Genomic DNA, 55,743 nt, shown 5'->3' on the forward strand with positions numbered 1-55,743 from the left:
CGACCACCAGCACGAAGCCGCCCGGCATCACACCACCCTCTCGCCGGCGCGCCACACCTGGCGCACCACCGGCACGTCGCCGCACAGCCGCACCCGCACGAGGTCGGCGCGCAGCCCGGGCGCGATCGCGCCGCGGTCGTGCAGGCCGGTGGCGCGGGCCGGGGCGCTGGTGACCATCGCCACCGCCCGCGGCAGGGCGATGGCGGGCACCAGGCCGGGCAGGCGGAAGGCCGCCAGCAGGAGGCTCGCCGGGACGTAGTCGGAGGACAGCATGTCCAGCAGCCCGGCCTCCGCCAGGGCCTTTGCCGACACATTGCCGGAATGCGAGCCGCCGCGGATGAGGTTCGGCGCGCCCATCATCACGCCGATGCCATGGCGGCGGCAGGCTTCCGCCGCCTCGACCGTCGTCGGGAATTCCGCCAGCGCCACCCCCTCCCGCACCGACTGCTCGACGTCCGCCGGGGTGGTGTCGTCATGGCTGGCGAGGGGGATGCCGCGCTCCCGCGCGAAGGCGATCAGCGCCGGGCGGTTCACCGCGATCCGCGCCGCCGCGACCCGCTTCTTCTCCTCCGCCCGCGCCTCCAGCTCGTGGCGCAGGCCGCCGTGGCGCGCAGCGTAGACGTAGTAGCGCTCCATGTCGCGGAACTGGCGCTGGCCGGGCGTGTGGTCCATCAGCGAGATCAGCCCGACCGGTACCTCCGCGGCGAGCTGCTCCACCGCCTCCACCACGCCCGGCGCCGGCACCTCGCAGCGGATATGGGTCAGGTGCTCGGCGCGGAAGAGCCGGTCGCGGCGCGCCCGGTCCAGCGCCGCGGCGATGTCGTGCACCTCGCCGCCGAGGCCGCCGCCCTCGTCGAGGCCGGCGCGCAGGCTGTCGAAGACCGTGGTGATGCCGGCGGCGGCGATCTGCGAGTCGTAGGCCAGCGCCGCGCCGAGCAGGTCCCAGCGCACCCGGGGGCGCGGCTGCACGTGGCTCTCCAGGTGGTCGGTGTGCAGCTCGACCAGCCCGGGCAGCAGGAAGTCGCCGTCGAGGTCGAGCCCGGCCTCCGGCGCCCGCCCCTCGCCCAGCGCGAGGATGCGGCCGTCGGCCACGGCCACCCAGCCGTGCACCACCGCCTCCGGCAGCACGAGGCGGGCATTGGCCAGCAGCAGGGGCGCGGCGGCGGTGGCCGGCGGCAGGGCCGCCAGGAGCGTATCGGGACTCATGCGCGGGGTTCCTCGCCTCTCCCCATGATGGCGGCGCGCAGCCGGCCGGAGAGCGCATCGATCGCCGCCACGACCAGCAGGATCAGCACCAGGATGAAGGCGACCGCCTGCCATTCCAGCGTGCGGATCATCTCCGCCAGCTGCAGGCCGATGCCGCCGGCGCCGACGATGCCGATGATGGTCGAGGAGCGGGTGTTGGATTCGAACAGGTAGAGGACGTGCCCGGCCATCACCGGCAGCACCTGCGGCAGCACGGCGAAGCGGATGCGATGCGGTCCGCCGCCGCCTGCGGCGGTGACGCCCTCGTCCGGCCGCCGGTCGGCGGCCTCGATGGTCTCGGAGAAGAGCTTGCCGAAGGTGCCGATGTCGGCCGTGGCGATGGCCAGCACGCCGGCGAAGGGGCCGAGGCCGACGATGCCGATCCAGATCAGCGCCCAGATCAGCGCGTCCACGCCGCGGATGCCGTCGAGCAGCCGGCGGGAGGCGAAGCGCACCACGCCGTGCAGCGTGGCGTTGCGTGCCGCGAGGAAGCCGAGCGGGAAGGCGAGCAGTGCCGCCAGCAGCGTGCCGAGGAAGGCGATCGCCAGCGTCTCCGCGAGCCCTTGCAGCATCATCCGCAGCTGCGCCCAGCCGCCGGGGTCGGGCGGCAGCATCAGCCGCAGGAAATGCAGCAACTGGCCGATGCCGGTCAGCAGCCGCGCCGGCTCGATCTCCATCCGCCACAGGCCGAGGGCGAGCAGCGCCGCGACGGCCAGCAGCGCCGCGACGGCGCGCAGCCGCCCGGGCGTGAGGAGGCGGAACTGCCGCGGATGGCGGGCGCGCAGGCCGGGCAGGTCGGCCAGGGCGATCTCGCGGAGCGCGCTGCTCATGCCGCCCGCTCCATCCCGGCGAGGCGGGCGCGCAGCCGGCCGGTCAGCAGGTCTATCACCACCACGGTGGCGATGATCAGCACCAGCAGCGCCGAGACGTCGCTGTAGTGGAACTTGCGGATCGCCTCGAGCAGATCCTGGCCGATGCCGCCGGCGCCGACGAAGCCGAGCACCGAGGCGCCGCGCACGTTGATCTCGAAGCGCAGCAGGGCGTAGCTGGCCAGGCTGGGCAGCACCTGCGGCAGCGCGCCGAAGCACACCATCGCCGGCCAGGCGGCGCCGGCGGCGATCGCGCCTTCCACCGGCTTCATGTCGATGTTCTCCACCGCCTCGGAGAACTGCTTGCCGAGCCCGCCGAGGCTGTGGACGGCGATCGCCAGCACGCCCGGGAACGGCCCCAGGCCGAAGGCGAGGACGAAGATCAGCGCGAAGACGATCTCCGGCACGGTGCGGCAGAATTCCAGCAGGCGCTTCGCCGCGTGGCGGAGCCAGGGGTTGCGCACCATGTTGCCGGCCGAGGCGAAGCCGAGCGCCGCGCCCGCCGCCGTGCCGAGCAGCGTGCCGACCGCCGCCATCAGCACCGTGTCGGCGAGCAGCGGCAGCCAGCGGTGGAGGCCCCAGAACCACTCGCCGGGATCCGTCCACACCCGCTGGCCGGCGGCGTCGCCGCCTTCGAGCGTCAGCAGCCGGTCGAAATAGCCGAAGAAGCGGCTGATATGGGTGAGCAGCCGCGGCAGATCCACCTGCGCCACCCAGGCGCTGAGGAACGTCAGCGCCGTCAGCACCCCCAGGGCGAGCAGCAGGCGCTGGCGGCGGTTCCGCTGCACGGCGGCATAGGCGCCGGCCAGCGGCGCCAGCCGCGCGGGCGGCAGGCGGGAAGGTTTCACCGGCATCGGGCGCGGAGGTCGGCAGCGCAAGCGTCAGCCGCGCCGGCGGCGCAGATTGTCCACGAAGCGGTTGAGCTCGATGATCGGCTGGTAGGCGGCGTTGTCCACCGGCGCGAACGGCCCCTGCCTGCCTTCGTAGAGGCGGTCGAAGGCGGCCCGATCGCGCTGCGGCAGCGCCAGGACGGCATCGCGGATCGCCGTCTTCAGCTCCGGCGGCAGCGAAGCGAGGTAGGTCATCGGCGAGTTCAGGATCTGGTCGGACTTGTAGATGATGCGGAAATCGGCCGCGCGGGCCATGCCCTTGCGCTCCATCCGCAGCAGGTTGGATTCCTGCTCGTCGTTCCACCAGTTGGCGGCGACGTCCACCGTGCCCTGCTGCAGCGCGATCACCGCATTCTCGTGGCTGCCGGTGTAGATGACGCGGCCGAAGAACCGCTCCGGGTCTATGCCCATGTTGTGCAGGGCGAAGCGCGGCACGTTGTTGCCGGAGGCGGAATTGGGATCCACCAGCCCGAGGTTCCTCCCGCGCAGGTCCTCGAGCGTGCGGTAGGGCGAATCCGCCCGCACGTAGAAGACCGAGTAGTAGCCCCTGCTGCCGTCGAGATTGGTCTCGATGGCGAAGGCCTCGATCGGCACCCCGCTCATCAGCGCGCGGGCGAAGGAGGCCGGGCCGTGCATGGCGACATGGATGTTGCCGGCGCGCTGGCCCTCGATCACCGCCGCGTAGTCGTTGGCGATGCGCAGGGTGACCCTGGTGCCGATCTCGCGCGAGAGGTAGGCGACGAAGGGCCCGTAGCGATCGAGCACGCCGGCGGCGTTCTCCGCCGGGATCACCGCGAAGGTGATCTCCGGGAACCGCTCCCGCCAGGGCTGGGCGTGCAGGGCGGGGGCGAAGCCGGCAGCCAGGGCGCTGCCGAGCAGGAGGCGGCGACGGATCATCGGGGGACCTCGACGGAAGGGTTCGGGATCAGGCGTATTGCGCGGTGAGGGCGGGCGTCAGCGCCGGCCGCGGCGGCGGCGCCCGGCCCGGCGTGGCCGCCGCCTCCTCCAGCCCGTAGAGGTCGCGGGCGACCTCCTCGGTCAGCATCTCGGGGGTGCCGTCGAACACCAGGCGGCCGGCGGCCAGGCCGATCAGGCGGTCGCAATAGCCGCGCGCCAGCTCAAGCGAATGGAGGTTGCACAGCACGGTGATGCCGAAGCGGCGGTTGATGTCGGCCAGCGCCTCCATCACCAGGCGGGCATTGCGCGGGTCCAGCGAGGCGACCGGCTCGTCGGCCAGGATCAGCTCCGGCTCCTGCACCAGGGCGCGGCAGATGGCGACGCGCTGCTGCTGGCCGCCGGAGAGGCGCTCGGCACGCTGCGCGGCGAGGCCGCCCATGTCGAACTGCTCCAGCGCCGCGAGCGCGATGGCGCGGTCCTCCTCGGGCCACAGGCGCAGCAGCGAGCGGTAGGCCGGCACGTGGTTCAGGCGGCCGACCAGCACGTTCGTCAGCACGTCGAGCCGGCCGGAGAGGTTGAACTGCTGGAAGACCATGGCGCAGCGCGACCGCCAGGCCCGCAGCGCCGCGCCGCGCAGGGCGGTGACCTCCTGCCCGCGCCAGAACACCCGCCCCGCGCTCGGCTCGACCAGCCGGTTGAGCATGCGCAGCAGCGTGGACTTGCCGGCACCGGAGCGGCCGATGACGCCGACGAAGCTGCCGGAGACGATCCGCAGCGACACCCTGTCCACCGCCACGCAGCCGGGATAGCGGCGCGTCAGCTCCTCGATGACCAGCATGGCCTCTCCGCATTTCGCCGATGCGCGGGAGATAGGCTTCCTGCTTTGCGGCACGATGACGGAATGCGGAAGGTTCGATGACGGACTTCAGCACGATGCGGCGCGATGGGCGGCGTGGAGACCGGCCACGGACCGCGCATCGCACGCACCCGACGGGAAGGCCGCCCGCGTTGACCGGGTCCACGCCACGCGCCTTCGCCCTGGCCGTCGGCGGCGGAAAGGGCCGTGCCGACCGGCACGGCGGCCGCTCGCCCGTGCCCCGTCTCCGCTCACCCGGCCGCGTAGCCGCCATCCGCGACGAGGGTCTGGCCGGTGACGTAGCTCGCCGCGTCGGAGCAGAGGAAGAGCGCGGCCTTCGCCACCTCCTCCGCCGTGCCCCAGCGGCCGAGCGGCACGCGCGCCAGGCCGCGGTCGCCCGCATGGGAGGGCGCGGCGGTGTCGCGCGTCATGCGCGTCAGGGACCGGCCCGGCGCGAGGCTCACCACGCGCACGCCGCGCGGCCCCCACTCCACCGCCAGGCTGCGGGTGAGCTGCGCGATCGCCGCCTTGGCCGCCGCGTAGACGGCGCGGTTCTCGCCGCCGCAGAAGGCGGTCTGCGAGCCGATGCTGAGCACGACGCCACGCCCGCGCGCGACCATGCCGGCGCCGACCAGGCGGGTGAGCAGGATCACGCCCACCAGGTCAACGTCGATCAGCCGGCGGATCTGTGCGGGCGTCGTCCCGAGCAGCGGCGCGGCGACGAGGATGCCGGCGTTGTTCACCAGCACGTCCACCGCGCCGGCACGGGCGGCGAGCGCCTCGACCGAGGCCGGGTCGGCCTGGTCGTAGGCGACCGCCTCGGCGCCGAGCCCGGCGGCGATGGCCGAGAGCGCGTCGGCCTCGATGTCGGCGAGGACCAGCCCCGCGCCGTGCGCGTGGAACAGCCGTGCGATGGCGGCGCCGAAGCCGTTGGCGGCGCCGGTGACGAGCACGCGCCGGCCGGTGAATTCGAGGTCGCGGTGCAGGCTCATGCCGGCAGCGCCCGCACCGCGCGCACCTCCACCGCGTCGCCGGGCCTCGCCTTCAGGATCGCCAGGCCGATCGGATCCAGCGGCAGCGTGCCCGGCGCGACCCGGGGATCGCACCGGACCCAGCCGCGCAGCGGCGCGGCGCGCCCGGTGTCCATCTCCACCAGCAGGTCCTCCGCGAGGCCGCGCGCGATCGCGTCCTCGGGGTGCAGGCGGCAGAGGCGGCGCCGGCTCACCGCGCCCCTAGCGAACACGCCCTCCGCGGGCGCCGGCCGGGCGGCGAGCGGCCGGCGCGCGGCCCGCAGCGCCGCCCGCCGCGTCGTAGTCGCCGCCGCGTCCGGCACCCCGTCCGGGGCGAGGACGACGCCGTAGAATTCCGCGGCCGCCGCCGCGGAGACGAGGCCGAGCCGGACGTCCTCCGCCACCCGCTCGGGCGGGCGCAGCAGCGGGTCGCCATAGCCGCCGCCGCCCGCCGAGCGCAGCACGACGGCATCGCCCTCCCGCATCAGGTGGCCGCCCACCTTGCCGGGCGTGGGGAATTCCTCGACCGCGCCGTCGCTCCGCTCGATCCAGGACGCGACCGGCAGGCCGCTGCGCCCGCCGAGCACGCCGAAGGCCGGCACCACCGCGCCGTCGGAGAGGACGGAGTACCGGCCCTCGGCGGTGCGCAGGCGGATGCGGCGCTGCATGGACAGCCCGCCGCGCGTCGCCCCGGCGCCGCCGGAATCCGTGCGCAGGCGGGATTCCTCGACCAGCAGCGGATAGCGCGTCTCCAGCACCTCCGAGGGCTGCACGGTGACGAGGTCGCCCCAGTCAATCGTGGCCATGGCGCTCGGCCCGTCGCCCTCGCGGAAGGCGCCGTTGCCGCCGGCGGACCACTCGTAGTGCACCCATTCGCGCCGGCTGCGCGGGTCCCAGCCGCCGATCAGGTTGTGGAAGGAGGTGCGGCAGAGGTCGCCGGCGACGCGCTCCGGCGCCACCTGGCTCAGCGCGCCGACCATGGCGGCGATGACGCGCTTGCGCACCTCGCCGTGCGAGCCGGCGGGCGCCGGCCGCTCCACGTTCAGCACCGTCCCCGGCGGCGCGACCACCTCGACCGTGCGGAAGCTGCCCTGGTTCAGCGGCAGGGCCGGATCGAGCACGGACTTCACCGCGATGAACACGGAGCCGGCGGTGACCGCGAGGGTGGAGTTCACCGGCACCGGCACCTGCGGCGCCGCGCCCGTGAAGTCCGCCACCATGCGCTCGCCGGCGATGCTGAGGCGGAGCGGCACGAGCAGCGGCTCGAAGCGGCCGCCGGGGAAGGTCTCGAGGTAGTCCTCGTAGTGGTAGTCGCCGTCCGGCAGCGCCGCGATCGCGGCGCGCATGCGCGCCTCGGAGCGGTCGAGGTCGAGCCGCACCGCCTCCTCCACGGTCGCGATGCCGTAGCGCGCGAGCATCTCCTGGATGCGCGCCTCGGCGACGCGGCAGGCGGCGAGCGCGGCCTCGAAGTCGCCCTTGCGCTCCTCCGGCACGCGCATGTTGGCGAGCAGCAGCTCGAGCACGGACGCGTTGAGCCGGCCCGCCTCGATCACCTTGAGCGGCGGGATGCGCACGCCCTCCTGGTAGATCTCCGTCGCCGTGCCGGACATGCTGCCGGGGACCATGCCGCCGACATCGGGCCAGTGCGCGCGCACGGCGGGGAAGAACACCAGGCGGCCGTCGCGGAAGACGGGGACGATCACCGTCACGTCGTTCAGGTGGGTGCCGCCGGCGTAGGGATCGTTCATCAGCAGCACGTCGCCCGGCGCCAGCCCCTCGCCCAGCCGCTCCATGGCGGCGCGCACGGACCACGGCATCGGCACGACGTGGGAGCCGATGTCGTTGGACTGCGCCACGACCTGGGCGTCGGGGGCGAACAGGCCGCAGGAGAAGTCCTTCGCCTCGTAGATCGCGACCGACTTGGCGGTGCGCATCACCGTCGCGCGCATCTCGCGCACGATCGAGATCAGGCCCTGGCTGATGACCTCGAGGGTGATGGGATCGAGGGCCATGTCAGCCTCCCCGCTCCAGCAGCAGCACGTCCTGCGGCAGCAGGCGCAGCGTCCAGCCGGGCGGCACCACCGTGCAGGCGCCGTCCTCCTCGACGATGGCGGGACCGGGGAGCGCCTCCCCGGGCGGCAGCCGGTCGCGCGCCAGCACGGGCGTCTCGATCCCGGCGCCGCCGAAGCCGACGACGCGGGCGCCCAGGCGCGCGGCGTCGCGGCCGCGGCCGGCGGCGTCCACCACCGGAAGCTCCGGCTTGGCGGTCGTGCCGAAGGCGGCGATGCGGTAGTTCACGATCTCCGCCGCGCCGTCCTCCGGCGCGGCGCCGTAGCGTGCGGCGTAGACGCCGCGGAAGGCGGCCTCGATCTGCGCCATGTCGGCGGCCCCGACCGGCACCGGCACGGCGAGCTCGAAGGCCTGGCCGGCGAAGCGCATGTCGAGCGTCGCCTCGTAGCGCCGCAGCGCCGGCGGCACGCCGGCGGCCTCCAGCTCCGCCGCGGCCTCCGCGGTCAGGGCGGCGAGCGTCTCCCGCACCGCGGAGAGCGGCGTGGCGGCGGTGGTGCCGACGCGGGTGCGCACGGTGTCGCGGCGGATGTCGGCGACCAGCAGCCCGAAGGCGGAGAAATTCCCCGGCCGGGGCGGGACGAGCACGGTGCGCATGCCGAGCTCCTCCGCCACCTCGGCGGCGTGGAGCGGCCCGGCCCCGCCATAGGCGAGCAGCGCGAAGTCGCGCGGATCGAGGCCGCGCATCACCGAGACCTCCTTGATCGCGCCGGTCATGCCGACCACCGCCATGCGCAGGATGCCCTCCGCCATCGCCTCGACGCCGAGGCCGAGCCTCGCGCCCAGCCGCCCGACGGCCGCCGCCGCCGCCTCGCGGTCCAGGCGGATCTCGCCGCCGAGCGGCCGGTCGGTGCCGAGCCGGCCGAGCACGAGGTTGGCATCCGTCACCGTCGGCTCCGTGCCGCCGCGGCCGTAGCCCGCCGGGCCCGGCACGGCGCCCGCCGAGCGCGGCCCGACGCTCAGCGCGCCCACCGCGTCCGCCGCGGCGATGCTGCCGCCGCCGGCGCCGATCGAGTTGATGTCGATCTGGCGGATCTTCACGCGATAGGGCCCCACGCGGCCGTCCTGCGTCATGCCGAAGGCGCCGTCGCGGATGACGGCGACGTCGGTCGAGGTGCCGCCCATGTCGCAGGTGATGACGTTGGGGTGGCCGAGCGCCGCCCCGACGAAGCGCGCCGCGATGACGCCCGCGGCGGGGCCGGAGAGCATGGAGAGCACCGGCAGCGCCTCGATCCGCGCCGAGGGCAGGGTGCCGCCGCCCGAGGTCATGATCGCCAGCTCCGCCGCGGCGCCGGCGGCCTCCAGGCGCCGGCGCAGCCGGCCGAGGTAGCTCCGCATGCGCGGCGCGACGGCGACGTTCAGCGCGGTGGTGCTGAAGCGCTCGTGCTCGCGGTATTCGGGCAGCACCTCGGCCGAGGTCGCGACCACCGACTCCGCGGGCAGCGCGGCGCGCAGGATCGCCGCCGCGCGCGCCTCGTGCGCCGGGTTGGCGTAGCTGTGCAGGAAGCAGACGGCGACCGCGGTCGCCCCCTCCGCCCGCAGCCGCTCCGCCAGCGCCGCGACCTGCGCCTCGTCGAGCGGCCTGAGCGCCTCGCCGGAGGCGAGCATGCGCTCGCGCACGCCGAAGATGCGGTCGCGCGGCACGACCGGCGGCGGGGCGGGCGCCTTGATGTCGTACATCACCGTGCGGTTGCCCCGCCCGACGACGAGGACGTCGCCGTGCCCCTCCGTGACCAGCGCGGCGACGCGCGCGCCGGTGCCCTCCAGCGCCGCGTTGGTCGCGACCGTCGTGCCGTGCGCGAGGCGCGAGAGCCGCGCGGGATCGAGCCCGAGGGCGCGGATGCCGTTGAGGATGCCCTCCGACAGGTCCGCCGGCGTGGAGGGCGTCTTGACCGTCGCCAGGCGGCGGGTCGCCGCGTCGTAGAGCACAAGGTCGGTGAAGGTGCCGCCGACGTCGATGCCGAGCCAGAGCATGCGGTCAGGCTCCCACGAAGACGGGCGGCCGCTTCTCGAGGAAGGCGCGGCTCGCCTCGCGGTAGTCGGCGCTGTCCACGGCGCGCCCGATCGCGGCCTGGATCTCGGCCGCGCGGGCCTCCGCCTCGCCGCGCGCCATCGCCTCCAGGACCAGCTTGGCGCCGGCGACGGAGAGCGGGGCGTTGGCGGCGATCTCCGCCGCCAGCGCCTGCGCGGCCCGCAGCGCCGATCCTTCCGGCGCGAGCACGTCGAGCAGGCCGAGGCGGTGGCACTCGGCCGCGTCCAGCAGGCGCCCGGAGAACAGGATCAGCTTCGCCGCGGAGAGGCCGACGGCGCGCAGCAGCAGCCCCGTGTCGGGCGGGCCGTACACGATCCCCCTCTTGGCCGCCGGGATGCCCATGCGGGTCGTCGCGTCGCCGACGCGCAGGTCGCAGGCCAGCGCGATGCCGCAGCCGCCGCCGACGCCGTAGCCCGAGACCGCGGCGATGGTCGGCCTCGGGCAGTCGCGGATCGCGGCGGTCGCGCCGTCGGCTACCTCCTCGTAGGCGCGCGCCGCCTCGGCGCCGCTCCGCAGCGCGGCGAACTCCGAGATGTCCGCCCCGGCGCTGAAATGCCCGCCCGCCCCGGCGAGGATCACCGCGCGCACCGCCGCGTCGCCGCCGAAGCCGCGGAACAGGCGGCCGAGCTCGCGCCACATGGCGAGCGAGACGGCGTTGCGCTTCTCCGGCCGCGCCAGCGTGACGACGACCACGCCGTCGCCGGCGCCGCGGACCTCGATCTCCTTCACCCCATGCCTCCCGTCCCTCCTGGCGGTCCCGCCCCGCCGGCGTCAGCCGAGGTAGCTGCGCAGCACCTCCTCGTCCCCGAGCAGCCTCGCCGCCGGGCCCGAGTGCACGATGCGGCCGCCCCGCAGCACATGCGCGGTGTCGGCCACCGCCGCCGCGACGCCGACGTTCTGCTCCACGAGCAGGATCGTCATCCCCTCCGCGCGCAGGGCGCGGATCGTGGCGACCATGTCGCCCAACACCGCCGGCGCCAGGCCGACCGAGGGCTCGTCCATCAGCAGGAGGCGCGGGCCGCTCATCATCGCGCGCGCGACCGCCAGCATCTGCTGCTCCCCGCCCGAGAGCGTGCCGGCGCGGCGGCGCGCCTTCTCGCGCAGCCGCGGGAAGAGCGCGAGCACGCGCTCGGTGTCGCGCCGCACGCCGTCGCGGTCGCGCCGGGCGTAGGCGCCCATCTCGAGGTTCTCGGCGACGGTCATGGTGGCGAACACCTCGCGCCCCTGCGGCACCTGGGCGACGCCGCGGCGCAGGATCTCGTCGGGGCGCCGCCCGGTGCAGTCCTCGCCCGCGATTCGCGCCGACCCGCCGTCGGGGCGCACCATGCCGCACAGCGCGTTCAGCACCGTGGTCTTGCCGGAGCCGTTGCCGCCGAGCAGCGACACCACCTGCCCCTCCGGGACGGCGAAGCTGACGTCCTCCAGGATGCGCGTCGGGCCGTAGCTGACCGCCAGGTGCTCGACCTCAAGCATGCACCGCGGTCCCGAGATAGGCGGCGACGACGGCGGGGTCCTCGCGCACCGCGGCGGGCGGCCCCTCGGCGATCACCGCGCCGGAGCCGAGCACGGTGATGCTGTCCGAGACCTCCATCACCAGGCGGATCACGTGCTCGATCAGCAGCAGCGTGACGCCGCGCTCGTCGCGGATGCGGCGCAGCAGCCGGTCTATGTCGGCGAGGCGGTTGAGGCTCAGCCCGACCGCGGGCTCGTCCATCAGCACCACGCGCGGCTCGGCGACCAGGGCGCGGGCGATCTCGACCAGGCGCTGCTGGCCGAAGGAGAGCGCGTGGGCGGGGCGGTCGGCGCAGGCGGCCATGCCGACGAAGTCCAGCGCCTGCCGGGCCCTCTCCGCCGCCTCGCGCTCCTCCTCCCGCAGCCGGCGGCTGCCGAGCACGCCGTCGAGCAGGCCGGCGCGCGTCTCGGTGTGAAGGCCGGTGGCCACGTTCTCCAGCACCGTCAGCCCGCGGAACAGCGCCGTGGTCTGGAAGGTGCGCCGGACGCCGCGCGCGGCGATGCGCGAGGGCGAGAGGCCGGTGATGTCCTGGCCGTCCAGCAGAACCCGTCCCTCGCCGGGCGGGATGATGCCGCAGATCACGTTCAGCAGCGTGGTCTTGCCGGCGCCGTTCGGGCCGATGATGCCGCGGATCTCGCCGGGCGCGACCGCCATGCCGACGCCGCGCAGCGCCGCGACCCCGCCGAAGGCGAGGCCGATGCCCTCCACGGCGAGGCGCGGCGTCACGGCGGCGCCTCGCGCGGCACGGCGGCGGCGGGCGCGCGCTCCGCGGGCGCGGCGCGCAGGTAGCGCTCCTGCCAGCCCGGCAGCCGATCGAGCAGGCCGGCGAGGCCGCGCGGCGCGAGGATCACGGCGCCCATCAGCAGCGCGCCGAAGGCGATCTCCTGCGCGCCCTTGAAGGCGCGCAGCCCCTCGAGCAGGAACAGCACCGCGCCGGCGCCGACGACCGAGCCCGCGATGCTGCCGAGGCCGCCGACCACGATCATCGCCTTCATCAGCGCCATGTGGAACAGGTCGAAGCTCTCCGGCGCGACGTAGCCGAGCATCAGCGCCTGCAGCCCGCCGGCCACGCCGGCGTAGAAGGCCGACAGCCCGAAGGCCATCGCCTTGGTGCGCAGCAGGTCCACGCCGAGCGCCTGGGCCGCCACCTCGCCGTCGCGGACGGCGATCATCGCGCGGCCGAGCCGCGAGCGCACCAGCGACGCCGCCGCGAGGGTGAGCAGCACGGCCAGCGCCAGGGCGAGATAGAAGGTCCCGATGCCCGCCGTGACGCCCGGGATCGGCCAGGATGGGGCCGGCACGCGGAAGCCGCCGGCGCCGAAGGTCACCGGCTCCCAGTGCAGGAACACCCAGAGGGTGAACTGCGCGAAGGCGAGCGTCGCGAGCGACAGGTAGAGGCCGGAGAGGCGGAGCGCCGGCAGGGATATCGCGAGGCCGACCGCCGTCGCCAGCAGCGCGCCGCAGGGCAGAGAGACCGCGAAAGGCACGCCGAGATGCACCTTGAGCAGCGCCGTGCCGTAGGCGCCGATGCCGAACAGCGCCGCATGCGCGAAGGCGAGCTGGCCGCAGTAGCCGACCAGCAGGTTGAGCCCGACCGCCAGGATGACGAAGATGCTGAGCTGGTTGCCGACGAACAGCAGGTAGGGATTCGCGACCAGCGGCAGCACCGCCAGCGCGAGCGCGGCCGCGAGGCCGACCCAGAGCGGCCGGACGGTCATGCGCGCCGGGGCGGCGGGCCGCCCATCAGCCCGCGCGGGCGGAGGACCAGCGTCGCCATGATGGCGACGAACGCCGAGACCTCGAGGAAGCTCGAATGGATGTAGCCCGCGGCGAGCGCCTCGACGACGCCGATGGCGATGCCGCCGACCAGGGCGCCGGGCAGGCTGGTGAGCCCGCCCAGCACCGCCGCGGCGAAGCCCTTGATGAACAGCATGAAGCCGATGTCGGGATAGAGCAGCGTCAGCGGCGCCATCAGCGTCGCCCCCGCGCCGGCGATCGCGGCGCCGACCGCGAAGGCGAGCAGGTGGATGCGCTCGACCCGGATGCCGACCAGGCGCGCGGCCCTCGGGTTGTCCGCGGTCGCCTGCATCGCCTTGCCGATCGTGGTGAGGCGGAAGAACAGGGCGAAGAGGCCCATGACCGCCAGCGCGCCCGCGGTGACGACGAGCTGCTGGGGCAGCAGGACCATGTCGCCGATCAGGATGGGCTCCGGCCGCACCAGCGGCGGGAAGGAGAGGTAGTCGCTGATGCCGCCCCAGGTGAGCCGCGCGAACCCCTTCAGCACGAAGGCGAGGCCGAGGGTGGCGAGCACGACGTTGACGAGGCTCGTGCGCAGCACGGCGCGGAAGCCCACCTGCGCAGCGACGGCGCCGAGCGCGAAGCTGCCGGCGACGGCCCCGGCCAGCGCGACCAGGTAGGGCAGCCCGAGCAGCACGTGCAGCGTGAAGGCCAGGAACCCCGCGATCATCAGCTGGTCGCCGTGGGCGAAGTTGATCGTCCCCGTCGCCTTGTAGACGAGGACGATCCCGAGCGCGACGAGCGCGTAGATGGAGCCGGTCGTCAGCCCGCTGAGCAGGAGGTAGGAGAGCAACGCCCGCCCGCGCGCGCCGCTACCGCACCGTCGTGGTGCCGATGACGCGGATCGGGCCGCCGGGCTCCTTCTGGATCCAGACGACCGTCTTGTTGCAGCGGCCGTCCTCCGGGGTGCAGGTGATGCCGCCGCCGAAGGCGTCGGTTGGGAAGTCGCGGATGCCGTTCAGCGCCTCGATCAGCCGCTCGCGCGTCGGCTCCGGACCGGCGCGGCGCAGCGCCTCGACCAGCACCTGCGCGGCGCCGACGCCGAAGAGGTTGAACACCGACAGCCGGTCGCCCGGGTACTTCGCCTGGATGGCGTCGCGCCAGGGCGCGACCTCGGGCATGTCCGGCGTGTAGCGGACCATGGAGATGGTCACGAACCGCGCGGTGGCGCCCGGGACGCCGACCTGCTCCTCGAAGGCCGCCGGATCGGCGATCCCGGACTGGCCGATCGCCAGCGGCCGGTAGCCGAAGCGCGCCGCGTCGCGCAGGAACACCGCGCCGGGCTTCGGGTAGAGCAGCATGATCACCGCGTCGGCGTTCGCCTGGCGCAGCCGCAGCACCTGCGGCGTGGCGTCGTTGGCGTCCGGCGTGATCTCCTCGTCGGCCACGGGGCTGACGCCGCGCCGGCGGAACTCCTCCATCAGCGGCTGGTAGCGCGCGCGGCCCCAGGCGTCGCGCATGGAGACGACGGCGATGCGCCGCGCGCCCTGCTCCAGCGCATAGGCGAGCTGCGCCTGGCTCTCGATGGTGGAGGTGAGCGCGGTCGAGAAGATGTTGCGCGCGCGCGGCATGGTGATGCCGTCGTGCACCGAGGCGAAGACGAGGAAGGGGATGCCGGACTGCTCGATCTCGGCCCGCGCGGCGATGGTGGCGTTGCTGCAGCCGCCGCCGATCAGCGCGAAGACCTGCTCCTGGTGGATCAGCTTGCGGGTGGCCGCGATCGCCGCGCCGGGCTCGCACCGGTCGTCCTCGCGCACCAGGACGAGGCGGCGTCCGTGCACGCCGCCCCGCGCGTTGACCTGGTCGAACACCGCCTCGACGCCGTTCATCACGAGCCGTCCGTAGAGGTAGCCGGGCCCGGTCAGCGCCCCGAAGGAGCCGATGCGGAGGGTGTCGGCGGTGACGCCCGGCGCGCTCTGGGCCGCGGCCAGCGCCGGCGCGAGAAGGGCGCCGGCCAGGGCGGCGGCGCGCAGGAGTCCCTGGGACTGACGCATGGACGGCCTCCGGAACGTTGTTGTTGGCGTCTCGCCGACAGGCGGCCGCGCGGAAGGTTAGCACGTGGCCTCGATCGCGCCGCAAGGACGATCCGCGATCCCCGGCCGATGACGGCACTAGGCCAGATCCGCATCGGTCGCGCCATACACGGCGCGGGCTGCCTCGCGGCTGACGAAGCCGTCGCGGACGTCCTCCCGCACCGCCTCGCGACTGCGCGAGGCCGGGTCGCCGTAGCCGCCCGCGCCGGCCAGCCTGAAGCTCACGATGTCGCCCCGGCGCAGCCTCCGCACCTCCTTCGAGCCCAGTTCGGTCTCCTCCCCGTCGCGGATCAGCACCGTGCGCGCCGGCGTGCCCGGCCCGCCCCCGAACAGGCCGTAGGGCGCGGTCTTGTGGCGGTCGCCGAGCAGCACGACCGTGGCGCCGTCGGACAGCATCTCGACGTCCTTGCGGAGCCCGCAGCCGCCGCGGAAGCGGCCCGGCCCGCCGGAGTCCTGGATCAGCTGCAGCCGGTGGATGCGCACCGGGTTGCCGGTCTCGTGCACCTCGACCGGGACGTTGGCGCAGTTGAAGACGGGACACAGCGCCTCCGCGCCGTCCTTCCAGGAGCGACCGCCGAAGCCGCCGAGGATCAGGTCGTACATGATCCAGCGCCGTCCCGTGGCCTCGTCCACGCCGCCGAATTTGGGGTTCGCCCAGTGGCTGAAGGCCCCCATGGCGCGCTCCGGCACCGCCTGCGCCATGGCGCCGTTGATCGCGTCGAAGATGCGGATCTGGCACGAGGCGCGGCCGCCGCTTGCCGCCGGGTAGCGGGCGTTGAAGAAGCTGCCCTCGCGCGCGACGGTCCTGATCACGCGCTCGATGCCGGCGTTGTTCGGCACGTCGATGCCGGCGAAGATCCGCATCCCGAAGCTGGCGTAGGCGCGGGTGTAGTTGATGTAGCAGTTGAGGCCCGCCGGCACCTGGTCGCCGCTGCGCGAGAAGTCCACCGTCGCGACGCCGTCCTCGATCGTGATGTCCACGCGCACGGACACCGGCCCGGTGCCCGGCCCGTGGTCGTCGAGGCAATCCTCGAAGGAATAGGTGCCCTCCGGCAGCGCCCGCAGCAGCTCGCGCGCCCGCGCCTCGGAGCGGCGGAGGATCTCCTCGATCGCGCTCTCGATCACGTTCTCGCCGTACTCGGCGTAGAGCCGCAGCAGCCGCCGGGCGCCGACGTGGTTGGCGTTGCGCTGCGCGAGGAAGTCGCCGCGCACCTTCTCCGGCAGGCGGACATTGGCGAGAATCACGCGCAGCAGGTCGGGATCGAACTCGCCCCGGCGGACCAGCTTCACCGGCAGGATGCGCAGGCCCTCGGCGAAGGCTTCCGTCACGCCCTGCACGGCCTCGGAGCCCGGATGCGCGCCGCCCATGTCCACGTGGTGCGCCGTGTTCACCGTGTATCCGATCAGGCGCCGTGCCCCGTCGAACACCGGGGCGACGAAGAACACGTCCGGGAAGTGCCCGCCGCCCAGGAAGGAGTCGTTGGTGACGACCATGTCGCCGGGCTCGAGCTGCTCCGGCGGGACGTAGCGCAGCGCGTTCCGCACGGCGTAGGGCATGGCGCCGAGATGCCCGGGCGTGAAGTTGCCCTGCGCGATCAGCCGCCCCTGGCGGTCGAACAGCCCGGTGGAGAAGTCCTCGCCCTCCCGGACCGCCTCGGAGAAGGCGGTGCGCCGCAGCGCTCCGCCCATCTCGTCGGCGATGGAGACGAAGCTGTTCCAGACGACGGTCAGGGTGACCGGATCGATCGCGCTCATCGCGCGTCCCCGATCGCGATCACGAGGTTGCCGGCGGCGCTGACCGAGACGCGGTCGCCGGGCAGCACCACCGTCGTGGATTCGCGCTCCTCCACCAGCGCCGGGCCTGCGACGCTTTGCCCCGGGGCGAGGGCGTAGCGGTTGACGACGCGCGTGGGCGTCATGCCGCCGGTCTCCGGGAAGAAGGCGAGGCGCTCGCCGACCACCGGGTCGCCGGACCCGGCGCCGCCGTCCAGCCGGAACCCCGCGCCGGCGCGCGTGCCCGGGAGGGTGGCGACGGCGTACCAGTCGGTCGCCTCGACCGGCGCGTCCGGATCGTTGTAGCCGTACTCCCGCCGGTAGGCGTCGTGGAAGACGCGCAGCGCCGTCGCCGCGTAGTCCGCGCCGATCGGGCCGGAAGGCAGGTCCACGCGAAGCTCGTAGCCCTGGCCGGCATAGCGCATGGAGGCGCTGCGCCGGACCGCGAGCTCCCCCTTCCCGCCCATGCGCCGGGCCTCGGCGGCCAGGCGCGCCTCGAGCTCGGCGAAGGTCGCGCGCAGCGCCTCGCTCTGCCCGGCGTCGAGCCGCAGCACGCGGGTGATGCCGAGATCCACCTTGCGCTCCGCCGTGAGCAGGCCGAGCGCCGAGCCGACGCCGGCGCCGCGCGGCACGACGACGCGCGGGATCTCCAGCGCGCGGGCGAGGCGGCCGGCGTGCAGCGGGCCGGCGCCGCCGAAGGCGACGAGGGCGTAGCGCCGCGGATCGCGCCCGCGCTCGATGGAGACGATGCGCATGGCCCGCTCCATGCTCGCGTTGGCGACCGAGTGCACGCCCCACGCGGCCTGCTCGAGCGAGAGGCCGAGCGGGCGGGCGATCGCGCGCTCGATCGCCTCCGCTGCCGCGGCGCGTTCCAGCCGCTGGGCGCCGCCGTTGAAGAAGTCCGGGTTGAGGTAGCCGAGGACGAGGTTCGCGTCGGTGACCGTCGGCTCGGTGCCGCCCCGACCGTAGCAGGCCGGCCCCGGTTCGGCGCCCGCGCTGTCGGGCCCGACGGCGATGAGCCCCATCCGGGTCCGCGCGATGCTGCCGCCGCCCGCGCCGATCTCCAGCAGGTCGATCGCCGTGACGCTGAGCGGAAGGCCGCTGCCCTTCCGGTAGTTGACCGCGTCCACCTCGAAGCTCGGCGTCGTCGCGGGCACGCCGTCGTCGATGGCGCCGAGCTTCGCCGTCGTGCCGCCCATGTCGAAGGTCATGACGTGGCCGCAGCCTTCCTCGCGCCCGACCTCCGCGCACATCAGCACGCCGGCGGCCGGCCCGGATTCGACGATGCGGACGGGATGGGCGCGCGCGAGCTCCACGGAGACCAGGCCGCCGCTGGACTGCATGATGGACAGCTCGGCGCCGATGCCGAGCTCCCGCAGCGACCGGCCGAGCTCCGCGAGGTAGCCGTCCACCAGCGGAGCGACGTAGGCGTTCGCGACCGTCGTGCTGGTCCGCTCGTACTCCCGCCATTTCGGCGCGACCTCCGAGGAGGCCGAGATCCGCACGCCGGGCGCCCGCGCCGCCAGGATCTCCGCCATGCGTCGCTCATGCGCCGGATTCGCGTAGGCGTGCAGGAACGCGACGGCCACGGAGGCGTAGCCGCCCCCCGCGATGCGCGCCGCGACCGCCTCCGCCTCCGCCTCGTCCAGCGGCTTCAGCACCGTGCCGTCGGGGGCGACGCGCTCGGTGACCTCGAAGGTGTCTGCACGGCGCACCAGCGGGCGTGGCTTGTCGAGGTGCAGGTTGTTGGTGTCGTAGCGCTTCTGCCGGCCGATCAGCAGCACGTCGCGGAACCCGGCGGTCGTGACCAGCGCGGTCCGGGCGCCCTTGCGCTCGAGGATCGCGTTGGTCGCGATGGTGGTCGCGTGCAGCGCGGCATCAATGGCCTCGGGCCGCAGCCCGCCCGCCGCGACGCGCGCCCTCAGCCCGTCGAGCAGCGCCCGCGCCGGTTCCCGCGGCGTGGTGTGCACCTTCCAGATCGCGACCCGCCCGTCGGCGGGGTCGTGCAGCGCGAAATCGGTGAAGGTACCGCCGATGTCGAAGGCGATCTGCATCACCGCGGGCAGTCCCCGGCGTGCGGCGGGACGGGGCCCGGGCGGGCGGCGCCGCGATCAGGTGGTTTCGTCCGCAAATCCAGCTGCCCTCGCTCGATCCCCCGAGGGATCCTGCGACCCGGTTTCGCGCCTGGCCATTTCCCGATCGCGAAGGGGATTTCGCCAACCACGACGCCTTCCGGCCCGGCAGCGCGATGGACAGGCCGGCGCCCTCCGTGGTGCCGTTCCCCGAGGCCCGCGCCGCCCCGGCGCGACATCCGCCCCGCTCGCCCTTCTGCCCGAGGACCCCGCCATGACCCGCTTCGCCGCCAACAGCCCCCACGCCCGCGACATCGCCTCCCTGGTGCACCCCGCGACGAACCTCCGCAGGCACCTGGAGACCGGGCCCTCCATCGTGCAGCGCGGCGAGGGCATCCATGTGTACGACGACTCCGGCCGCGCCCTCATCGAGGGCGCCGCCGGCCTCTGGTGCGCCTCGCTCGGCTTCGGCAGCGAGCGCCTCGCCCGCGTCGCCTACGAGACGATGCGCAATCTCGGCTACTACCACCTCTACCGGCACGCCTCGAACGAGCCCTCCATCGACCTCGCGGAGAAGCTGCTCTCGATCGCCCCGGTGCCGATGGCGCGGGTGCTGCTGCAGTGCTCCGGCTCGGAAGCGAACGACACCGCGGTCAAGCTGGTCTGGTACTACTGGAACGCCGTCGGCAGGCCGGAGAAGCGCAAGCTCATATCGCGCAAGCAGGCCTATCACGGCTCGGGCTGCGCCAGCGTCAGCCTGACCGGCAAGCCCGAGTTCCACGCCGCCCTCGGCCTGCCCCTCCCGGGCTTCCTGCACACCGAGTTCCCGCACTACTACCGCAATCGCCTGGACGGGGAGACGGAGGCGCAGTTCTCCGGCAGGATGGCGGAGGCCCTCGAGGCCCTGATCCTGGCCGAGGGCCCGGAGACGATCGGCGCCTTCTGGGCCGAGCCGGTGATGGGCGGCGGCGGCGCCGTGCTGCCGCCCGAGGGCTACTTCGAGAAGATCCAGGCCGTGCTGCGCAAGTACGACATCCTCTTCGTCGCCGACGAGGTGATCTGCGGATTCGGGCGCACCGGGAACATGTGGGGCTGCCAGACCTTCGGCCTCGAACCCGACATGATCACCTGCGCCAAGGCGCTCTCCGCCGCCATGCAGCCGATCTCGGCGGTGCTGGTCAACGAGCGCATCTGGCAGGGGATGCTGGCGCAGAGCGACCGCCTCGGCCCCTTCGCGCACGGCTACACCTACGCCGGCCACCCCGTCGCCGCCGCCGTCGCGCTGGAGACGCTCAGGATCTACGAGGAGATCGGCCTCGTGGACCATGTGCGCGCGGTCGAGCCGGTCTTCCTGGAGGCGCTCGGCGCGCTCCGGAGCCACCCCCTGGTCGGCGATTTCCGCGGCTGCGGGCTGATCGGCGGGATGGAGATCGTCAGCGACAAGGAGACGCGGGCGATGTTCCCGCCCGAGCTCGACGTGCCGGGGCGGATCGACGCGAACGCGCGGCGCCACGGCCTGATCCTGCGCTTCGTCGGCAACCGCATCGCCTTCTCCCCGCCGCTGGTCATCACCGAGGCGCAGATCCTGGAACTGGCCCGCCGCCTCGCCGCCGCCCTCGACGACACGGCGCGCGAGCTGGGCCGGCTGTAGCCGGCCGGCTCGACCGCCCCTCGGGCGGCTGCTAGCCTCGGCGCCCGGCGAGGGCGGCACCCGCGAGGCCGCCCGCGCGCAGCATCGTCCGCCAGGATGCCATGGCATTGCATCTGGATCTCGTGACGGCGCGGCTGTTCGTCGCGGTCGTCGAGGAGGAGGGCATCGCCCGCGCGGCGGAGCGCGAGAACATCGCCCCCTCGGCCGTCAGCAAGCGCATCAGCGAGCTGGAGCAGCGCCTCGGCGTCGCCCTGCTCCGCCGCCACCACCGCGGCGTCGAGACGACGCCGGCCGGCGCCGCCTTCCTGCGCCGCGCCCGCGCCCTGCTACGCGAGGCGGAGCACCTCGAGCGCGAGCTGCGCGAGCACGCGCTCGGCGAGCAGGGCCACATCCGCCTCTACACGAACGAATCCGCCCTCGTCGGCCTCCTGCCGGGCGTGCTGCGGCGGTTCATGGCCGCCAACGCCCAGGTGCGGATCGACCTCGTCGAGGCGATGAGCGAGGAGGTCGTGCGCGCGGTCGAGGAGAACCTCGCCGACATCGGCATCTACACCGGCGTCGCCCCGACCGACGGCTTGGTGGTCCGCCCCTGCTACCGGGACAGCCTGGCCATCGTCGTTCCGCCCGGCCACCCCCTGGCGGCGCGCGCCTCCGCGAGCCTCGCCGAGCTGCTGGAGCACGACATGGTCGGCCCGGACCGGCGCAGCTCGCTCGGCGTGCTGGTCGCGCGCGGCGCCGCCGACCTCGGCATGACGCCGCGCATCCGCGTCCGCGCCGACGGCTTCGACGCGACCTGCCTGCTGGTGCAGCAGGGCTTCGGCGCCGGCCTGGTCGCCGCGCCCTTCGGCAGCACCTTCGCCATTCCGATCGGGCTCGTCGCCGTGCCGCTGCGCGAGCCCTGGGCCCGGCGCGAGCACTGGGTCTGCGTGCGCGACATCGAGCAGCTTTCCTCGGTCGCCATGCGCCTCCTCGGAGAGCTGGCGCCCGCCTCCGGACCGGCGGGCAGGACGCACGCCGTCCCGGCCTGATCCGGGGGCGTCGGATCCGAGGGGCGCGGCGGAGGACCCGTGGCGCGGAGCGGCGGCCCGTCGCCGCGCCGGAAACCCGGCCGCGGCCGCGTCACCCCTGAGGCGCCTGGCCGCGCCGCTGACCCGGCGCGGAGCAACTCCGCGTCGCTGGCGCAGGCCGGCAGCAGCGCCCCGGCCCCTTCCCCCGCCGCGCCCCCTCGGCGCTGAAGCGCAGCATCGCGCAGAGGCGTTCCCGTGCCGGCGCGCGGCCTTCGGGATCAGGTCGCGCGTCTCGTCGAGACGCGCCGAGGGCGCGGGCCCGGTCCAGAGTCCCGAACACGCCGGGATCCTGCGCGAGGTCCGCGGGGCCCAGCGCCAGCGCGGCGGTCGAACCCCTGCCATGCGTCGGGCGGCCGCAGCCTCGCCGAGGGCCTGGCCGGATCGTTGCAGGATACGAGGCCGGCAGGGGCGACTTCCGCCGCCAGGAGGACGGAACCGCCGGGCGGCATCCGCGAAGGCGGAGGCGACGGCGGCGCGGCCACCCGCGCGACGGGCGCCGGTGCGAGCCGCCGAGCGGCCAGTCCCGGAGGCCGGTGGTGGAGCTGAGGGGAGTCGAACCCCTGACCTCCTCATTGCGAACGAGGCGCTCTCCCAACTGAGCTACAGCCCCGCGCCACCCCGGTCGGCATGAGGGGCGAAACGCCCCCTGCCGCAGAGGCGCGCTCTATGTCGCGTCGGCCGGGCCAAGTCAAGGTCGCCGCCGCGAGGCGGGCGGTCCGCACGCCCCCGTGCGGCGGCGCCCCCCGCGCTTGCCGCGGGGCCGCCGCAACACTAGCTTGCGGCGATCCCGCCCCCGCCCCGACCGATTGCCCGATGATGCCCGCCCGATGATCCTGGACGCCGTGTTCTACCTGCTGCATGCGGCACTGGACCTGTTCTGGTGGGCCGTCATCGTCGCCGTCGTCGTCCAGCTCCTGATCCAGTTCAACGTGCTGGACGGCCGCAACCGCTTCGTCTGGGCGGTCGCGGACTTCCTCTACCGCCTCACCGAGCCGGCCTTCCGCCGCGTCCGCCGATGGCTGCCGAATTTCGGGCCGGTGGACCTGTCGCCGCTCGTGGTGCTGCTGCTGATCACCGCCTCCTCGATCCTGCTGAACGCGGTGCGCGGGTACATGATCCGCGGAGGGCTTTACTTCTGAGCGCGCCGGTTGCCGCCTGGTGGCGCACCGAGCCCGACGGCCTGGCGCTGCGCGTCCGGGTCCAGCCGCGCGCGCGCCGCGCCGGGCTGCGCGGCGTGCAGCCCTCGGCCGACGGGCCGCGACTCGGGCTCTCCGTGGTCGAGCCGCCCGAGGACGGCCGCGCCAACCGCGCCGCCTGCGCCGCCATCGCCGAGGCGCTCGGCGTCGCGCCCTCGGCCGTGACGGTGGTGCAGGGCGCCTCGGCGCGCGAGAAGACGCTGCACGTCGCCGGCGATCCCAGGGCGCTCGCCGAGCGGCTCGGGGCGCTCGGGCCGTGAGCGGCGCGCCCCTCCCCGGCGCCGCGCCCGCCGCCGGCGGCGGCGCGCGCATCATCGACGGGAAGGCGGTCGCCGCCGCCTTGCGCGCCGAGATCGCCCGCCGCGTCGCGGCGCTGCCCTTCCGCCCCGGCCTGCGCGTGGTCCGCGTCGGCGAGGACCCGGCGAGCGTCGTCTATGTCCGCACCAAGGACCGCGCCGCCCTCGCCGCCGGCTTCGACAGCGCCACGCTCGTCCTGCCCGCCGAGACCTCGGAGGCGGAGCTGCTCGCCACCGTCGCCCGGCTGAACGCCGACCCGGCGGTGGACGGCATCCTCGTCCAGCTTCCGCTGCCGCCGCAGATCCGCTCCGCCGCCGTCATCGAGGCGATCGACCCGGCGAAGGACGTGGACGGATTCCACCCCCTCAATGCCGGCCGGCTCGCCTCCGGGCGCACGGACGGCCTGATCCCCTGCACGCCCAAGGGGGTGATGCACCTGCTGCGCCACGCCGGGGTGCCGCTCGCCGGGGCGCGGGCGCTGGTGCTCGGGCGCTCGCAGATCGTCGGGCGGCCGATGGCGCAACTGCTGCTCGCCGCCGACTGCACCGTGACCATCGCGCACAGCCGCACGCGCGACCTGCCGGCCGAATGCCGCCGCGCCGAGATCCTGGTGGTCGCCGCCGGCCGCGCCGAGATGGTCCGCGGCGACTGGATCGCGCCGGGGGCCGCGGTGATCGACGTCGGCATGAACCGCCTGCCGGACGGCCGCCTGACCGGCGACGTGGCCTTCGCCGAGGCGCGCGCGGTCGCCGGCTGGATCACGCCCGCGCCCGGCGGCGTCGGGCCGATGACCGTCGCCTGCCTGCTGGAGAACACGCTCGAGGCCGCGCTGGCGCGGCGCGGCTGAGGCAGGCATGGGCGCCGAGGCGGCCCGCGACGCCGGGAGCCGGACGGGGCGGGCGGGCCGATGAGGGGCGCCGCCGCGGACCGGGCCGGCGGGCCCGATGCGGGCGGCCTCGCGCTCGGCGGCCTGTTCGTCCTGCTCTGGGCCTCGGCCTTCACCGCGGCGCGGGTGGTGGTGGCGGAGTGGCCGCCGCTCTGGGCGCTGGCGATCCGCTTCCTCGCCGTGCTGCCGCTGCTGCTGCCGATCGTGCTGCTGCGCCGGCGCCGCGGCGGCCCGCGGCTGCCGGCGCCGGGCGACCGGGCGCGGCTGGCGCTGATGGGGCTGTTCGGCACCGCCGGCTACCTGGCGGCGGCCTGGCTGGCCTCGGCGCGCGTCCCCTCGGGGCTGGTGGCGCTGCTCTGCGCCACCGCGCCGCTCTTCGTCGCCGCCGGGGAGGCGCTGGTGCTGCGCCGCCGCCTCGCGGGCGCGGCCTGGACGGGACTCGGCCTCGGCTGGGCGGGGGTGGCGGTGCTCGGCCTGGGCCGCGGCGGGGACTTCGACGGCGCCGAGACCTGGGGGATCGTGCTGGCGCTCGCCGGGGCGCTGAGCCAGGCCATCGGCATCCTCGCCTTCGCTCCGGCCCGGGGCCGGCTCGATCCGTGGAGCGCCAATCTCGGCCAGGCCCTCGTCTCCGCCGGGGCGCTGCTGCTCGGGGCGCTGGCGCTGGAGGGGGCGCCGCCCGCAACCGCCGCAACGGCGACGGCGGTGGCGATGGCGTGGAGCGTGCTCGGCGTCGGCGTCGTGGCCTATGCGCTCTACTTCGTCATGCTGCGCCGGCTGCCGCCGAGCACGGCGGCGGCGCTGCAGCTGCTCGCGCCGCCGGTCGCGGCGGTGCTGGGCTGGGCGCTGCTCGGCGAGGTCCTCGGCTGGGCCGACCTGGCGGGCGGTGCGATCACCCTGGCCGGGCTGGCGCTGCTGCTCCGCGCCGCCGGGCGCGGCTGAGCCCGCCCCGCGCCTTCAACGCCCGGCGGCGCGCGGCTAGGCTGGCCGTCGTCGCGCACCGCCGCGGCCCGACCCGCGCCGAAGGAGAGCCCACGCCATGCTGCAGCCGCCGCCCGCCGAACCCGGCATGCGCGAGGAGGAGGTGGACACCCCCGCGCTGCTGCTCGACCTCGACGCCTTCGAGCACAACCTGGACCTCATGGCGCGGCTGCTGGAGCCGACCGGGGCGAAGCTGCGCGCCCACGCCAAGACGCACAAGTCGCCGGTGATCGCGCTGCGGCAGATGGCGCGCGGCGCGGTCGGGCAGTGCACGCAGAAGGTCGCCGAGGCCGAGGCGCTCGCCTGGGGCGGCGTGCCCGACATCCTGGTGAGCAACGAGGTGGTGGGGGCGCGCAAGCTCGCCCGCCTCGCCGCGCTGGCGCGGATCGCCAAGGTCGCGCTCTGCGTGGACGACCCGGCGCAGATCGCGGCGGCCGAGGCGGCGGCGGCGGACGCCGGCATCCGCCTCTCCGTGCTGGTCGAGATCGACATCGGCACCGGCCGCTGCGGCGTCGCGCCCGGGCCGGAGGCGGTGGCGCTCGCCGAGCGGATCGCGGCGAGCCGGCACCTGGTCTTCGGCGGGCTGCAGGCCTACCACGGCAGCGCGCAGCACATGCGCACGCCGGCGCAGCGCCGGGCGGCGATCGCCGCCGCGGCGGACGGCGCGCGGCGCACCGTCGAGCAGCTCCGCCAGCGCGGGCTGGAGTGCCCGATCGTCGGCGGCGGCGGCACCGGCACCTTCGCGCTCGAGGCCGGCAGCGGCGTCTATACCGAGATCCAGGCGGGCTCCTACTGCTTCATGGACGCCGACTACGCGCGCAACGAGGAGGCGCCGCCCTTCCGCCAGTCGCTGTTCGTCCTCGCCACGGTGATGAGCGCGGCGCGCCCCGGCGTGGCGGTGGTGGACGCCGGGCACAAGGCGGTGCCGATCGATTCCGGCATGCCGCTGGTCTGGGGCCGCGACCCCGACGTGCGCTACACGCGGGCGAGCGACGAGCACGGCGGGCTGGTCGTCGCGCCCGAGGCGCGCAACCCGCCGAAGCTCGGCGAGAAGCTGCGCCTGGTGCCGGGACACTGCGACCCGACGGTGGACCGCTACGACTGGTATGTCGGCGTGCGCGGCGGGCGCGTGGAGTGCCTCTGGCCCGTCGCGGCGCGCGGCGGGATGGCGTAGTCAGCGCAGCGTGCGCACCTCGCCGAGGATGCGGAGCGAGCCGCCGGACTCCGCGGCGCCGCGGCCGAGCCCGGCCTCGATCCCGGCGCAGCGCGTGCCGGTGACGTCGCACACCGCGACGCGCTGCACCGCCGCGCCCGGCGCGGGCACCGCGCCGCCGAGCTGGGCCTGCGAGGGCGTGACGGCGTTCTGCGCGGCGAGCACGCAGAGCGCCGCGGCGATCACGGTCAGCACGGCCTTGGTGTAGCGGTCCACGCCCATCGGGGTCCTCCCTGGCTCGGCGTCGCGCGAGGATGGCGCGCGCCGGCAGGGCGTGGCGGGTCAACTGCCTGTGCGCCCACGCGCTTGCGAAGCGCGGCGGATGGCGCCCGCGCGTGGCGCCGGCCTGCGGGCCGGTGCTTCCGCCGCCGAGGAGGCGGCGCGGCGCTTCCCGCCGCGCGGCCGCCCGCGCCCGGCGCCGTCAGACCTCCGCCTCCTCGAAGACGCGGCGCGCGTCGCCGCGCCAGGCGCCGTGGTAGCGCGCGAGCCAGCGGTCGGCGCGCGTCAGCCCGCTCGCCACGATCTCGTCGAGCGGGGCGAGATACACCTCCTCGCCGAGGCCGCGCGCCTTCAGCCCGTCGCGCGCGATCGCCACCGCGTCGCGCGCCACCTCGCGCACGCTCCGGCCGCGGATGGCCGCGTGCAGCGCCTCGCGCGGCACGGCGGCGCGCAGCGCGCGGATCTCCTGCACCGTCCAGCCGCGCACCAGCGCCGCGGCGGCCTTGCGCGCCGCGCCGTCGTAGAGCAGCCCGACCCAGAAGGCCGGCAGCGCGACCAGCATCGCCGGATCGCCCGCGTCCGCCCCGCGCATCTCCAGGTAGCGCTTGAGGCGGACGTCGGTGAACACCGTGGTCACGTGGTCGGCGAAGTCGCCCATGGTGGCGCGCTGGCCGGGCAGGACGTCGAGGCGCCCGTCCATGAAGGCGCGGAAGCTCGCGCCCGCGGCGTTCAGCCACTTGCCCTCGCGCATCACGAAGTACATCGGCACGTCGAGCACGTACTGCGCGAAGCGCTCGAAGCCGAAGCCGTCCTCGAACGCCACCGCGGGGATGCCGGTGCGGCCGGGGTCGGTGTCGTTCCAGACCTCGGCGCGGTAGGAGCGGAAGCCGTTCGGCCGGCCCTCGGTGAAGGGCGAGTTGGCGAACAGCGCCGTCGCCACCGGCTGCAGGGCGAGGCTGACGCGCATCTTCTCGACCATGTCGGCCTCGGAGCCGTAGTCGAGGTTGACCTGCACCGTGCAGGTGCGCGTCATCATGTCGAGGCCGAGCCTGCCCACCTTCGGCATGTAGGCGCGCATGATCGCGTAGCGGCCCTTGGGCATCCAGGGCATCGCCTCGCGCGTCGCCAGCGGGTGGAAGCCGAGCGGCGCGAAGCCGATGCCCATCGGCCCCGCCACCTCGTGCACCTCGCGCAGATGGGCGCCGAGCTCGACCCGCGTCGCGTGCAGGTCGGCGACCGCGTCGCCGGACAGCTCGAGCTGCCCCGCCGGCTCGAGGCTGACCGAGGCGCCGCCGCGCCTCAGCCCGATCGGGTTGCCGTTGTCGAGGATCGGCGTCCAGCCCTTCGCCGCGAGCCCCTCGAGCAGCGCGCGGATGCCGTCCGGCGCGTAGGGCGGGGTGGCCAGGGTGTCGCGGCGGAAGCCGAACTTCTCGTGCTCGGTGCCGATGCGCCATTCGGCCTGCGGCTTCGATCCCTTCTCGAACCACTCGGCAAGCTGCCGCGCCGACTCGATCGGCGTGAGGTCCGCCTCTCCCGGATTCGACATCAGGCCCTTCCAAAGCGCGCAGCCGGACCGCGTGCGGGCGCATCGCCCGGGCAGCAGCAGCGGCGGGTTGAGCAGCGGTGGGTTATATGGCCCCCGTCCAGTCCCCCGCCAGCGCCTGCAGCGCCGCGAGGCCGGCGACCGCCGCCGTCTCGGCCCGCAGGATGCGCGGGCCGAGGGCGACCGTCGAAACAAAGGATCGCCGGCGCAGATCGTCAAGCTCCGCGGCCTCGAACCCGCCCTCGGGGCCGACCAGCCAGCCGAAGGGCGGGCGCAGCCCGGCGGCGGTCGCGACACGCGCGATCGGCGGCGAAGCGCGCCGCTCGTCGCCGACGAGCAGCGGCACCGCGGCGTCCCAGGCGTCCAGCACGGCGTGCAGCGGCGCGGCCTCGGCGACGCGCGGCACGCTCAGGCGTTCGCACTGCTCCGCCGCCTCGCGCGCGATGGCGGCGAGGCGCGCGGCGTTGACGCGGTCCGCGACGGTGCGGCGGGTGAAGACCGGCTGGATCAGCGCCGCGCCGAGCTCGGTCGCCTTCTCGGCCACCCAGTCCATCGCGTCGCGCTTGAGCGCGGCGAGGAGGAGGCGGATGTCGGGCTCCGCCGCCTGCGGCCGGAGCCGGCGCTCCACGACGAAGCTGGCGCGGTCCTTGCGCAGGCCGGCGATGCGCGCCGCCCACTCGCCGTCGCGGCCGTTGAACAGCCGGATCGGATCGCCCACGGCGCGGCGCAGCACCGTGCCGAGGTAGTGGCCCTGGCCGGGCGCGGCGGGAACCTCCGCGCCCGCTTCGAGCGGCGCGTCGAGGAACAGGCGGGGCGGGGTGGACATGGCGTCTGCTCCGGCGACATTACTCCACCCCGTGCAAGGCTTCACCGACATCCGCGCCGAGGGCTGGGTCGCGCGCCTGCCCGCCGCCTGGCGGCCCTACGCGCTGCTCGCCCGCTTCGACCGCCCGATCGGCGCCTGGCTGCTGTTCCTGCCCGGGCTCTGGGCGATCTGCCTGGCCGCGCCGGGCCGGGCGGAGGGGGTGCGGCTGACGCTGCTCTTCGCCCTCGGCGCGCTGGTCATGCGCGGCGCGGGCTGCGTGGTGAACGACCTATGGGACCGCGAGCTGGACCGGCGCGTGGCGCGCACCGCCGGGCGGCCGCTCGCCTCGGGCGCGGTGGCGCCGGCGCAGGCGCTCGCCTTCCTCGCCGCGCTGTCGGCGGTGGGGCTGGCGGTGCTGCTGCAGCTCAACGCCGTGGCGATCGCGCTCGGCGTGCTCTCGCTCGTGCCGGTGGTGCTGTATCCGCTGGCGAAGCGGGTCACGGACTTCCCGCAACTGGTGCTCGGCCTCACCTTCGGCTGGGGCGCGCCGCTGGGCTACGCGGCCGCGACGGGCGGCGTGGACGGGGTGACGGCGGCGCTCTACGCGGCCGCGATCGCCTGGATCCTCGGCTACGACACGATCTACGCGCACCAGGACCGCGAGGACGACGCCCTGGTCGGCATCCGCTCGACCGCGCTGCGCTTCGGCGAGCGGACGCGGCCCTTCCTCGCCGCCTGCTACGCCGCGACGGTGGCGCTGCTCGCGCTCGCCGGCTGGCTCGCCGGGCTCGGCTGGCCGTTCTTCGCGGCGCTGGCGCTGCCCGCGGCGCTGCTGGCGCGGCAGGTGGCCGCGCTCGACATCCACGACCCGGCGCGCTGCCTGCGGCTGTTCAAGGCGAACCGCGAGGTCGGGCTCGCCGTCGCGCTCGCCATCCTGCTCGGCCGCCTGTGACGGCGGAAGCCGAGGGCTTCATCCGCGCCCACACCGCCGTCGCGCGCGCGCCGCTCGTGCCCGAGATCGCGCTGCACCTCGCCACCGAGATCACGCCGATCTGGCAGGCGACCGAGGCGTGGCTGTCGCGGGCGAACATCGCGCCGCCCTTCTGGGCCTTCGCCTGGCCCGGCGGGCAGGCGCTGGCGCGGCTGCTGCTGGACGAGCCCGCGCGCGTTGCCGGCAGGCGCGTCCTCGACTTCGCCGCCGGCTGCGGCATCGGCGCGATCGCCGCCGCCCGCGCCGGGGCGGCGCGGGTGGAGGCGGCCGACATCGATCCGCTCGCCATCGCCGCGGTGCGGCTCAACGCGGCGCTGAACGGCCTTCGCGTCGCGGTCGTCGCGGAGGACCTGGTCGGCGCCGCCTGCCGCTGGGACACGGTGCTCGCCGGCGATGTCTGCTACGAGGCGCCGATGGCGCGCCGCATCCTGCCCTGGCTGCGCGGCCTCGCCGCCGCCGGCGCCGAGGTGCTGCTCGCCGATCCCGGCCGCGCCTACCTGCCGCGCGAGGGGCTGGCGCCGGTGCGCCGCTTCCTCGTGCCGACGACGCGCGAGCTGGAGGACCGCGAGGAGCGCGCGGTCACGATCCACCGCCTGCTGCCCTGAGGGCCGGCCGCGTCAGATCACGATCCCGCCGTCCACGTGCAGCATCTGCCCGGTGACGTAGCCCGCGCCCGGCGAGGCGAGGAAGGCGACGGCGTGCGCCACCTCCTCCGGCGTGCCGAGGCGGCGCAGCGGGATGCGCGCGAGCGTCGCCTCCCACTGCGCGGCGCTCAGCGCCGCGTGCGCGCCCGGGTCCTTGCGCGTGTAGCCGGGCACCACGGCGTTCACCGTGACGGCCGGCGCCCACTCGATCGCCAGCGCCTTCACCAGCGCCTCCACCGCCGCCTTGGCCGCGGCGGAGGCCGGGAAGGTCGGGGTGTCGCTGCGGAAGAGGTGGGCGACGAAGGAGGAGACGGCGATCAGCCGCGGATCGCGCCCCGCCGCCAGGTGCGGCCGCGCGGCGCGGGCGAGGCGCAGGAAGGCCCAGGCGATGGCGTCCTGGCTGCGGGCGAAGTCGGCGTCCGCCAGGCGCTCGACCGGCGTGCGGTCGGCGAAGCCGGCGTTGGAGACCAGCACGTCCAGCCCGCCCAGCGCCGCGGCCGCCTGCTCGACCAGCCGCGCCGGGGCGTCGGGCGCGGCGAGGTCGGCGAGCAGCACCACGGCCTCGCCCCCGCGCTCGCGCACCGCCGCGGCGGTGCGCTCCGCGCCGTCCCGGTTGGCGCGGGTGTGGACGGCGATCGCGGCGCCGGAAGCGGCCAGCGCGCGGCAGGCGGCGGCGCCGATGCCGCTGGCGGCGCCGGTCACGAGGATCTTGCGTTCGGTCATGGTTCCCTGTCCGGCGGGGCGCGCCATCATGGGCCGGCGGCGCCGCTCGCCACAACCGGTCCGGCGGCGCGGCATCCCGCCGTGTCGCGGGACCCGCGCGCAGCCCCGGTTGCGCCCGCGGCGCACGGCCCGCATGCTCCCTCGCCGGTCCGGCCAGGGGGATTCGCGCGTGACGCTGGCGGTGCTCGAGCCCGAGGGGCTCTATCCCGACACCCGACTCGAGCAGGAGGTGATGGGCCCCTCGGTCCGCATCCTCCGCGGCAACGCCCGCGCGAGCCTCGCCGAGCTGCCCGACGCCCTCTGCGAGCAGGCCGACGGGCTGATGACGCTGCGCATGGCGGTGCCGGGCGATCAGCTCGCGCGCTTCCCGCGCCTGAAGGTCGTGGTGCGCATGGGCGTCGGCTACGACCGCGTGGACCGCGCCGCCTGCGCCGCGCGCGGCATCACCGTCTGCAACGTGCCGGACTACGGCACGCAGGAGGTGGCGGAGTTCGCCCTCCTGCTCGCGATGGCGCTGCGCCGCGGCCTGCTGCTCTACCACGACACCCAGCGCGCCGACCCGCCGGCGCCCTGGGGCGTGATGCCCTCGCCGCTGGTGCGGCGGCTGGAGGCGCAGACCTTCGGCATCCTCGGCCTCGGCCGCATCGGCACGGCGGCGGCGCTGCGCGCCAGGGCGATGGGCTTCCGCGTCGCCTTCTTCGACCCCCACCTGCCCAACGGCGCCGACCGCGCGATCGGGGTCCACCGCGCGCGCACGCTCGAGGAGCTGCTCGCGCAGTCCGACGTGCTCTCGATCCACACGCCGCTGACGCGCGCGACGCGCGGCCTGATCGGGGAGCGGGAGCTGCGCCTGCTGCCGCGCGGCGCGGTGGTGGTGAACACGGCGCGCGGCCCGATCCTCGACCTCGACGCGCTGGAGCGGGCGCTGCGCGACGGCCACCTCGCCGGCGCCGGTCTCGACGTGGTCCCGGAGGAGCCGCCGCGCGAGCCGCTGCCCGCGCTGCTGCGGGCCTACCGCGCGCGGGAGCCCTGGCTGGCGGGGCGGCTCGTCGTCACCCCGCACATCGCCTTCCACACGCCCGAGGCGTGGGAGGACATCCGCCGCAAGAGCGCGGAGACGATGCGCGACGTGCTGGTGGAGGGGAAGCGGACGAACGTCATCCCGCCGGAGGCGGAATGAGGGGACCCGCCTGATCCGCCGGCCCGCCCCCGCCTCGGCTGGCCTGCCGCTGCGGCGTCGGGCAAGATTCGCCGCCACCGGACCCGCATCGCCCTGCCGGAGCACGCCGCCATGCGCCGCCGCGCCCTGCTCGCCTCGCCCCTGCTCGCCGCGCCGCTCGCCGGCGGAACGGTCCCGTCCGCCTCCGCGCAGCCCGCGCCGCGGCTGGCGACCGAGGAGTTCATGGTCCCCGCCGGCGATCCGGGGATCGAGCTGTTCGTGCGCAACAAGCGCCCGGAGGGCGACGCGGCGCCGGCGCGGCCGGACCGCACGGTGCTGTTCGTGCACGGCGCGACCTACCCGGCGCACACCGCCTTCGACCTGCCGCTCGGCGGCCTCTCCTGGATGGACTACATCGCGAGCCGCGGCTTCGACGTCTGGTGCATGGACATCCGGGGCTACGGCCGCTCGACCCGGCCGCCGGAGATGGCGCGGCCGCCCTCGGAGAACCCGCCCCTGGTGCGCGGCGAGACGGCGCTCTCCGACATCGCGGCCGTCGCCGCCTTCATCCGCGGGCGCCGCGGCCTGCCGCGCATCGTGCACATGGGCTGGTCCTGGGGCACCGCGCTGATGGGACGGTTCGCGGCGGAGAACCCGACGCTGGTCGAGCGCCTGGTGCTCTACGCCCCGCTCTGGATCCGCCAGACGCCGAGCCTGGTGCAGCCGGGGCCGGGCGGCCTCGGCGCCTACCGCACGGTGACGCAGGCGCAGGCGCGCGAGCGCTGGCTCAGCGGCGTTCCGGAGGAGAAGAAGGCGGCGCTGATCCCGGCCGGCTGGTTCGAGCACTGGGCCGGTGTCACCTGGGCGACCGATCCGGAGGGGCTGCGGCGGAACCCGCCCGTGCTCCGCGCGCCCAACGGCGTGCTGCAGGACAGCCAGGAGTTCTGGTCCGCGGGCCGGCCCTGGTACGACCCGTCGAGGATCACCGCGCCGACCCTGCTGGTGCTCGGCGAGTGGGACCGCGACACGCCGCTCTCCATGGCGAGCACGCTGTTCCCGCTGCTGACCGCCGCCCCCGCCAAGCGCCTGGTCGTCCTCGGCGAGGGCACGCACACGATGCTCATGGAGCGCAACCGCGCCGCGCTGTTCCAGGCGGTGCAGGTGTTCCTGGAGGAGCAGATCGGCACCTGACGGCCGCGGCGGCCCGGGCGGCGCCGTTCCCGGCCGGCCCCGATCCCCCCCTATCGGCCGCCGACCGGCTCGGGCGGCGCACGCCGCCGCGCCGCCGCGGGCGCCGGGTCGGGCGCCGGCAGGCTGAGGACGAAGGTCGCCCCGCCGCCCGGCGTCTCCTCCGCGCGCATCGCGCCGCCATGCGTCCCCGCCACGGCCCGGCAGAGGGCGAGCCCGACGCCGGTCCCCACCCCGTCCGGCTTGGTGGTGAAGAACGGGTCGAAGACGCGCTCGCGCAGCTCGGGCGGGATGCCCGGCCCGTTGTCGGCCACCCGAAGCTCGATCGCCCCCGCGACGCGCCGGGCGGAGATCGCGAGGCGCCGCGGGCGGTCCGGCGCGGTGCCGCCGGCCCCGGCCGCCGCCGCGGCGCCCTGGCCGCCGATCCCCTCGAGCGCGTGCTGGGCGTTGGCGACCAGGTTCGCCACCACATGCGCGATCTGGTCGGGATCGCCGCGCAGCTCCGGCAGGTCCTCGGGCAGGTCGAGCGCGAGCGCGATGCCCGCCGCGTCCAGCCCGTAGCCCGCGAGGTCGAGCCCCGCCCGCACCGCCTGCGCGAGGTCGAGCCGCTCGCGCCGCTGCGCCCGGCGCCGCGCGCTCGCCATCAGGCTGGCGACGATGCGGCCGCAGCGCTGCGCCGCCTCGCGCACCGCCTCGGCGCGCGCGGCGAGCGGCGTGCCCTCGGCCTCCTCGGCGAGCAGCAGCGCCTGGGCGGCGACGACGGCGAGCGGGTTGTTGATCTCGTGCGCGACGCCGGCGAGGAGGGAGGCTGTGGTGGAGAGCTGCTCGGCCCGGCGCAGCGCGTCGCGCTGGGCGCGGCGGGCGCGCTCGGCCTCGTGGCGCGCGGTGACGTCGGTGTAGGTGGAGACCAGGCAGCCGTCCGGCAGGCGGCGGCGGCGGATCTCCAGGCACACCCCGTCGGAGCGCAGGTCCTCCTCGACCGAATCCGTCGCGCCGAGGAGGCGCGCGACGCGCTCGGCGACGAGGGTCTCGAGGTCGGCGCCGCGCCGGTCGTGGCCGGAGAGGATTCCGCGCGCGAGGCGGTGGCGCACGAAGGCCTCGATCGGCGTGCCGGGGCGTGCGAATTCGGCGGGGAAGCCGAACAGGTCGAGGAAGCCCCTGTTGCACAGGATCAGCCGGCCCTCGGGGTCCACGATGCTCACCCCGTCGCCGATGCTGGAGAGGATGGTCTCGAGCTGCGTCGTGCGCCGCGCCAGTTCCTCCTCGCGCGCCTTCAGCTCGGTGAGGTCGCGCATGAACACGGCGAAGCCCTCGATGCTGCCGTCGTCGGCGCGCTTCGGGGCGAAGACCCAGGTGATGTACTTCGGCCCGCTCCGGCGGTACCGGATCCAGCCCTCCTCCTTCACCGTCTCGCCGGCGAGGGCGCGGTGGGCGAGCGGGTCGAGCCGGCGCTTCACCTCGGGGCCGACCAGCTCCTCGGTGGTCAGGCCGATGATCTCCTCCGCCCTGCGGCCGGCGAACTCGGCGAATTCGCGGTTGACGAAGCGGTAGCGGAAGTCGCGGCCGACCAGGCAGATGCGCGCGGGGATCGCGTCCAGGATCTCCTCGAGCTGGCGGCCGCGCCGTTCCAGCTCCTCCTGGCGCTCCTTCGCCTCGGTGAGGTCGCGGGTGATCACCATGTAGGCGCCGATGGTGCCGCGCGGGCCGAGCACGGGGGCGTAGATCCGGTCCACGAAGCGCCGGCGCGGCGGGGCGGCCGGGTCCCTGCGGTCGAGGTACTGGATCCAGCCCTGCCAGCGATGCGTCTCGCCGGCGAGGGCGCGGCGGCCGAGCGGGGCGATGCGCCGCGCCGTGGCGCGGCCGAGCATGTCCGCCACGGTCGTGCCGATGATCTCCTCGCGCGGCAGGCCGAGGAAGGCGCACATCTCGGCGTTGACGTAGATGTGCCGGCGCCGGCGGTCCATCACCGCGATGCGCACCGGCGCGGCGTCGAGCACCGCGGCCAGGGTGCCGGGATCGAAGCGCGGCAGCGGCGCCAGGCGCGCCGGGCCGCCCCCGCCCCGCCTCGCGGCGGGCGCCGGGGAGGCCGCGCGCGAGGCGCCGCGGCGCGACGGCTCGCCGCCCTTCCGCCCCGCGGCGGCGCGGCGGTCAGCGCTCGGCCGCCGGGTCGAAGACATAGCCCGCGCCCCGCACGGTCTTGATCACGCTCGGCTGGTCCGGGATGGCCTCGATCTTGCGCCGGATCCGCGCGATGCGGACGTCGATCGAGCGGTCGAAATGCTCCTCCCCGCGGGGGTGCGCGAGTTCGAGCAGCGTCTCGCGGCTCAGCACCCGCCCCGGGCGCTCGGCGAAGGCGCGCAGCAGGGCGAACTCGCTCGGCCCGAGCGGGATCTCGTTGCCGTCCGCGCCGATGAGCCGCCGCGCGTCGAGGTCGAGCTGCGTGCGCCCCATGCGGATGCGGCGCGTGGCGCCCGCCTGCGCCGCGGCGCCGCCCCGGGCGCCGGACGGCGCGGCCGCCGCCGCGGCCTGCTGCGCCGCCTGGCGCGCCGTCTCGCGCCGGCGCAGCACGGCGCGGAGCCGCGCGAGCAGCTCGCGCAGGTCGGCGGGCTTGGCCACGTAGTCGTCCGCCCCGACCTCCAGCCCGACGACGCGGTCCACGACGTCGCCCGCGGCGGTCAGCATCACGATGCCGATGTCGCCGAACTCGCCGCCGCGCAGCGAGCGGGCTATGGCGAGCCCGTCCTCGCCGGGCATGGCGATGTCGAGCAGGACGATGTCGGCCGGGCGCTCGCGCAGCGCCGCGCGCATCCGCTCGCCGCTCTCCACGCAGCGCACGGCGAACCCGTGCCGGGCGAGGTACTCGCCGACGGCGTCGCGGAGGGCCTTCTCGTCGTCCACGACGACGATCTCCGGCTGGTCGGCCATGCGACTCCCTCCGCCTCGTGTCGCCGTCCCGCCCCGCCCGGGGGCGGCCCGGGCCGGGCGTCCGAAACAGATGCAACAATTCGCGAAACGGGCGCAATAGCCGGCGCCCGGGCGCCGAACGAAGCCGCGAATTGCGCCCTTCCGCAAGGCGCGATCGCGCGACGCCGGGTCCGGAACGACGACACCGCCGCCCGCGCTGCAACGCGGCGCGGGGCGCGTTGCGCGCGGCGTCCGGCTCCGCGCCGCCCGGGCGGGGCGGAAGGCGACCCGGCCTTCGCCTTCCCCGCGGGCGGCGTGGCCGCGGCGCGCCCGGTCCGGCAGGGCGGGGTGGACGGCAGGGCGGTGGCGGATCGCGGCATCAGGCGGGAGGCGACCGGCGGCGAGGGGCGCGGCGTTGACAGGGGCCGGCGCGCCCACCCAGGCTTCCGGCCGACAGGAAGGGGTGTCCGACATGGCCGGTTCCGACCAGACGCAGAAGCCGTTCCGGCTGCGCAGCCAGCGCTGGTTCGACGACCCGGAAGACCCGGGCATGACGGCGCTCTACGTCGAGCGCTACCTGAACTTCGGCCTGACGCGGGGCGAGCTGCAGTCCGGCAAGCCGATCATCGGCATCGCCCAGACCGGCAGCGACATCGCCCCCTGCAACCGCCACCACCTCGACCTGGCGCAGCGGATCAGGGAGGGCGTGCGCGAGGCCGGCGGCGTCGCGCTCGAATTCCCCATCCACCCGATCCAGGAGACCGGCAAGCGGCCGACCGCGGCGCTCGACCGCAACCTCGCCTACCTCTCGCTGGTCGAGGTGCTGCACGGCTACCCGCTCGACGGCGTGGTGCTGACCACGGGCTGCGACAAGACCACCCCCGCCTGCCTGATGGGCGCGGCGACGGTGAACATCCCGGCGATCGTGCTCTCCGGCGGGCCGATGCTGGACGGGCACTACAAGGGCCGCCTCACCGGCTCCGGCACCATCGTCTGGGAGGCGAGGAAGCGCCTCGCCGCCGGCGAGCTGGACTACGAGGGCTTCATGGAGCTGGTGGCCTCCAGCGCCACCAGCATCGGCCACTGCAACACCATGGGCACGGCGCTCTCGATGAACTCGCTCGCCGAGGCGCTGGGGATGAGCCTGCCGGGCTGCGCCGCCATCCCCGCCCCGTACCGCGAGCGCGGGCAGATGGCCTACGCGACGGGGCGGCGCATCGTCGAGATGGTGCGCGCCAACCTGCGCCCCTCCGACATCATGACGCGCGAGGCCTTCGAGAACGCGATCGTGGTGGCGAGCGCGATCGGCGCCAGCACCAACTGCCCGCCGCACATCATCGCCATCGCCCGCCACATGGGGGTGGAGCTCGCGATCGAGGACTGGGACCGCATCGGCCACGACATCCCGCTGCTGGTGGACTGCCAGCCGGCGGGCCGCTTCCTCGGCGAGGCCTTCCACCGCGCCGGCGGCGTGCCGGCGGTGATGCGCGAGCTGCTGCGCGCGGGCAGGCTGCACGGCGGCGCGATGACGGTGACCGGGCGGACGGTCGCGGAGAACCTGGCGCACGTCGGGGAGCCGGACCGCGAGGTGATCCGCCCCTATGGCCGCCCGCTGAAGGAGCGCGCCGGGTTCATGGTGCTCGCCGGCAACATCTTCGACAACGCGGTGATGAAGGTGAGCGTGATCGACGAGGCCTTCCGCCGCCGCTTCCTCTCCGACCCGCCCGACGTGTTCGAGGGCAAGGTCGTGGTGTTCGAGGGGCCGGAGGACTACCACGACCGCATCGAGGACCCGAGCCTCGGCATCGACGAGCGCACCGTGCTGGTGATCCGCAACTGCGGCCCCGTCGGCTATCCCGGCAGCGCCGAGGTGGTGAACATGCAGCCGCCGGCGGCGCTGATCAGAGCCGGCGTCGAGGCGCTGCCGACCATGGGCGACGGGCGGCAGAGCGGCACCTCCGGCAGCCCCTCGATCCTCAACGTCACGCCGGAGGCGGCGGTGGGCGGCGGGCTCGCGCTGCTGCGGACCGGCGATCCGATCCGCATCGATCTCAGGGCGCGCCGCGTGGACGTGCTGATCCCCGAGGCCGAGCTGGAGGCGCGCCGGCGGGCCTGGAGGCCGCCGCAGCTCCTCAACAAGACGCCGTGGGAGGAGATCTTCCGCGGCATGGTCGGCCAGCTCGGCCGCGGCATGTGCCTGGAGCCGGCGACGATGTACCTCAACATCCTCGAGACGCGCGGCGAGAGCCGGCACAACCACTGAGTTGACGCGCCGGCCCGCGCGCCACTACAGCGGGCGGACGGGCTCGGGGAGGGACAGGGATGGCCGGCAGGCTCGCTGGCAAGCGGTGCTTCGTGACGGCGGCCGGGCAGGGCATCGGCCGCGCCACCGTGCTCGCCTTCGCCGCCGAGGGGGCGGAGGTGATCGTGACCGACGTGGAGGCGGCGAAGCTCGCCGATCTCGGCGCGTGGCCGGGCGTGAGCACCGCGCGGCTCGACGTGCGCGACGCCGCGGCGATCGAGGCGGCCGCGAGGGACGCGGGGGCGGTGGACGTGCTGTTCAACTGCGCCGGCGTCGTGCACCAGAACACGGCGCTGAGCTGGACGGAGGCGGAGTGGGACCTCGCCTTCGACCTCAACGTGCGGTCCATGGCGCGCACGATCCGCGCCTTCCTGCCGGGCATGCTGGCGCGCGGCCGCGGCAGCATCGTCAACATGGCCTCCGCCGCCTCCAGCGTGAAGGGCGTGGCCAACCGCTTCGTCTACGGCACCACCAAGGCCGCGGTGATCGGGCTGACGAAGAGCGTCGCCGCGGACTTCGTGACGCGCGGCATCCGCTGCAACTGCATCTGCCCGGGCACGGTGGACACGCCCTCGCTTTCCGAGCGCATCGCCGCCAACGCGGCGGAGGCCGGGGGCGTGGAGCAGGCGCGCGCCGCCTTCGTCGCGCGCCAGCCGATGGGCCGGCTCGCGCGGGCGGAGGAGATCGCGGCGCTCGCCGTCTATCTCGCCTCCGACGAGAGCGCCTTCATGACCGCGCAGGCCGTCGTCATAGACGGCGGCTGGACGAACTGACCCGAACCGAGGGGGACCGAACGGATGAAGCTGCTGCGCTACGGCCCGAAGGGGCAGGAGAGGCCGGGGATGCTCGATGCGGGGGGGGCGATCCGCGACCTCTCCGGTGTGATCGCGGACCTCCGGGGCGAGGCGCTGTCGCCGGAGGGCCTGGCGCGGCTCGCGGCGCTCGATCCGGCGTCGCTGCCGAAGGTCGCGGGCCAGCCGCGCCTCGGCCCGCCGGTCGCGGGCATGACGAACTTCGTCTGCATCGGCCTCAACTACGCCGACCACGCGGCGGAGACGGGCGCGGCGATCCCCAAGGAGCCGATCGTGTTCCTCAAGTCGCTCGGCGCGCTGTGCGGCCCGAACGACGACGTCGTCATCCCGCGCGGCTCGACCAAGACGGACTGGGAGGTGGAGCTCGCCATCGTCATCGGCCGGACGGCCCGCTACGTGCCGGAGGCGCAGGCGCTGGACCACGTCGCCGGCTACACGATCTGCAACGACGTCTCCGAGCGCGAATGGCAGCTCGAGCGCGGGGGGAGCTGGGACAAGGGCAAGGGCTTCGACACCTTCGGCCCGCTCGGCCCGTGGCTGGTGACCAAGGACGAGGTGCCGGACCCGCAGGACCTCGCGATGTTCTGCGAGGTGGACGGGCAGCGGATGCAGGACGGCTCGACCCGCACCATGATCTTCGGCGTGGCGAAGCTCGTCAGCTACGTCAGCCAGTGCATCACGCTGCATCCGGGCGACGTGATCAGCACCGGCACGCCGCCGGGCGTGGGCCTGGGCAAGAAGCCGGCGCCGGTGTTCCTCAGGCCCGGGCAGACGATGCGGCTCGGCATCGCCGGTCTCGGCGAGCAGGTGCAGCGGGTGGTGGCGGCGGAATGAGCGCCGCGCGGAGGACGACGGCGGCGCGCGCCGCGCTGGCGGCCCTGGCGGCGGCCGGTCTCCTGGCCGCCGCGGCGCATCCCGCGCTGGCGCAGCAGCGCCGCGCGCAGCAGCCCCGGCCCGAGCCCCTGGCGGCCGCGGTGGACCGCGAGGTGCGCGGCTGCATCGGCACGGTGCGCGAGGTGCCGCGCTACCTGGAATGCCTGGACCGGCAGAACGCGGCGATGGAGCAGCGGATGGGGCAGGCGCTGGAGCGGCTGCAGGCGGCGATGGAGCCGCCCGAGCGCGGCGCCGCCTTCGGCGAGGTGCAGACGGCCTGGGCCGCGTACCGGCAGCGGCACTGCGACTTCGTCGGCAGCTCCCAGAGCCTCGGCGAGCGGGCCCCGGTCGAGCGCGCGGCCTGCTACCTGCACTTCACCGTCGCGCGCATCGAGGAGCTGGAGGCGGCGCTGCAGCCGCCGCCGCAGCAGCAGGCACGGCCGGCGGCGCAGACGCCGCGCGGAGGCCGCTGAGCGGCGTGCCGGGCGCACCGTCGCGCCGTGGTGGGGGAATGCCGAATGGCCCCGGCATGAAGGGGGGCGAGGGAGAGTCCCCGCCCCCGCCTACATCGTCGCGCCGATCGTCCACGGCGCGAACTCCGCGCCGCCGAAGCCCAGCGCCTCGCTCTTCGTCCGCTCGCCGCCCGCGACGCGCAGCATCAGCTCGAAGATCCGCTCGCCGCACTGCGCCACCGTCTCCTCGCCGGTGAGGATGGTGCCGCAGTTCACGTCCATGTCCTCGCGCATGCGCTCGTAGAGTGGCGTGTTGGTGGCGAGCTTGATCGAGGGCGCCGGCTTGCAGCCGAACACGCTGCCGCGGCCGGTGGTGAAGCAGACCAGGTTGGCGCCGCCCGCGACCTGCCCCGTCGCCGCCACCGGGTCGTAGCCCGGCGTGTCCATGAAGACGAAGCCCCTGGCGGTGACCGGCTCGGCGTAGCGGTACACCTCGACCAGGTTGGTCGTGCCCGCCTTCGCCATCGCGCCGAGCGACTTCTCCAGGATCGTCGTCAGCCCGCCCGCCTTGTTGCCGGGCGAGGGGTTGGCGTCCATCTCCGCCCCCTCGCGCGCCGTGTACTCCTCCCACCAGCGCATCAGCGCGACGAGCTTCTCGCCGACCTCGCGGCTCACCGCGCGGCGCGTCAGCAGGTGCTCGGCGCCGTAGGTCTCCGGCGTCTCGGAAAGGATCACCGTGCCGCCGTGCCGCACCAGGAGGTCGCTCGCCGCGCCGAGCGCCGGGTTGGCGGTGATGCCCGAATAGCCGTCCGAGCCGCCGCACTGCAGCGCGACGGTCAGCTCGCTCGCAGGCACCGTCTCGCGCCGCACGGCGTTCGCCTCGTCGAGCACCTCGCGCACGAAGGCCATGCCGGCCTCGACGGTGGCGCGCGCGCCGCGCTCCTGGATGTCCATCGTGCGCAGGCGGCCGGCGAGGCGCTGCTCCTCGAGCAGCGGGCCGAGCTGGTTGACCTCGCAGCCGAGGCCGATCGCGATCACATGGCTGAAGTTCGGGTGCCGCGCGTAGCCCGCCAGCGTGCGGCGGAGCAGCCGCAGCGGCTCGCCCATCGTCATGCCGCAGCCGGTCTTGTGGGTCAGCGCCACCACGCCGTCCACCTTCGGCCAGGCGGCGAGCGGGTCCTCGCCGGTGATCGGGTTGCGCTCGAACTGCCGCGCGATCAGCTCCGCGACGTGGGCGGAGCAGTTCACGCTGGTGACGATGCCGATGTAGTTGCGCGTCGCCACGCGCCCGTCGGCGCGGCGGATGCCCTGGAAGGTGGCGGGGACGGGCGCGGGCTCGGTCGGGCGCGCGTCCGCGCCGTAGGCGTAGTCCCTGGCGAAGTCGCCCATGCCGCAGTTGTGCGTGTGCACCCAGTCGCCGGGCGCGATCGGCCGCGTCGCGAAGCCGATGATCTGGCCGTAGCGGCGGACCGGCTCGCCCTCCGCGTGCGGCCGGAGGGCGACCTTGTGCCCGGGCGGGATGCGCCGCTCGCCCACGCGCACGCCCGCCGCGACCGGCGTCCCGGGCGGCAGGGCGAGGCGGGCGATCGCCACGCCGTCCTCGGGGTGCAGGCGGATCACGGGCGGCAGGGCGAGGACATCCATGGCAGACAGACTCCTGGGGGCTGCGGCGGCGGCCGAGGGGCGCCGGCCCATCATAAGCGTGCGGAGACGATCCGGCTTCGTGGACATCCAGAGGCCGGGGACGGAAGCGTCCGAGAAGACGGAATTCGGAATGCCTGCCCGCCGGGATCCCGGCGCCGGCCGGCGGATCTGGTGCGGTCGTGGCGGCCCCCGCGGGACCCGGCTCGTGAGTTCGGGCCGGGCGCGCGGCCGATCGCGCGCCGGGCTCGCCAGGCCGAGCGGGAGAAGCCGAGCAGGCTCCGCCGCACGAACCATCGCCGGCGGCGGGAGCGCGCCATTCCGGCGAAGGCGGTGGCCGTCGGAGGCCCGCCTCGGCCCGCGAGAGACGAGACCGATCCCGGGAGCGCGCGCGGGCCGGCTGCGGCGGGCTTCCCGTTCCTCGCCGTCGTGCCCGACATCCGGTCACGCCGCCTGTCCTCGACGCCCCCGGCATCGCCACCGCGACGAGGGAACCGGCCGACCTGGCCGACGACAACCGACCGCCAGCCACCGGCCGTCCGCCGAAGCGGGGCAGCGCCACCTCCGCCGGGAGACGGGCGGTCGGGGAGGTCTCAGGGCCGCCCGGCAGCGCGGCGCCCAGCGATCAAGGCGGCGACCGCGGTTCGCCACACTTCTGGCACGGGATCATGCGCCCTGCCGCGTCGGCCGCACGAACCCGCAACACGCGCTTCACGGGATTGCGGCCGACGATGCGAATCCCCCCAGCGGACGGCTCCCGTCCCGTGGCGCCTCTCAGGGCGCCCACGCTCCGGCCCGCGCTGCCGCTCCACGGCGGCGGTCCATGCTCGCCCGCGTGGCCGGCCAGCCGATCAGGGATGGACGCCGCCCGCCTCGCGACGCCGCCAGGCGGCCCTTGCCCACGCGATCCGCCCGGCAACGGCGGCGATCGCCCCTCCCTCCCGCGCCGGGACCCCCGCCCAACCGCAGATGGCAAGTCCTGCGCCGATCGTGCGATCCTCGGGGCGGACGGAGCGGCCGGGCGGATGTTGATGCATGTCAGTGCGTGGCGGGTCGGCGCGGTGCAGATCTCGCCCTGGCGAGCGGTCCGCGCCGCGCAAGACCGCCATGAGGACGCGGCTGCCGCCATGCTCGCGCCGAGGCGGCCGAAGCCCGTGAGGGCATCGGCCGCGGTCGGACCGCGGGAGGAAGGCGAGGTGGGATGCGGCGACCCGCAGGCCGTCAGGGCGATGGCGCTCGCCGTCGGACGGGCGCGCCGGCCGCGGCAAGTGCGCCCCGGCCGGGGATCGCGAGGCCAGCCGGCATGATCCGACGCCCGCGCCTCCTTCGCCTGCTGGCTTCCCTGCTGCTGACCGTCCTCGCCGTTTGGCCCGACGGCGCGGCCGCGCAGCGTCCCGCGGCCGAGCGGCTGGCCCTGGTGCTGACGGTCGAGGGCGGGATCGGTCCGGGCGTCGCCGGCTACCTGCGCGACGGCCTCGCCCGCGCCGCGGCACGGAACCTCGCCCTGGTCGTGATCCGCCTCGACACCCCCGGCGGACTCGACGCGTCCACCCGCGAGATCGTTCGGGACATCCTGGCCTCGCCGGTGCCGGTGGCGGTCTGGGTCGCGCCACGTGGGGCGCGGGCCGCCAGCGCGGGCACCTTCATCCTGTCGGCCGCGCATGTCGCGGCCATGGCGCCGGGGACCGCGACCGGCGCCGCCACGCCGGTCCGCCTCGGCGGCGTCGGCGATCCCGGCAAGGAGGACCCGGCCGTGGCCAAGGCGGTGAACGACGCCGTGGCCTATGTTCGCGGCCTTGCCGACTATCACGGCCGCAATCCCGACTGGCTGGAGCGGGCGGTGCGCGAGGCGGCGAGCGTGCCGGCGAGCACGGCGCTCGAACTCGGCGTGGTGGACCTGCTGGCCACCGATCTCGACGAGCTCCTCGCCAAGGCCAACGGGCGCACGGTGCGCATGCCCGACGGGCCCGCGCGGCTCGACACGACGGGGCTCGCGGTGGAGCCCTTCGACCCCGGCTGGCGACACCGCCTGCTCGCCCTGATCTCCGATCCCAACATCGCCTTCCTGCTCCTGCTCCTCGGCGTCTACGGCCTGCTGTTCGAGTTCTCCGCGCCGGGCTTCGGCGTCGGCGGGGTGATCGGGAGCATCTCGCTGATCCTCGCGCTGTTCGCCCTCAACCTGCTGCCGGTGAACCTGGCGGGCCTCGCCCTGATCGGACTGGGCATCGCCCTGCTGGTCGCCGAGGCCTTCGTGCCCTCCTTCGGCGTGCTCGGCGTAGGGGGGCTCGCCGCCCTGGTGCTCGGCGCCGCCGTCACCTTCGACATCGGCGTGCCGGGCTTCGAACTCTCCCTCACGGTGGTGGCGGTGGCGGCCGGGCTCGGCGCGCTGCTGCTGGCCGTGGTGGTGGCGTCGGTCTGGCGCGCGGGGCGGCGGCCGGTGGTCACCGGCGCCCAGGCGATGATCGGCGCCCGCGGCCAGGTGCTCGAATGGCACGACGGCGAGGGCGTGGTGCGGGTGCACGGCGAACGCTGGATCGCCACCGCGCGCGCCCCGCTGCGGCCCGGCCAGACGGTGCGCGTGCGCGCTCGCCGCGGCCTCCGGCTCGAGGTCGAGGAGGAGTCCGCCCTGGAGGAAAGGAATTCGCGATGACCATCACGGATGCCCCGATCTACCTGTTCATCCTGCTCGCCGTGGTGGCGCTGCTGTGGGCATCGGTTCGAGTGCTGCGCGAGTACGAGCGTGGCGTGGTGTTCACGCTCGGCCGCTTCTCCGGCGTCCGCGGGCCCGGGCTGATCCTGCTCATCCCGCTGGTGCAGCAGATGCAGCGGGTGGACCTGCGCACCGTCGTGATGGACGTGCCGAGCCAGGACGTGATCTCGCGCGACAACGTCTCGGTGAAGGTGAACGCGGTCGTGTACTTCCGCGTCGTGGACGCCGACCGGGCGGTGATCGAGATCGAGGACTACATGACCGCGACCAGCCAGCTCGCGCAGACCACGCTGCGCTCGGTGCTGGGCAAGCACGAGCTCGACGAGATGCTGGCGGAGCGCGACAAGCTGAACCAGGACATCCAGACGATCCTCGACAGCCAGACCGACGCCTGGGGCATCAAGGTCGGCAACGTCGAGATCAAGCATGTCGACATCGACGAGAGCATGGTGCGCGCGATCGCGCGCCAGGCCGAGGCCGAGCGCAACCGCCGGGGCCGCATCATCGACGCCGAGGGCGAGCTTCAGGCCGCCGAGAAGCTGGCCGAGGCGGCGCGCGTCCTGGCCACGGTGCCGGAGGCGATGCAGCTCCGCTTCCTCTCCACCGTCCAGCTCATCGCCGGCGAGCGGAACTCGACGGTGGTCTTCCCGCTGCCGGTCGAGCTGCTGCGCGGCCTCGCCGCCCTCGCCCCGGCGGCCGCGCCGCGCGAGGGCGGGGCGGGCCGGCCGGGACCGGCCTGATCCGCCCCGCATGCGAGGGGCCGGCGCTGCGCCGCGGCGGCGCGTGCCGGGCATCGCGCCGGCCGCGCGAGCGTGCGTGCGGACGGTCTTCGGCACCTCGGGGCGCTGCCCTGGCCGCGGCGGATGCGATGGGGGGCCGCGTCCGTGACGATTTCGCCGCCGCCTTCGACCGCGAGCGCGGCCCCGACCTCCCCCCTGCGGCCGTGCGCGCCACCCGATCGGTGGCCCCAGCCGGGGGGCGCCTAGAGCCGATCACGGACGGCCGGACACAGCCGGAAGCGCGAATCCGCTCGACCAACAACGAGCGGGAGCCGTTGCAGCGGCACGGCCGAGCGAAAACGGCTCTAAGCCGGTGTCCGCGCCGCGGTCCGTTGGCCGGGCCGGAGTTGCTCGCCGAGCAGGATCGCCGGAGGGTAGAGCACCTCCTCCTCGATCCGGGCGTGCTGCTTCAGCGCCTCGGCGAAGCGGACGGGATCCGCCCGCCCTTCGGCCCGGGCCGCGGCCGCCAGGGTGACGAGCGCGGCGACGATTCGGCCGTGCTCGGCCAGCATCTTCGGCAGTTCGGCCTGCAGCCGCTCGGCCATCCGTACGGCTGCCTCGGCGGCGGGTGGCAGCGCTTCGCCGCGCGCGGCCGGTGCCAGCAGCCCGAGCGGCGGCAGAGCGAACGCCTCCTCCTTCACGAAGTGCGGATGCAGCAGCCGCGCCACCTCGCGCGCGGCCTCGCCGATGCAGCCGCCGGCGCGGCTGGCGCGCACCAGCTCCTCGTGCAGCGCGTCATGCTCCGCCTTGAGCGGCTGAGGGGGCGGGGCGAGGCGGAGGCCGACGCGCAGGACCTCGCCGAGATCCTCGGCAACCTCGCCGAGAACGCGGCGCAGTGGGCGCGGAGCCGGGTCCGCGTCGCCGCGCGGCGGGGCGAGGAGGCGGCGGATGCCGGCTTGGTCGCGCTCGCGGTCGAGGACGACGGGCCGGGCATCCCGCAGGAGGCGGCGGAGACCGCGCTCTCCCGGGGCGGCCGGCTCGACGCCACGAAGCCGGGCACCGGGCTCGGCCTCGCCATCGTCGCCGACCTCGCGGAGGCCTATGGCGGCTCGCTCGCCCTCCGCCGGTCCCGGCATCTCGGCGGCCTCTGCGCTGAGGTTCGGCTCCCGGCCCGCGCGGGGGCGGGCGGCGCGGCGGGGCAACCGTCGCCGGCATCCCCGCCGTAGCGCGCCCACCGCGCCCGCTTCCAGCCGATGGTCATGGCGCCGACGAGGTTCCCGCCTTGCGCGAGGCCGGCGAGGAACACGCCGGCAACCTGCGAGATGAGATGATGGGCGCCGACGTCGCGTTGGCGAGCGCCTCATGCGGACCCCGCTCCCCTGCCGCGCCCCGGAAGCAGTCGTCGTCAGCAGGAAGCCGACCGCCGCCGCGGCGGCCAAGCGCGCGGCCGGATCGCATCGCGCGGATGGCGCGCGTGCGGCGCCGCGCTCCCGGCGGGCAGCGAGGTTGCCGCCGTCGCAGTGTCCGGCCTGCCGGTCGGCAGTCGGTCCCCCATCATCGTCCACCTCGCCACCGTCCACGCGCCCGGGTCGCCCGGATTCCGCCGGGCCCCAAGTCTCTGATGCACCGCGCCGCGGTCGGCGCGACGGTCACGAGGATGGTTGGCGTGGCGATGCCGTCGAGGCGGGATGGCACGCGTTCGGCGCCGCATTCCGCAGGTTGCTTCTCAATACTCGCTCGCAAAATTTTATAAATCCCCAGTCGACTTATCTTGATATCGGAATAATACCTATCGCGGGAAAGTGATATTCCGGCCTGGATTCCAGAAGCGCATAGGATGTTTCGCAGGGCGAGTTGGACGATATTGTTCAGATCGTCCAGGAGGACGGCCGAACCCCGCGCCTGGCCGCAGCGGCACGAGGAGATCGTCGTGCTCATCTCCGGCCCCACCCCTCCCGCCCCCGCCGCCGCAACCGGCAACGGCGCCGCGTCTTCCGCGTGGGTGCTCACCGAGGGCCACGCCGGCATGGAGGCACAGGCGCTAGGCCTCGCCGAGGCGCTCCGTCTGGTCCCGGAACCTCGGCGCCTGCGCGCGCGGTTGCCGTGGGACTGGCTGCCCGGCCGCCTCTGGCCCTCGCCGTTGCGCGGCGTCACCACCGAGGCGGGGGCGCTGGGGCCGCCCTGGCCACGCCTCGCGGTTGGCTGCGGCAACGTGGCCGCGCCGGTCGGCGCGGCGCTGCGCCGGCGCGGCGTGCCGGCGGTGCACGTGCAGCATCCGAAGATGGACCCTGCGTCCTTCGACGTCGTGGTCGCTGCCTGCCACGACGGCCTGACCGGGCCGAACGTCGTGGTCACGCGCACCGCGCTGCACCGCGCCTCGCCCGAACGCCTCGCCGCGGCGCGCGCGGCCTGGGCGCCGCGGCTCGCCGACCTGCCGCACCCGTTGGTCGCGGTGCTGGTCGGCGGCTCGAACGGCCGCTTCCGCCTCGACGTTCCGGTCGCCACGCGGCTTGCCAACGAGCTCGGCGCAATGGCGCGGTTCGACAGGGTCGGCCTGGCCGTCACGCCGTCGCGGCGGACCGCGCCGGAGGCGGCGGCGGCACTGTCCCGGCGGCTCGCCCCGTTCGGCGCCTTCGTGTGGGGCGGTGCGGGAGCGAACCCCTACTTCGGGCTTCTCGCGCTGGCGGACGCGATCGTCGTGACCTGCGATTCGGTGTCGATGATGTCGGAGGCCGCCGCCACGACGGCACCGATCTTCATCTTCGAGCTGCCGGGGCGGTCGCGGCGCATCGGGGCCTTCATCGAGATGCTGATGCGCGAACGGCGCGCGCACCCGTTCACCGGGCGCTTCCGGAGCTGGCCGGTCGCGCCGCTCGACGACACGCCGATGGCGGCCGCCGAGGTCGCGCGGCGGCTGGGGCTGTAGCGTCCGCGAGCGGGGCGGGCGAGATGCTGGACATTGCCACCTTCGACGCCGCGCGCGGCGGCAACGTCCTCTACAAGGCGCTCGCGCACCCTCCGGCCGCCGAGGCGATCCGCGGCCTCTACGCCCGTCTCGCCGCCGCGGGCAGCACGGTTGCGGTCTACGATCCCGTCGGCGTCGCGGAGGCGCTGGCCCTGCTCCACCCGCTGGAGGAGGCGCTTCCGCTCGCCGGCGTGTACGTGCAGGACGTGCGCGAGGCGGGCGCGCGGCGCCTCGGCCGCATCGCCCGGCCGGTGACGGAGCTGGCGCGCTCCGGCGCGCGCGCAGTACTCGTCGCCGCTTACGATGCCGGGCGCATCGCCGCGCAGGCGGCGCCCTGGATGCCGCCGGGCGCCACCGTCGCCGCGCCCGACGATGCCGCGCTGCCGCCGGCGCTGCGGACCAATCCGCGGCGCGTGCTCGATCCGCTGAACTTCGCGACCAATTGGGCCTTCTTCCGCGACGCCGACGGCCTGTCCACGCGCCTGGTGGCGGCCAACTACTGGGCCGGCTACGGCGGGCATGGTGTGCGGCTGTGGCTGCGCCTGTTCGACGCCGGGGGGCACGCGCTGGCGACGTGGGAGGAGGCGCTGCCGAACGGGCCGGGCGGCATCGCCATCGACAGCCGGCAGGTTCGCGCGCGCTTCGGCCTGCCGGAATTCGCCGGCCACCTGTTCCTGCACGCGATCGGCACCGCCGGGCACGACGTGGTGAAGTACGTCCTGCACGTGCTCCCGCGCCGCGACGGGGCGACGCTCTCCTGCACCCACGACGCCAACCCCTGGCCCGCCGACCGCTACGCCGGCTTCCCCGCGCCGCGCCCGGACGAACGGGTGGTGGTCTGGCTGGAGAACGCGCATCCGGTGCCGATCCCCCGCGGCGCCATCGGGCTCGCGCGCATGGGGCGCGGTGAACCGGTGCCGCTGCGCGAGGCGGTGCCGCCGTTCGGGGTGGCCGCGCTGGACGTGGCGGAACTGCTCCCCGGGGTCGCCTGGCCGGCGCAGCTCGAGCTGTTTGCCGGACGGCACATCGTCCGCCCGCGCTACGAGGTGCTGCGGGGCGATCGCCGGCGCATCGCACACGCCAACGTCGAGCGCACGGACCTCGCGCCCGATCCGGCGATCCCCGGACTCGGCGCGCTGATGGGCCGCGGCTTCTTGCTGCCCTTCCCGGTGCTCGACCGGGAGCGCTTCCGCACCCTCGTGCAGCCGACTCCGATGGCGACCGGCCAGGCCGACCTGCCGCTCGCCATCGAGGTGTTCGCGCCCGGCGGCGCGCGGCTCGCCCGGCGCTTCCTTGGCCGGCTGCCGCGCGATCATGCGGTTGCGCTCGACCTCGACGAACTCCTCGATGAGAGCGCCCTTCGCGGCACCGGCGGCCACGCCGAACTGCTCTACGACTTCCGCGAGGGCGGCGAGGCGGACGGCTGGCTTCACGCGCTGTTCCGCTACGAGGACCGGCGGAGCGGCCACGCGGCGGAGGCGAGCTTCGGCGCGCACGTCTACAACACGATCCTCACCTACAAGGGCGAGCCGCAGTCCTACGCGGGGCCACCGCCCGGCCTATCGACCCGGCTGTTCCTGGGGCTCGGCCCAGCCGGCTACCGCAGCTTCGCGGTGCTGATCCACCCGACCTCGGTGCCTCGGACGGCACCCTCCGATACGCGGCTGCTGCTGCACGATGGGGCCGGCGCGGTGATCGCCGAGACGCGGCTCGGCATCCCCGCCTCGGGCTCGGCGGTGGTCCGGCCCGACCGGTTGTTCGCGGCTGCCGCACTCGCCCGGGCCGGCGAGCGCGGCTACGTGCTGGTCCGCGACGGCACCTGCCGCCTGTTCGGCTACCACGGCCTCCTGGACGAGGCGGGAGGCCGTTTCTCGCTCGATCACATGTTCGGCTTCTGAGCCCCATTCGGGCGGAGGCGGCGCCGCGAGATCGCTCCATTGGTGCCCGCACGGGTGAGCGTTCTGCCGCCCCTCCCGGTCCGACCGCGTGCGCGCTCCGGTTGGTCCGCCTCGTGGTCCGCGCAGCGCCGGCCCGATCCGCGAGGGGGCGTGCCAACGCCCGGATCGAACGGCGGGAAAGGCACGATTGCAGGCCGCCGTCCCGCAGTACGCGAAAAACGGCGCGGTCCCTCTCGGGGCCGCGCCCCCGCAAGCTGCGCCGCAGCGCGCCTACGCCGCCTTCGCCATCCCGCGCAGCACGTAGTGCAGGATGCCGCCGTTCTTGTAGTACTCGACCTCGTCCGCCGTATCCACGCGGCAGAGCACCTCGGTCCGGTGCGTGCTGCCGTCGGGGCGGTGGATCACCAGCTCCAGCATCATCCGCGGCCTGAGGTTCTCGACCCCGAGCACGTCGATCACCTCCTCGCCGGTGATGCCGAGCGTCCTCCGGTCCTCGCCCGGCCTGAAGGTCAGCGGCAGCACGCCCATCCCGACCAGGTTGGAGCGGTGGATGCGCTCGAAGCTCTCGACGATCACCGCCTTGACGCCGAGCAGGAAGGTGCCCTTCGCCGCCCAGTCGCGCGAGGAGCCGGTGCCGTACTCCTTGCCGCCGATCACCACCAGCGGCACGCCCTCCTTCTTGTAGCGCATCGCCGCGTCGTAGATCGGCAGCACCTCGCCCGAGGGCAGGTGCTTCGTGTAGCCGCCCTCCACCCCCGGCACCATCTCGTTGCGGATGCGGATGTTGGCGAAGGTGCCCCGCATCATCACCTCGTGGTTGCCGCGGCGCGCGCCGTAGCTGTTGAAGTCGGCCTGGCGCACCTGGTGCTGCAGCAGGTACTCGCCCGCCGGCGAGTTCCGCCGGATCGAGCCCGCCGGCGAGATGTGGTCGGTGGTGATCGAATCGCCGAGCACGGCGAGCACCCGCGCGCCGCGGATCGGCTCGACCGGCTTCGGCTCCAGCGTCATCCCCTCGAAGTAGGGCGGGTTCTGCACGTAGGTGGAGCCGCTGTTCCAGCGGTAGGTGTCGCTCTCCGCGGCGACGCTGATCGCCTGCCACTGCGGCGGGCCCTTGAACACGTCGGCGTAGCGCCTCTGGAACATCTCGCGCGACAGCACGGAGCGGACGGTGTCGTTCACCTCCTTCTGCGTCGGCCAGACGTCCCTGAGGAACACCGGCTGCCCGTCCTTGCCGGTGCCGAGCGGCTCCGTCGTCAGGTCCTTCGTCACCGACCCCGCTAGCGCATAGGCGACGACGAGCGGCGGCGAGGCGAGGTAGTTCGCCCGCACGTTCGGGTGCACGCGCCCCTCGAAGTTGCGGTTGCCCGAGAGCACGGCGGCGGCGACGAGCTTGTTGTTCTCGATCGCGTCCACGATCGGGTCCGGCAGCGGCCCGGAATTGCCGATGCAGGTGGTGCAGCCGTAGCCCACGGTGTTGTAGCCGATCGCGTCGAGCTCCTTCTGCAGCCCCGCCGCCTCCAGGTAGTCCGTCACCACCTGGCTGCCCGGCGCGAGCGAGGTCTTCACCCAGGGCTTCGGCCTGATGCCCTTCTCGTTCGCCTTCTTCGCCACCAGCCCCGCCGCGACCAGCACGCTCGGGTTGGAGGTGTTGGTGCAGGAGGTGATGGCGGCGATCACCACGTCGCCATGGCCGAGGTCGTAGTTCGTCCCCTCGACCGGCACCCGCTTGCCCGCCTCGTCGCCCGGCACGCCCATCGCCCCGGCGGCGAGGTCCTTGGCGAAGGAGGCGGCGACATTGCCGAGCGCCACCCGGTCCTGCGGCCGCTTCGGCCCGGCGAGCGAGGGCTCGACGGTGGCGAGGTCGAGCTCGAGCGTGTCGGTGAACACCGGATCGGGCGAGGCGGACTCGCGCCACAGCCCCTGCGCCTTCGCGTAGGCCTCGACCAGCCGGATCCGGTGCTCCTCGCGCCCGGTCAGGCGCAGGTAGTCGAGCGTGACCCGGTCCACCGGGAAGAAGCCGCAGGTCGCGCCGTACTCGGGCGCCATGTTGCCGATCGTCGCGCGGTCGGCGAGCGGCAGGTCGTCGAGGCCGGAGCCGAAGAACTCGACGAACTTCCCGACCACGCCCTTGCGGCGCAGCATCTGCGTCACCGTCAGCACCAGGTCGGTCGCGGTGACGCCCTCGCGCAGCCTGCCGGTCAGGCGGAAGCCGATCACGTCCGGGATCAGCATGGCGATCGGCTGGCCGAGCATCGCCGCCTCCGCCTCGATGCCGCCCACCCCCCAGCCGAGCACGCCGAGGCCGTTGACCATCGTCGTGTGGCTGTCCGTGCCGTAGCAGGAATCCGGGTAGGCGTAGCTCGTGCCGCCCTCCTGCGAGGTCCAGACCACCTGGGCGAGGAACTCCAGGTTCACCTGGTGGCAGATGCCGGTGCCCGGCGGGACGACGCGGAAGTTGTCGAAGGCGCTCTGGCCCCAGCGCAGGAACTCGTAGCGCTCCCGGTTGCGCTCGAACTCGATGTCCACGTTGCGCTTCAGCGCGTCCGGCCGCGCGTTGACGTCCACCATCACCGAGTGGTCGATGACGAGGTCCACCGGCACCAGCGGGTTCACCCGGCGCGGATCGCCGCCGAGGCGGACGATGCCGTCGCGCATGGCGGCGAGGTCCACGACGCCGGGCACGCCGGTGAAGTCCTGCATCAGGATGCGCGCGGGGCGGAACGGCACCTCCTTCTCGGAATGCGCGCCGTCCAGCCAGCCGGCGATGGCGCGGGCGTCGTCCACGGTGTAGGAGCGCCCGTCCTCGAAGCGCAGCACGTTCTCGAGCAGCACCTTGAGGCTGTGCGGGAGGCGGGAGAGGTCGGCGCCGAGCGCCCGCCCCGCCTCGGGCAGGCTGAAGTAGTGGTACTCCTTGCCGTCCACCGTCAGGGTGCGGCGGGTCTTCAGGCTGTCCTGCCCGATCATCCGCATGGTCGGAAAACCTCGCTGGTCGTCGGTGTCCTGCGCGCGCCCCCTACGGGACGCGAGGCAGGCGGGTTAAAGCATGGCGGGGCAGGCCGGTCCATCGGCGGACCGGACGCCGGAGGGGGCACGGGCGGATGCTGGAGGCGCGGGACCTGGCCTGCGTGCGGGGCGAGCGGGGGGCGGTCTTCGCCGGCCTCTCCTTCCGCGTGCCCGCCGGCGGCGCGCTGCTCGTCACCGGCCCGAACGGCGCGGGGAAGTCGAGCCTGCTGCGCGTGCTCGCCGGGCTGCTCCCCGCGGCGGCCGGCGCGGTGCTGTGGCAGGGCGCGGACATCGCCGCCGACCGCGCCGCCCATGCGCGGCGGCTGCGCTACGTCGGCCATCACGATGCGCTGAAGCCCGGCCTCACGGTGCGCGAGAACCTCGGCTTCTACGCGCGGCTCTGGGGCGGCGAGGCCGGGCCGGCGCTCGAGGCCGTGGGCCTCGCCCCGCTCGCCGACCTGCCGGTGCGGGTGCTCTCGGCCGGGCAGCGGCGGCGTCTCGCCCTGGCGCGGCTCGCGCTCGGCCTTCCCGGCGATGGCGGCGCGGCGCTGTGGCTGCTCGACGAGCCGAGCTCCGGCCTCGACGCCGCCTCGGTCGCGCGGCTCGCCGGCCTGTTCGAGCGGCACCGCGCGCGCGGCGGCCTGGTGGTGGCGGCGACGCATCTGCCGCTGCCGCTGCCGCAGGCGGCGGAGCTGCGGCTGTGACGCCGGCCGATGCCGCCCGCGCGCCGGGGCGGCCCGCGTGACGGCCTCCGCCTTCCGCGCCGTGCTCGCGCGCGAGCTGCGCCTGGCGCTGCGCCATCCGGCCGACACCCTCGCCGCGGTGCTGTTCTTCGTCCTCGTCTGCGCCCTCTTCCCCTTCGGCGTCGGCCCGGCGCCGGAGGCGCTCGCCCGCCTCGCCCCGGGCGCGCTGCTCGCCGCCGCGCTGCTCGCCGCGCTGCTGCCGCTCGACCGGCTGTTCGGCGCGGACGCGGAGGACGGCTCGCTCGACCAGCTCCTGCTGAGCGGCCTGCCGCCGGCCGGCATCGCGGCGGCGAAGGCGCTCGGGCACTGGCTGACCACCGGCCTGCCGCTGATCGTCGCAACGCCCGTCGCCGCCGCGCTGCTCAACCTGCCCGTCGCCGCCTGGGGCGCGGCGCTGGCCGCGCTCGGCCTGGCGACGGCGATCCTGTCGCTGCTCGGCACCGCCGGCGCGGCGCTGACGCTGGGCGCGCGGCGCGGCGGGGTGCTGCTGCCGCTGCTGGTGCTGCCGCTCGCCATCCCCGCGGTGATCTTCGGCGCCGCGGCGATCGAGGCCGCGGCCGCGGCGCTCTCGCCCGCGCCCTTCCTGCTGCTGCTCGGTGCCGGCCTCTCGCTCGCCGCGCCGCTCGCCCCGCTGGCCGCGGGCGCGGCGCTGCGGGCGGAGTGAGCGCCCGCGGCCCGCCTCCCCCCTGGCCGCCCGCTCCGCGCGGGCCGATGATCGGGCGGCGCCGGCCGCCCCGGCGCGCCGCGGAGGGAGCCCCAGGATGAAGCTCGGCCTGTTCCTCAACACCCAGTTCCCCGCCGGCGACGACCTCGCCGCCCGCCTGCCCGAGCTGACCGAGCAGGTGCGCACCGCCCGGCGGTCCGGCTACGCCTCGCTCTGGGTGCCGGACCACTACCTGATCGGCCCGGTGCAGATGCCGCAGCCCATGCCGGTGCTCGCCTGGATGCTGCGCGAGGCGGAGGGGATGGTCGTCGGCCCCAACATCCGCATCCTCCCCCTGCTCAACCCGGTGATGGTGGCGGAGGAGGCGGCGACCCTCGACCTGCTCTCCGGCGGCCGCTACGTCCTCGGCGTCGGGCTCGGCTACCGCGAGACCGAGTTCACCG

Annotated in this window: 49 protein-coding genes and 1 tRNA gene (2 of these 50 only partly in view); 23 read left to right on the forward strand and 27 right to left on the reverse strand. The window is 75.1% G+C overall.

What is annotated here, in order from left to right:
• The 17 genes from phnN to IEX99_RS02375 form a co-directional block, all read right to left on the reverse strand.
• On the reverse strand, window positions 1-28 hold the 5' portion of the coding sequence (phnN, locus tag IEX99_RS02295) for a phosphonate metabolism protein/1,5-bisphosphokinase (PRPP-forming) PhnN (protein ID WP_188897995.1). 542 nt of this gene lie to the left of the window's left edge; 28 of the gene's 570 nt are visible here — the first part of the coding sequence; it begins with the start codon at window positions 26-28; the stop codon falls past the left edge of the window.
• Window positions 28-1,206 (reverse strand): alpha-D-ribose 1-methylphosphonate 5-triphosphate diphosphatase, encoded by a 1,179-nt coding sequence (locus IEX99_RS02300; protein ID WP_188897998.1) that lies wholly within the window; start codon window positions 1,204-1,206, stop codon window positions 28-30. Before IEX99_RS02300 ends, phnN begins: the two co-directional genes overlap by 1 nt.
• Window positions 1,203-2,075: a phosphonate ABC transporter, permease protein PhnE gene (phnE, locus tag IEX99_RS02305; protein WP_188898000.1), complete on the reverse strand. Its 873-nt coding sequence runs from the start codon at window positions 2,073-2,075 to the stop codon at window positions 1,203-1,205. Before phnE (IEX99_RS02305) ends, IEX99_RS02300 begins: the two co-directional genes overlap by 4 nt.
• Window positions 2,072-2,962, reverse strand: coding sequence for a phosphonate ABC transporter, permease protein PhnE (gene phnE, locus IEX99_RS02310; RefSeq protein ID WP_373285140.1), 891 nt, complete (start codon window positions 2,960-2,962; stop codon window positions 2,072-2,074). Before phnE (IEX99_RS02310) ends, phnE (IEX99_RS02305) begins: the two co-directional genes overlap by 4 nt.
• Window positions 2,963-2,995: 33 nt before the next feature.
• Window positions 2,996-3,901, reverse strand: a complete 906-nt coding sequence (phnD, locus tag IEX99_RS02315) for a phosphonate ABC transporter substrate-binding protein (protein ID WP_188898004.1) — start codon at window positions 3,899-3,901, stop codon at window positions 2,996-2,998.
• A 28-nt stretch (window positions 3,902-3,929) separates the two neighbouring features.
• The gene (gene phnC, locus IEX99_RS02320; RefSeq protein WP_188898006.1) at window positions 3,930-4,739 is read right to left on the reverse strand and encodes a phosphonate ABC transporter ATP-binding protein; all 810 of its coding nucleotides are present in this window, start codon (window positions 4,737-4,739) and stop codon (window positions 3,930-3,932) included.
• 269 nt (window positions 4,740-5,008) lie between these two features.
• Entirely contained in the window at window positions 5,009-5,749 is a 741-nt protein-coding gene (locus IEX99_RS02325) for an SDR family NAD(P)-dependent oxidoreductase (protein WP_188898008.1), read from the reverse strand.
• Window positions 5,746-7,779, reverse strand: coding sequence for a hydantoinase B/oxoprolinase family protein (locus IEX99_RS02330; RefSeq protein ID WP_188898010.1), 2,034 nt, complete (start codon window positions 7,777-7,779; stop codon window positions 5,746-5,748). Before IEX99_RS02330 ends, IEX99_RS02325 begins: the two co-directional genes overlap by 4 nt.
• A 1-nt stretch (window position 7,780) precedes the next feature.
• Window positions 7,781-9,808, reverse strand: a complete 2,028-nt coding sequence (locus IEX99_RS02335; RefSeq protein ID WP_188898011.1) for a hydantoinase/oxoprolinase family protein — start codon at window positions 9,806-9,808, stop codon at window positions 7,781-7,783.
• Window positions 9,809-9,812: 4 nt separating this feature from the next.
• Window positions 9,813-10,595, reverse strand: coding sequence for an enoyl-CoA hydratase-related protein (locus tag IEX99_RS02340; RefSeq protein WP_188898013.1), 783 nt, complete (start codon window positions 10,593-10,595; stop codon window positions 9,813-9,815).
• Window positions 10,596-10,637: 42 nt separating this feature from the next.
• Complete coding sequence (locus IEX99_RS02345; protein ID WP_188898016.1) at window positions 10,638-11,339, reverse strand: ABC transporter ATP-binding protein; 702 nt, start codon at window positions 11,337-11,339, stop codon at window positions 10,638-10,640.
• Window positions 11,332-12,105: an ABC transporter ATP-binding protein gene (locus IEX99_RS02350; protein ID WP_229677748.1), complete on the reverse strand. Its 774-nt coding sequence runs from the start codon at window positions 12,103-12,105 to the stop codon at window positions 11,332-11,334. The genes IEX99_RS02345 and IEX99_RS02350 overlap by 8 nt, the downstream gene beginning before the upstream one ends.
• On the reverse strand, window positions 12,102-13,097 hold the full coding sequence (locus IEX99_RS02355) for a branched-chain amino acid ABC transporter permease (RefSeq protein WP_188898018.1): 996 nt from the start codon (window positions 13,095-13,097) through the stop codon (window positions 12,102-12,104). The genes IEX99_RS02350 and IEX99_RS02355 overlap by 4 nt, the downstream gene beginning before the upstream one ends.
• A complete protein-coding gene (locus tag IEX99_RS02360; protein ID WP_188898021.1) occupies window positions 13,094-13,969 on the reverse strand; it encodes a branched-chain amino acid ABC transporter permease in 876 nt (291 codons plus the stop codon). Before IEX99_RS02360 ends, IEX99_RS02355 begins: the two co-directional genes overlap by 4 nt.
• A gap of 19 nt (window positions 13,970-13,988) precedes the next feature.
• Window positions 13,989-15,170: an ABC transporter substrate-binding protein gene (locus IEX99_RS02365; RefSeq protein WP_188898022.1), complete on the reverse strand. Its 1,182-nt coding sequence runs from the start codon at window positions 15,168-15,170 to the stop codon at window positions 13,989-13,991.
• A 117-nt stretch (window positions 15,171-15,287) separates the two neighbouring features.
• Window positions 15,288-16,964, reverse strand: a complete 1,677-nt coding sequence (locus IEX99_RS02370) for a hydantoinase B/oxoprolinase family protein (RefSeq protein ID WP_188898024.1) — start codon at window positions 16,962-16,964, stop codon at window positions 15,288-15,290.
• The gene (locus IEX99_RS02375) at window positions 16,961-19,036 is read right to left on the reverse strand and encodes a hydantoinase/oxoprolinase family protein (RefSeq protein ID WP_188898026.1); all 2,076 of its coding nucleotides are present in this window, start codon (window positions 19,034-19,036) and stop codon (window positions 16,961-16,963) included. Before IEX99_RS02375 ends, IEX99_RS02370 begins: the two co-directional genes overlap by 4 nt.
• 292 nt (window positions 19,037-19,328) lie before the next feature.
• Here IEX99_RS02375 and IEX99_RS02380 point away from each other — a divergent pair, with 292 nt between their 5' ends.
• Together IEX99_RS02380 and IEX99_RS02385 are read left to right on the forward strand one after the other, a co-directional pair.
• Window positions 19,329-20,705 (forward strand): aminotransferase, encoded by a 1,377-nt coding sequence (locus IEX99_RS02380; RefSeq protein ID WP_188898028.1) that lies wholly within the window; start codon window positions 19,329-19,331, stop codon window positions 20,703-20,705.
• Window positions 20,706-20,806: 101 nt separating this feature from the next.
• The gene (locus IEX99_RS02385; RefSeq protein WP_188898031.1) at window positions 20,807-21,733 is read left to right on the forward strand and encodes a LysR family transcriptional regulator; all 927 of its coding nucleotides are present in this window, start codon (window positions 20,807-20,809) and stop codon (window positions 21,731-21,733) included.
• Between the two features lie 573 nt (window positions 21,734-22,306).
• On the opposite strand, the gene IEX99_RS02390 is transcribed toward IEX99_RS02385, so the two are convergent.
• A tRNA-Ala gene (locus tag IEX99_RS02390) sits at window positions 22,307-22,382 on the reverse strand.
• Window positions 22,383-22,599: 217 nt separating this feature from the next.
• Between IEX99_RS02390 and IEX99_RS02395 the strand changes: the two genes are divergently transcribed.
• The 5 genes from IEX99_RS02395 (at window position 22,600) to IEX99_RS02415 (ending at window position 26,303) form a co-directional block, all read left to right on the forward strand.
• Window positions 22,600-22,911 carry a YggT family protein gene (locus IEX99_RS02395; protein ID WP_229677749.1) on the forward strand — a complete coding sequence of 104 codons (312 nt, stop codon included), beginning with the start codon at window positions 22,600-22,602 and terminating at the stop codon, window positions 22,909-22,911.
• Between the two features lie 47 nt (window positions 22,912-22,958).
• Window positions 22,959-23,228 carry a DUF167 domain-containing protein gene (locus IEX99_RS02400; RefSeq protein WP_268237452.1) on the forward strand — a complete coding sequence of 90 codons (270 nt, stop codon included), beginning with the start codon at window positions 22,959-22,961 and terminating at the stop codon, window positions 23,226-23,228.
• Window positions 23,225-24,112 (forward strand): bifunctional methylenetetrahydrofolate dehydrogenase/methenyltetrahydrofolate cyclohydrolase FolD, encoded by an 888-nt coding sequence (folD, locus tag IEX99_RS02405; protein WP_188898033.1) that lies wholly within the window; start codon window positions 23,225-23,227, stop codon window positions 24,110-24,112. Before IEX99_RS02400 ends, folD begins: the two co-directional genes overlap by 4 nt.
• A gap of 60 nt (window positions 24,113-24,172) precedes the next feature.
• Window positions 24,173-25,090 carry a DMT family transporter gene (locus IEX99_RS02410; protein WP_188898035.1) on the forward strand — a complete coding sequence of 306 codons (918 nt, stop codon included), beginning with the start codon at window positions 24,173-24,175 and terminating at the stop codon, window positions 25,088-25,090.
• 97 nt (window positions 25,091-25,187) lie between these two features.
• On the forward strand, window positions 25,188-26,303 hold the full coding sequence (locus IEX99_RS02415) for a DSD1 family PLP-dependent enzyme (RefSeq protein WP_188898037.1): 1,116 nt from the start codon (window positions 25,188-25,190) through the stop codon (window positions 26,301-26,303).
• Here the strand turns inward: IEX99_RS02415 and IEX99_RS02420 are convergent, their stop codons facing one another.
• The 3 genes from IEX99_RS02420 to IEX99_RS02430 all read right to left on the reverse strand — a co-directional run bounded on the left by IEX99_RS02420 (window position 26,304) and on the right by IEX99_RS02430 (window position 28,930).
• Complete coding sequence (locus IEX99_RS02420) at window positions 26,304-26,564, reverse strand: hypothetical protein (RefSeq protein WP_188898039.1); 261 nt, start codon at window positions 26,562-26,564, stop codon at window positions 26,304-26,306.
• A gap of 199 nt (window positions 26,565-26,763) precedes the next feature.
• Window positions 26,764-28,107 (reverse strand): glutamate--cysteine ligase, encoded by a 1,344-nt coding sequence (locus IEX99_RS02425; RefSeq protein WP_188898041.1) that lies wholly within the window; start codon window positions 28,105-28,107, stop codon window positions 26,764-26,766.
• 82 nt (window positions 28,108-28,189) lie between these two features.
• Entirely contained in the window at window positions 28,190-28,930 is a 741-nt protein-coding gene (locus IEX99_RS02430; RefSeq protein WP_188898043.1) for a 16S rRNA (uracil(1498)-N(3))-methyltransferase, read from the reverse strand.
• Here IEX99_RS02430 and ubiA point away from each other — a divergent pair.
• Complete coding sequence (ubiA, locus tag IEX99_RS02435; protein ID WP_188898045.1) at window positions 28,929-29,861, forward strand: 4-hydroxybenzoate octaprenyltransferase; 933 nt, start codon at window positions 28,929-28,931, stop codon at window positions 29,859-29,861. The genes IEX99_RS02430 and ubiA overlap by 2 nt on opposite strands.
• The gene (locus tag IEX99_RS02440) at window positions 29,858-30,505 is read left to right on the forward strand and encodes a class I SAM-dependent methyltransferase (protein ID WP_188898047.1); all 648 of its coding nucleotides are present in this window, start codon (window positions 29,858-29,860) and stop codon (window positions 30,503-30,505) included. Before ubiA ends, IEX99_RS02440 begins: the two co-directional genes overlap by 4 nt.
• Before the next feature lie 12 nt (window positions 30,506-30,517).
• Here the strand turns inward: IEX99_RS02440 and IEX99_RS02445 are convergent, their stop codons facing one another.
• Window positions 30,518-31,267: an SDR family NAD(P)-dependent oxidoreductase gene (locus IEX99_RS02445; protein WP_188898049.1), complete on the reverse strand. Its 750-nt coding sequence runs from the start codon at window positions 31,265-31,267 to the stop codon at window positions 30,518-30,520.
• 169 nt (window positions 31,268-31,436) lie between these two features.
• Here IEX99_RS02445 and IEX99_RS02450 point away from each other — a divergent pair, with 169 nt between their 5' ends.
• Window positions 31,437-32,447: a C-terminal binding protein gene (locus IEX99_RS02450; protein WP_229677750.1), complete on the forward strand. Its 1,011-nt coding sequence runs from the start codon at window positions 31,437-31,439 to the stop codon at window positions 32,445-32,447.
• 111 nt (window positions 32,448-32,558) lie between these two features.
• The gene (locus IEX99_RS02455) at window positions 32,559-33,617 is read left to right on the forward strand and encodes an alpha/beta hydrolase (protein ID WP_188898053.1); all 1,059 of its coding nucleotides are present in this window, start codon (window positions 32,559-32,561) and stop codon (window positions 33,615-33,617) included.
• A gap of 50 nt (window positions 33,618-33,667) precedes the next feature.
• On the opposite strand, the gene IEX99_RS02460 is transcribed toward IEX99_RS02455, so the two are convergent.
• Window positions 33,668-35,791 carry a PAS domain-containing sensor histidine kinase gene (locus IEX99_RS02460; RefSeq protein ID WP_188898055.1) on the reverse strand — a complete coding sequence of 708 codons (2,124 nt, stop codon included), beginning with the start codon at window positions 35,789-35,791 and terminating at the stop codon, window positions 33,668-33,670.
• Window positions 35,763-36,539 carry a response regulator gene (locus IEX99_RS02465; protein ID WP_188898057.1) on the reverse strand — a complete coding sequence of 259 codons (777 nt, stop codon included), beginning with the start codon at window positions 36,537-36,539 and terminating at the stop codon, window positions 35,763-35,765. Before IEX99_RS02465 ends, IEX99_RS02460 begins: the two co-directional genes overlap by 29 nt.
• 451 nt (window positions 36,540-36,990) lie before the next feature.
• Here IEX99_RS02465 and IEX99_RS02470 point away from each other — a divergent pair, with 451 nt between their 5' ends.
• The 4 genes from IEX99_RS02470 to IEX99_RS02485 are packed head-to-tail and all read left to right on the forward strand — an operon-like array spanning window position 36,991 to window position 40,978.
• Window positions 36,991-38,781, forward strand: a complete 1,791-nt coding sequence (locus tag IEX99_RS02470) for an IlvD/Edd family dehydratase (RefSeq protein WP_188898059.1) — start codon at window positions 36,991-36,993, stop codon at window positions 38,779-38,781.
• Between the two features lie 59 nt (window positions 38,782-38,840).
• Entirely contained in the window at window positions 38,841-39,593 is a 753-nt protein-coding gene (locus IEX99_RS02475; protein WP_188898061.1) for an SDR family oxidoreductase, read from the forward strand.
• Between the two features lie 24 nt (window positions 39,594-39,617).
• Window positions 39,618-40,466, forward strand: a complete 849-nt coding sequence (locus IEX99_RS02480) for a fumarylacetoacetate hydrolase family protein (RefSeq protein WP_188898063.1) — start codon at window positions 39,618-39,620, stop codon at window positions 40,464-40,466.
• Complete coding sequence (locus IEX99_RS02485; protein WP_188898065.1) at window positions 40,463-40,978, forward strand: lysozyme inhibitor LprI family protein; 516 nt, start codon at window positions 40,463-40,465, stop codon at window positions 40,976-40,978. The genes IEX99_RS02480 and IEX99_RS02485 overlap by 4 nt, the downstream gene beginning before the upstream one ends.
• A gap of 90 nt (window positions 40,979-41,068) precedes the next feature.
• Here IEX99_RS02485 and IEX99_RS02490 read toward each other — a convergent pair whose 3' ends face one another.
• Window positions 41,069-42,601 carry a UxaA family hydrolase gene (locus IEX99_RS02490; protein ID WP_188898067.1) on the reverse strand — a complete coding sequence of 511 codons (1,533 nt, stop codon included), beginning with the start codon at window positions 42,599-42,601 and terminating at the stop codon, window positions 41,069-41,071.
• A 1,300-nt stretch (window positions 42,602-43,901) separates the two neighbouring features.
• Between IEX99_RS02490 and IEX99_RS02495 the strand changes: the two genes are divergently transcribed.
• Together IEX99_RS02495 and IEX99_RS02500 are read left to right on the forward strand one after the other, a co-directional pair.
• Entirely contained in the window at window positions 43,902-45,248 is a 1,347-nt protein-coding gene (locus tag IEX99_RS02495) for an NfeD family protein (protein ID WP_188898069.1), read from the forward strand.
• Entirely contained in the window at window positions 45,245-46,048 is an 804-nt protein-coding gene (locus IEX99_RS02500; RefSeq protein ID WP_188898071.1) for a slipin family protein, read from the forward strand. The genes IEX99_RS02495 and IEX99_RS02500 overlap by 4 nt, the downstream gene beginning before the upstream one ends.
• Before the next feature lie 344 nt (window positions 46,049-46,392).
• Here the strand turns inward: IEX99_RS02500 and IEX99_RS22275 are convergent, their stop codons facing one another.
• Window positions 46,393-46,755, reverse strand: coding sequence for a hypothetical protein (locus IEX99_RS22275; protein ID WP_229677751.1), 363 nt, complete (start codon window positions 46,753-46,755; stop codon window positions 46,393-46,395).
• On the opposite strand from IEX99_RS22275, the gene IEX99_RS22280 reads away from it, so the two are divergent.
• The 3 genes from IEX99_RS22280 (at window position 46,738) to IEX99_RS02515 (ending at window position 50,890) form a co-directional block, all read left to right on the forward strand.
• Complete coding sequence (locus IEX99_RS22280) at window positions 46,738-47,253, forward strand: ATP-binding protein (protein WP_229677752.1); 516 nt, start codon at window positions 46,738-46,740, stop codon at window positions 47,251-47,253. The genes IEX99_RS22275 and IEX99_RS22280 overlap by 18 nt on opposite strands.
• Window positions 47,254-47,957: 704 nt before the next feature.
• Window positions 47,958-48,953: a mitochondrial fission ELM1 family protein gene (locus IEX99_RS02510; protein ID WP_229677753.1), complete on the forward strand. Its 996-nt coding sequence runs from the start codon at window positions 47,958-47,960 to the stop codon at window positions 48,951-48,953.
• Window positions 48,954-48,976: 23 nt separating this feature from the next.
• A complete protein-coding gene (locus IEX99_RS02515; protein ID WP_188898075.1) occupies window positions 48,977-50,890 on the forward strand; it encodes a hypothetical protein in 1,914 nt (637 codons plus the stop codon).
• 270 nt (window positions 50,891-51,160) lie between these two features.
• Here IEX99_RS02515 and acnA read toward each other — a convergent pair whose 3' ends face one another.
• Entirely contained in the window at window positions 51,161-53,860 is a 2,700-nt protein-coding gene (gene acnA / locus IEX99_RS02520; protein WP_188898077.1) for an aconitate hydratase AcnA, read from the reverse strand.
• Window positions 53,861-53,988: 128 nt separating this feature from the next.
• Between acnA and ccmA the strand changes: the two genes are divergently transcribed.
• From ccmA to IEX99_RS02535, 3 genes are all read left to right on the forward strand, one after another.
• A complete protein-coding gene (gene ccmA / locus IEX99_RS02525; RefSeq protein ID WP_188898079.1) occupies window positions 53,989-54,597 on the forward strand; it encodes a heme ABC exporter ATP-binding protein CcmA in 609 nt (202 codons plus the stop codon).
• A 37-nt stretch (window positions 54,598-54,634) separates the two neighbouring features.
• Window positions 54,635-55,300 (forward strand): heme exporter protein CcmB, encoded by a 666-nt coding sequence (gene ccmB / locus IEX99_RS02530; RefSeq protein WP_188898081.1) that lies wholly within the window; start codon window positions 54,635-54,637, stop codon window positions 55,298-55,300.
• Between the two features lie 97 nt (window positions 55,301-55,397).
• Window positions 55,398-55,743: the beginning of an LLM class flavin-dependent oxidoreductase gene (locus IEX99_RS02535; RefSeq protein ID WP_188898083.1), read on the forward strand. Its footprint extends 644 nt past the window's final position; the window shows 346 of its 990 coding nt (coding positions 1-346); the start codon lies at window positions 55,398-55,400; its stop codon lies beyond the right edge, outside the window.

It is taken from the genome of Caldovatus sediminis, assembly GCF_014644455.1.
Classification (GTDB): domain Bacteria; phylum Pseudomonadota; class Alphaproteobacteria; order Acetobacterales; family Acetobacteraceae; genus Caldovatus; species Caldovatus sediminis.

What these genes read in the sequence shown, in the direction of transcription:
- IEX99_RS02300 (WP_188897998.1), bottom strand. Translation starts at nt 1,206, where the DNA reads ATGAGTCCCGATACGCTCCTGGCGGCCCTGCCGCCGGCCACCGCCGCC.
- phnE (WP_188898000.1), bottom strand. Translation starts at nt 2,075, where the DNA reads ATGAGCAGCGCGCTCCGCGAGATCGCCCTGGCCGACCTGCCCGGCCTG.
- phnD (WP_188898004.1), bottom strand. Translation starts at nt 3,901, where the DNA reads ATGATCCGTCGCCGCCTCCTGCTCGGCAGCGCCCTGGCTGCCGGCTTC.
- phnC (WP_188898006.1), bottom strand. Translation starts at nt 4,739, where the DNA reads ATGCTGGTCATCGAGGAGCTGACGCGCCGCTATCCCGGCTGCGTGGCG.
- IEX99_RS02325 (WP_188898008.1), bottom strand. Translation starts at nt 5,749, where the DNA reads ATGAGCCTGCACCGCGACCTCGAATTCACCGGCCGGCGCGTGCTCGTC.
- IEX99_RS02330 (WP_188898010.1), bottom strand. Translation starts at nt 7,779, where the DNA reads ATGGCCCTCGATCCCATCACCCTCGAGGTCATCAGCCAGGGCCTGATC.
- IEX99_RS02335 (WP_188898011.1), bottom strand. Translation starts at nt 9,808, where the DNA reads ATGCTCTGGCTCGGCATCGACGTCGGCGGCACCTTCACCGACCTTGTG.
- IEX99_RS02345 (WP_188898016.1), bottom strand. Translation starts at nt 11,339, where the DNA reads ATGCTTGAGGTCGAGCACCTGGCGGTCAGCTACGGCCCGACGCGCATC.
- IEX99_RS02355 (WP_188898018.1), bottom strand. Translation starts at nt 13,097, where the DNA reads ATGACCGTCCGGCCGCTCTGGGTCGGCCTCGCGGCCGCGCTCGCGCTG.
- IEX99_RS02365 (WP_188898022.1), bottom strand. Translation starts at nt 15,170, where the DNA reads ATGCGTCAGTCCCAGGGACTCCTGCGCGCCGCCGCCCTGGCCGGCGCC.
- IEX99_RS02370 (WP_188898024.1), bottom strand. Translation starts at nt 16,964, where the DNA reads ATGAGCGCGATCGATCCGGTCACCCTGACCGTCGTCTGGAACAGCTTC.
- IEX99_RS02375 (WP_188898026.1), bottom strand. Translation starts at nt 19,036, where the DNA reads ATGCAGATCGCCTTCGACATCGGCGGTACCTTCACCGATTTCGCGCTG.
- IEX99_RS02380 (WP_188898028.1), top strand. Translation starts at nt 19,329, where the DNA reads ATGACCCGCTTCGCCGCCAACAGCCCCCACGCCCGCGACATCGCCTCC.
- IEX99_RS02385 (WP_188898031.1), top strand. Translation starts at nt 20,807, where the DNA reads ATGGCATTGCATCTGGATCTCGTGACGGCGCGGCTGTTCGTCGCGGTC.
- IEX99_RS02395 (WP_229677749.1), top strand. Translation starts at nt 22,600, where the DNA reads ATGATCCTGGACGCCGTGTTCTACCTGCTGCATGCGGCACTGGACCTG.
- IEX99_RS02410 (WP_188898035.1), top strand. Translation starts at nt 24,173, where the DNA reads ATGAGGGGCGCCGCCGCGGACCGGGCCGGCGGGCCCGATGCGGGCGGC.
- IEX99_RS02415 (WP_188898037.1), top strand. Translation starts at nt 25,188, where the DNA reads ATGCTGCAGCCGCCGCCCGCCGAACCCGGCATGCGCGAGGAGGAGGTG.
- IEX99_RS02420 (WP_188898039.1), bottom strand. Translation starts at nt 26,564, where the DNA reads ATGGGCGTGGACCGCTACACCAAGGCCGTGCTGACCGTGATCGCCGCG.
- IEX99_RS02425 (WP_188898041.1), bottom strand. Translation starts at nt 28,107, where the DNA reads ATGTCGAATCCGGGAGAGGCGGACCTCACGCCGATCGAGTCGGCGCGG.
- ubiA (WP_188898045.1), top strand. Translation starts at nt 28,929, where the DNA reads ATGGCGTCTGCTCCGGCGACATTACTCCACCCCGTGCAAGGCTTCACC.
- IEX99_RS02430 (WP_188898043.1), bottom strand. Translation starts at nt 28,930, where the DNA reads ATGTCCACCCCGCCCCGCCTGTTCCTCGACGCGCCGCTCGAAGCGGGC.
- IEX99_RS02445 (WP_188898049.1), bottom strand. Translation starts at nt 31,267, where the DNA reads ATGACCGAACGCAAGATCCTCGTGACCGGCGCCGCCAGCGGCATCGGC.
- IEX99_RS02455 (WP_188898053.1), top strand. Translation starts at nt 32,559, where the DNA reads ATGCGCCGCCGCGCCCTGCTCGCCTCGCCCCTGCTCGCCGCGCCGCTC.
- IEX99_RS02460 (WP_188898055.1), bottom strand. Translation starts at nt 35,791, where the DNA reads ATGTCTTCGACCCGGCGGCCGAGCGCTGACCGCCGCGCCGCCGCGGGG.
- IEX99_RS02465 (WP_188898057.1), bottom strand. Translation starts at nt 36,539, where the DNA reads ATGGCCGACCAGCCGGAGATCGTCGTCGTGGACGACGAGAAGGCCCTC.
- IEX99_RS02470 (WP_188898059.1), top strand. Translation starts at nt 36,991, where the DNA reads ATGGCCGGTTCCGACCAGACGCAGAAGCCGTTCCGGCTGCGCAGCCAG.
- IEX99_RS02475 (WP_188898061.1), top strand. Translation starts at nt 38,841, where the DNA reads ATGGCCGGCAGGCTCGCTGGCAAGCGGTGCTTCGTGACGGCGGCCGGG.
- IEX99_RS02480 (WP_188898063.1), top strand. Translation starts at nt 39,618, where the DNA reads ATGAAGCTGCTGCGCTACGGCCCGAAGGGGCAGGAGAGGCCGGGGATG.
- IEX99_RS02485 (WP_188898065.1), top strand. Translation starts at nt 40,463, where the DNA reads ATGAGCGCCGCGCGGAGGACGACGGCGGCGCGCGCCGCGCTGGCGGCC.
- IEX99_RS02490 (WP_188898067.1), bottom strand. Translation starts at nt 42,601, where the DNA reads ATGGATGTCCTCGCCCTGCCGCCCGTGATCCGCCTGCACCCCGAGGAC.
- IEX99_RS02495 (WP_188898069.1), top strand. Translation starts at nt 43,902, where the DNA reads ATGATCCGACGCCCGCGCCTCCTTCGCCTGCTGGCTTCCCTGCTGCTG.
- IEX99_RS02500 (WP_188898071.1), top strand. Translation starts at nt 45,245, where the DNA reads ATGACCATCACGGATGCCCCGATCTACCTGTTCATCCTGCTCGCCGTG.
- IEX99_RS22280 (WP_229677752.1), top strand. Translation starts at nt 46,738, where the DNA reads ATGCAGCAGCCGCGCCACCTCGCGCGCGGCCTCGCCGATGCAGCCGCC.
- IEX99_RS02515 (WP_188898075.1), top strand. Translation starts at nt 48,977, where the DNA reads ATGCTGGACATTGCCACCTTCGACGCCGCGCGCGGCGGCAACGTCCTC.
- acnA (WP_188898077.1), bottom strand. Translation starts at nt 53,860, where the DNA reads ATGCGGATGATCGGGCAGGACAGCCTGAAGACCCGCCGCACCCTGACG.
- ccmA (WP_188898079.1), top strand. Translation starts at nt 53,989, where the DNA reads ATGCTGGAGGCGCGGGACCTGGCCTGCGTGCGGGGCGAGCGGGGGGCG.